This is a genomic window from Kitasatospora sp. NBC_00039 (assembly GCF_045160625.1).
Lineage (GTDB): Bacteria > Actinomycetota > Actinomycetes > Streptomycetales > Streptomycetaceae > Kitasatospora.
In genome coordinates this window covers 7,920,791-7,978,461 of sequence record NZ_CP108289.1, presented here as the reverse complement: position 1 = coordinate 7,978,461, position 57,671 = coordinate 7,920,791, and the positions used below count along the sequence as shown (strand labels likewise).

Annotated in this window: 47 protein-coding genes and 2 pseudogenes (1 of these 49 cut by a window edge); 25 read left to right on the top strand and 24 right to left on the bottom strand. The window is 75.2% G+C overall.

The window, feature by feature from the left end; translation table 11 throughout:
- Positions 1–758 precede the first annotated feature (758 nt).
- Positions 759–1,016 carry a hypothetical protein gene (locus OG286_RS35315; protein ID WP_396323622.1) on the bottom strand — a complete coding sequence of 86 codons (258 nt, stop codon included), beginning with the start codon at positions 1,014–1,016 and terminating at the stop codon, positions 759–761.
- A 31-nt stretch (positions 1,017–1,047) separates the two neighbouring features.
- Here OG286_RS35315 and OG286_RS35310 point away from each other — a divergent pair, with 31 nt between their 5' ends.
- The 4 genes from OG286_RS35310 (at position 1,048) to OG286_RS35295 (ending at position 4,704) form a co-directional block, all read left to right on the top strand.
- Positions 1,048–1,377 (top strand): hypothetical protein, encoded by a 330-nt coding sequence (locus OG286_RS35310; protein ID WP_396323623.1) that lies wholly within the window; start codon positions 1,048–1,050, stop codon positions 1,375–1,377.
- A gap of 275 nt (positions 1,378–1,652) precedes the next feature.
- Positions 1,653–1,814, top strand: coding sequence for a hypothetical protein (locus OG286_RS35305; protein WP_405358771.1), 162 nt, complete (start codon positions 1,653–1,655; stop codon positions 1,812–1,814).
- A complete protein-coding gene (locus tag OG286_RS35300) occupies positions 1,811–4,111 on the top strand; it encodes a heavy metal translocating P-type ATPase (protein ID WP_405358772.1) in 2,301 nt (766 codons plus the stop codon). The genes OG286_RS35305 and OG286_RS35300 overlap by 4 nt, the downstream gene beginning before the upstream one ends.
- Complete coding sequence (locus OG286_RS35295; RefSeq protein ID WP_405366011.1) at positions 4,108–4,704, top strand: copper chaperone PCu(A)C; 597 nt, start codon at positions 4,108–4,110, stop codon at positions 4,702–4,704. Before OG286_RS35300 ends, OG286_RS35295 begins: the two co-directional genes overlap by 4 nt.
- A gap of 201 nt (positions 4,705–4,905) precedes the next feature.
- On the opposite strand, the gene OG286_RS35290 is transcribed toward OG286_RS35295, so the two are convergent.
- From OG286_RS35290 to OG286_RS35280, 3 genes and pseudogenes are all read right to left on the bottom strand, one after another.
- Complete coding sequence (locus OG286_RS35290) at positions 4,906–6,171, bottom strand: serine hydrolase domain-containing protein (protein WP_405366010.1); 1,266 nt, start codon at positions 6,169–6,171, stop codon at positions 4,906–4,908.
- A gap of 318 nt (positions 6,172–6,489) precedes the next feature.
- A pseudogene (locus tag OG286_RS35285) lies at positions 6,490–6,937 on the bottom strand (pyridoxamine 5'-phosphate oxidase family protein).
- 26 nt (positions 6,938–6,963) lie between these two features.
- Positions 6,964–7,782 (bottom strand): sigma 54 modulation/S30EA ribosomal C-terminal domain-containing protein, encoded by an 819-nt coding sequence (locus OG286_RS35280; RefSeq protein WP_405366009.1) that lies wholly within the window; start codon positions 7,780–7,782, stop codon positions 6,964–6,966.
- Between the two features lie 283 nt (positions 7,783–8,065).
- Between OG286_RS35280 and OG286_RS35275 the strand changes: the two genes are divergently transcribed.
- The 5 genes from OG286_RS35275 (at position 8,066) to OG286_RS35255 (ending at position 16,689) form a co-directional block, all read left to right on the top strand.
- Positions 8,066–8,710 (top strand): class I SAM-dependent methyltransferase, encoded by a 645-nt coding sequence (locus OG286_RS35275; RefSeq protein WP_396323629.1) that lies wholly within the window; start codon positions 8,066–8,068, stop codon positions 8,708–8,710.
- A 288-nt stretch (positions 8,711–8,998) separates the two neighbouring features.
- A complete protein-coding gene (locus tag OG286_RS35270; RefSeq protein WP_405366008.1) occupies positions 8,999–11,989 on the top strand; it encodes a type 2 lanthipeptide synthetase LanM family protein in 2,991 nt (996 codons plus the stop codon).
- A 118-nt stretch (positions 11,990–12,107) separates the two neighbouring features.
- Positions 12,108–12,296: a hypothetical protein gene (locus tag OG286_RS35265; RefSeq protein ID WP_396323631.1), complete on the top strand. Its 189-nt coding sequence runs from the start codon at positions 12,108–12,110 to the stop codon at positions 12,294–12,296.
- Between the two features lie 236 nt (positions 12,297–12,532).
- Positions 12,533–15,487, top strand: coding sequence for an AAA family ATPase (locus OG286_RS35260; protein ID WP_396323632.1), 2,955 nt, complete (start codon positions 12,533–12,535; stop codon positions 15,485–15,487).
- A 218-nt stretch (positions 15,488–15,705) separates the two neighbouring features.
- Positions 15,706–16,689 carry a helix-turn-helix transcriptional regulator gene (locus OG286_RS35255; protein WP_405358775.1) on the top strand — a complete coding sequence of 328 codons (984 nt, stop codon included), beginning with the start codon at positions 15,706–15,708 and terminating at the stop codon, positions 16,687–16,689.
- Between the two features lie 12 nt (positions 16,690–16,701).
- Here OG286_RS35255 and OG286_RS35250 read toward each other — a convergent pair whose 3' ends face one another.
- The 9 genes from OG286_RS35250 to OG286_RS35210 form a co-directional block, all read right to left on the bottom strand.
- The gene (locus OG286_RS35250; RefSeq protein WP_405358776.1) at positions 16,702–17,580 is read right to left on the bottom strand and encodes a virginiamycin B lyase; all 879 of its coding nucleotides are present in this window, start codon (positions 17,578–17,580) and stop codon (positions 16,702–16,704) included.
- A gap of 89 nt (positions 17,581–17,669) precedes the next feature.
- Positions 17,670–18,707 carry an AI-2E family transporter gene (locus OG286_RS35245; protein WP_405366094.1) on the bottom strand — a complete coding sequence of 346 codons (1,038 nt, stop codon included), beginning with the start codon at positions 18,705–18,707 and terminating at the stop codon, positions 17,670–17,672.
- Between the two features lie 296 nt (positions 18,708–19,003).
- Positions 19,004–19,435, bottom strand: coding sequence for a hypothetical protein (locus OG286_RS35240; protein WP_396323636.1), 432 nt, complete (start codon positions 19,433–19,435; stop codon positions 19,004–19,006).
- Positions 19,436–19,670: 235 nt separating this feature from the next.
- Entirely contained in the window at positions 19,671–20,114 is a 444-nt protein-coding gene (locus OG286_RS35235) for a hypothetical protein (RefSeq protein ID WP_396323637.1), read from the bottom strand.
- 177 nt (positions 20,115–20,291) lie between these two features.
- Positions 20,292–21,401: a winged helix DNA-binding domain-containing protein gene (locus tag OG286_RS35230; RefSeq protein WP_396323638.1), complete on the bottom strand. Its 1,110-nt coding sequence runs from the start codon at positions 21,399–21,401 to the stop codon at positions 20,292–20,294.
- Positions 21,398–22,117 carry a glycerophosphodiester phosphodiesterase gene (locus OG286_RS35225; RefSeq protein ID WP_396323639.1) on the bottom strand — a complete coding sequence of 240 codons (720 nt, stop codon included), beginning with the start codon at positions 22,115–22,117 and terminating at the stop codon, positions 21,398–21,400. The genes OG286_RS35230 and OG286_RS35225 overlap by 4 nt, the downstream gene beginning before the upstream one ends.
- 65 nt (positions 22,118–22,182) lie before the next feature.
- Positions 22,183–22,635, bottom strand: coding sequence for a hypothetical protein (locus OG286_RS35220; protein WP_396323640.1), 453 nt, complete (start codon positions 22,633–22,635; stop codon positions 22,183–22,185).
- A 127-nt stretch (positions 22,636–22,762) separates the two neighbouring features.
- Entirely contained in the window at positions 22,763–23,179 is a 417-nt protein-coding gene (locus tag OG286_RS35215) for a molybdopterin-binding protein (protein ID WP_396323641.1), read from the bottom strand.
- A 234-nt stretch (positions 23,180–23,413) separates the two neighbouring features.
- Positions 23,414–24,607: an ROK family transcriptional regulator gene (locus OG286_RS35210; RefSeq protein WP_396323642.1), complete on the bottom strand. Its 1,194-nt coding sequence runs from the start codon at positions 24,605–24,607 to the stop codon at positions 23,414–23,416.
- Between the two features lie 171 nt (positions 24,608–24,778).
- Here OG286_RS35210 and OG286_RS35205 point away from each other — a divergent pair, with 171 nt between their 5' ends.
- The 7 genes from OG286_RS35205 (at position 24,779) to OG286_RS35175 (ending at position 31,605) form a co-directional block, all read left to right on the top strand.
- Positions 24,779–26,038 (top strand): MFS transporter, encoded by a 1,260-nt coding sequence (locus OG286_RS35205; protein WP_405366007.1) that lies wholly within the window; start codon positions 24,779–24,781, stop codon positions 26,036–26,038.
- 193 nt (positions 26,039–26,231) lie between these two features.
- Complete coding sequence (locus tag OG286_RS35200; RefSeq protein WP_405366006.1) at positions 26,232–26,945, top strand: dienelactone hydrolase family protein; 714 nt, start codon at positions 26,232–26,234, stop codon at positions 26,943–26,945.
- 99 nt (positions 26,946–27,044) lie between these two features.
- Positions 27,045–27,785, top strand: a complete 741-nt coding sequence (locus tag OG286_RS35195; protein WP_396323645.1) for a TVP38/TMEM64 family protein — start codon at positions 27,045–27,047, stop codon at positions 27,783–27,785.
- Positions 27,786–27,876: 91 nt separating this feature from the next.
- Positions 27,877–28,407, top strand: coding sequence for a DinB family protein (locus tag OG286_RS35190; RefSeq protein WP_396323646.1), 531 nt, complete (start codon positions 27,877–27,879; stop codon positions 28,405–28,407).
- 268 nt (positions 28,408–28,675) lie between these two features.
- Positions 28,676–29,068: a cell division protein SepF gene (sepF, locus tag OG286_RS35185; RefSeq protein WP_396323647.1), complete on the top strand. Its 393-nt coding sequence runs from the start codon at positions 28,676–28,678 to the stop codon at positions 29,066–29,068.
- A gap of 231 nt (positions 29,069–29,299) precedes the next feature.
- Complete coding sequence (locus tag OG286_RS35180) at positions 29,300–29,845, top strand: TetR/AcrR family transcriptional regulator (RefSeq protein WP_396323648.1); 546 nt, start codon at positions 29,300–29,302, stop codon at positions 29,843–29,845.
- Between the two features lie 71 nt (positions 29,846–29,916).
- Positions 29,917–31,605 carry an MFS transporter gene (locus OG286_RS35175; RefSeq protein WP_405366005.1) on the top strand — a complete coding sequence of 563 codons (1,689 nt, stop codon included), beginning with the start codon at positions 29,917–29,919 and terminating at the stop codon, positions 31,603–31,605.
- A 57-nt stretch (positions 31,606–31,662) separates the two neighbouring features.
- Here OG286_RS35175 and OG286_RS35170 read toward each other — a convergent pair whose 3' ends face one another.
- The 3 genes from OG286_RS35170 to OG286_RS35160 all read right to left on the bottom strand — a co-directional run bounded on the left by OG286_RS35170 (position 31,663) and on the right by OG286_RS35160 (position 36,617).
- Positions 31,663–34,128 (bottom strand): SpoIIE family protein phosphatase, encoded by a 2,466-nt coding sequence (locus tag OG286_RS35170; RefSeq protein ID WP_396323650.1) that lies wholly within the window; start codon positions 34,126–34,128, stop codon positions 31,663–31,665.
- 148 nt (positions 34,129–34,276) lie between these two features.
- On the bottom strand, positions 34,277–34,897 hold the full coding sequence (locus tag OG286_RS35165) for a TetR/AcrR family transcriptional regulator (RefSeq protein ID WP_396323651.1): 621 nt from the start codon (positions 34,895–34,897) through the stop codon (positions 34,277–34,279).
- Between the two features lie 133 nt (positions 34,898–35,030).
- Complete coding sequence (locus tag OG286_RS35160; RefSeq protein ID WP_396323652.1) at positions 35,031–36,617, bottom strand: 4-coumarate--CoA ligase family protein; 1,587 nt, start codon at positions 36,615–36,617, stop codon at positions 35,031–35,033.
- Between the two features lie 339 nt (positions 36,618–36,956).
- Here OG286_RS35160 and OG286_RS35155 point away from each other — a divergent pair, with 339 nt between their 5' ends.
- The gene (locus OG286_RS35155) at positions 36,957–37,118 is read left to right on the top strand and encodes a hypothetical protein (RefSeq protein ID WP_396323653.1); all 162 of its coding nucleotides are present in this window, start codon (positions 36,957–36,959) and stop codon (positions 37,116–37,118) included.
- 110 nt (positions 37,119–37,228) lie between these two features.
- On the opposite strand, the gene OG286_RS35150 is transcribed toward OG286_RS35155, so the two are convergent.
- The 5 genes from OG286_RS35150 to OG286_RS35130 all read right to left on the bottom strand — a co-directional run bounded on the left by OG286_RS35150 (position 37,229) and on the right by OG286_RS35130 (position 44,510).
- Entirely contained in the window at positions 37,229–38,416 is a 1,188-nt protein-coding gene (locus OG286_RS35150) for an acyl-CoA dehydrogenase family protein (protein ID WP_396323654.1), read from the bottom strand.
- A 38-nt stretch (positions 38,417–38,454) separates the two neighbouring features.
- Positions 38,455–40,386, bottom strand: a complete 1,932-nt coding sequence (locus OG286_RS35145) for an acetyl/propionyl/methylcrotonyl-CoA carboxylase subunit alpha (RefSeq protein WP_405358778.1) — start codon at positions 40,384–40,386, stop codon at positions 38,455–38,457.
- A 10-nt stretch (positions 40,387–40,396) separates the two neighbouring features.
- Positions 40,397–41,995: an acyl-CoA carboxylase subunit beta gene (locus OG286_RS35140; RefSeq protein WP_396323656.1), complete on the bottom strand. Its 1,599-nt coding sequence runs from the start codon at positions 41,993–41,995 to the stop codon at positions 40,397–40,399.
- Positions 41,992–43,686 carry an acyclic terpene utilization AtuA family protein gene (locus OG286_RS35135; RefSeq protein WP_396323717.1) on the bottom strand — a complete coding sequence of 565 codons (1,695 nt, stop codon included), beginning with the start codon at positions 43,684–43,686 and terminating at the stop codon, positions 41,992–41,994. Before OG286_RS35135 ends, OG286_RS35140 begins: the two co-directional genes overlap by 4 nt.
- A 296-nt stretch (positions 43,687–43,982) precedes the next feature.
- Positions 43,983–44,510, bottom strand: a complete 528-nt coding sequence (locus tag OG286_RS35130) for a GNAT family N-acetyltransferase (protein WP_396323657.1) — start codon at positions 44,508–44,510, stop codon at positions 43,983–43,985.
- Between the two features lie 221 nt (positions 44,511–44,731).
- Here OG286_RS35130 and OG286_RS35125 point away from each other — a divergent pair, with 221 nt between their 5' ends.
- Positions 44,732–45,220, top strand: coding sequence for a hypothetical protein (locus OG286_RS35125; RefSeq protein ID WP_396323658.1), 489 nt, complete (start codon positions 44,732–44,734; stop codon positions 45,218–45,220).
- A gap of 942 nt (positions 45,221–46,162) precedes the next feature.
- Here OG286_RS35125 and OG286_RS35120 read toward each other — a convergent pair.
- Both OG286_RS35120 and OG286_RS35115 read right to left on the bottom strand, forming a co-directional pair.
- Complete coding sequence (locus OG286_RS35120) at positions 46,163–46,669, bottom strand: GNAT family N-acetyltransferase (protein ID WP_405358779.1); 507 nt, start codon at positions 46,667–46,669, stop codon at positions 46,163–46,165.
- Between the two features lie 128 nt (positions 46,670–46,797).
- Positions 46,798–48,417, bottom strand: coding sequence for an MFS transporter (locus OG286_RS35115; RefSeq protein ID WP_396323660.1), 1,620 nt, complete (start codon positions 48,415–48,417; stop codon positions 46,798–46,800).
- Positions 48,418–49,035: 618 nt separating this feature from the next.
- Between OG286_RS35115 and OG286_RS35110 the strand changes: the two genes are divergently transcribed.
- The 6 genes from OG286_RS35110 to OG286_RS35085 all read left to right on the top strand — a co-directional run bounded on the left by OG286_RS35110 (position 49,036) and on the right by OG286_RS35085 (position 56,575).
- On the top strand, positions 49,036–50,331 hold the full coding sequence (locus tag OG286_RS35110) for a diacylglycerol/lipid kinase family protein (protein ID WP_405366004.1): 1,296 nt from the start codon (positions 49,036–49,038) through the stop codon (positions 50,329–50,331).
- Positions 50,332–50,617: 286 nt separating this feature from the next.
- Positions 50,618–50,869, top strand: coding sequence for an amphi-Trp domain-containing protein (locus OG286_RS35105; RefSeq protein ID WP_396323662.1), 252 nt, complete (start codon positions 50,618–50,620; stop codon positions 50,867–50,869).
- A 302-nt stretch (positions 50,870–51,171) separates the two neighbouring features.
- On the top strand, positions 51,172–52,593 hold the full coding sequence (locus tag OG286_RS35100; protein ID WP_405358781.1) for a hypothetical protein: 1,422 nt from the start codon (positions 51,172–51,174) through the stop codon (positions 52,591–52,593).
- A gap of 92 nt (positions 52,594–52,685) precedes the next feature.
- Positions 52,686–53,924, top strand: coding sequence for an AAA family ATPase (locus OG286_RS35095; RefSeq protein ID WP_396323664.1), 1,239 nt, complete (start codon positions 52,686–52,688; stop codon positions 53,922–53,924).
- On the top strand, positions 53,921–55,273 hold the full coding sequence (locus tag OG286_RS35090) for a DUF2201 family putative metallopeptidase (RefSeq protein ID WP_405358782.1): 1,353 nt from the start codon (positions 53,921–53,923) through the stop codon (positions 55,271–55,273). Before OG286_RS35095 ends, OG286_RS35090 begins: the two co-directional genes overlap by 4 nt.
- 168 nt (positions 55,274–55,441) lie before the next feature.
- Positions 55,442–56,575: a TIGR03617 family F420-dependent LLM class oxidoreductase gene (locus tag OG286_RS35085; RefSeq protein ID WP_405358783.1), complete on the top strand. Its 1,134-nt coding sequence runs from the start codon at positions 55,442–55,444 to the stop codon at positions 56,573–56,575.
- 27 nt (positions 56,576–56,602) lie between these two features.
- Here OG286_RS35085 and OG286_RS35080 read toward each other — a convergent pair.
- Positions 56,603–57,016: pseudogene (locus OG286_RS35080) on the bottom strand (DUF885 family protein); the annotation flags it as partial.
- Positions 57,017–57,434: 418 nt separating this feature from the next.
- On the opposite strand from OG286_RS35080, the gene OG286_RS35075 reads away from it, so the two are divergent.
- A protein-coding gene (locus tag OG286_RS35075) for an NAD-dependent epimerase/dehydratase family protein (RefSeq protein WP_396323667.1) crosses the window boundary here: on the top strand, positions 57,435–57,671 show its start. 711 nt of this gene lie beyond the right edge of the window; the window shows 237 of its 948 coding nt (coding positions 1–237); its start codon is at positions 57,435–57,437; its stop codon lies off the right edge, out of view.

Below are 57,671 nucleotides of genomic sequence, written 5' to 3'. Positions count from 1 at the left end.
CCCCGGGATTCGGACGCCGGCCCGCTCACCGGGCCCGGATTTCGACGCTCCGCTCCGGCCGGCAGGACGCCGTGGAAAACGCGGCCGGCCCGGGCCGGAAGAAACGACCGCCCACCTCCGGTCGGCTTTTCCGGCGGCCATCCGGGCGCTTACCGGAAATCACCCGCCGCCCGGCCGGGGGCGCATTCGCCACCGCCTTCCGAAACCCTTCCGGCCGTCCCGGAACAGGGTCGTCCGGCCCTGGAACCGCTGCGGACTCCGCCCGGCGTCCGTCCCTGGTCGGGCCGGGTCCCCGGTCCGGCGCACCCCGGACATGTCCAAACCATGACAAGATGGCGCCCGGCCGACGGATCCGACCGACGGGAACGACCGACGAGCCGCGAGCGCCGCCGTCCGGTCCGCATTCGGACGCACCCCGGGAATTTCTTCCCGTACCGGCGCGGGCAGGGCGCCCGGATGCTCGCATCCGCCGACCGGAAACGACCCCGAACGCCCGGCCGGAAGTCGTTGCGCCACGATCACCCCGACTCCCCCGGCCCTGATTCCGGGCGATTCGCACCCCTCTCGAAAGCCGTGCGCGGTGCTCCGGCCACCCCCCGGGAATCCGGCCGCCGGGCCTCCCCCACCACGACCGGCGGACCCCCGTAGACATGGCACGGCCACGCGGATCCGCCGCCCACTCCCAGCAGATGTGTGGGACATGTGAAGACGCCGCGAAGCCGGCCCGGCCGCGCTGCCGGACACCCGGACAGCCGGGGTCAGAACCGCACGGCCTTGACCACCACCGGCAGCAACGTCTGGTCGGCGGGGGCACGGCTGAACGCGATCGGCTGCGCCTTGTCCCCGGCCGGCAGGCCCTCGACGCCGACCACCGCACTGTCCACCGCCTTGCCGCTGGTGTCGGTGAAATCGACCTGCACCGCGTACGAGGCGGTGTCGAGCCCGGTGTTGACGATCGTCACCACCACCGCGTGCAGGCCCCCGGTCTGCGCCCGCTGCACCCCGGTGACCGTCACGGCCCCGAGCGCGTTGCCGCCGTTCTGCAGCGTGCCCAGTACCTCCGCCGCCTTCTGCCGCGCCTGCACCCCCTGCGCCGAGACAGACGCCTGGAACGAGGCCGCCGCGGCCGAGGCGGACTCGGCCGCCGCCGACACCGAGGCCAGCGCCGACTCCGCCGCCGAGGCCAGTGCGGACGGCGGCTCCCCGGAGAACGAGGACGACTCCGGCGCCGTGCTCAACGTCGACCCCGGACCCGACGAGCCGATCGACGGATTGGTCGACGAACTGCTGCACGCCGCCAGCACCCCGATGCCGCTCACCACGGCGGCCAGCGCCACCGCCCGCACCCCCACGCCGCACCGTCGCGGCAATCCCTGAACTTCGCGCACCGAGGATCACTCTCCACTCCACTGCCCCACGACCGAAGGCCCGTACGCCCCCATGCTTCGCAACAACCGCCCCGCACGGCGAAACCTGGTCCCCCGTTCGAGTGGGACCGCCCTGTCCCGCCGCCCGCCGGCGGACGCCCGCACCGGTCCCGCCGGGCCCGCGGCGGGCCGGTGTGCCCGGCGCCATTCGGAACGTACGGGAACCAACGGGGGTGGCGGGCCGACTGGTGGGGGGTGAGTGCGATGTCGCCGGGTGGCCGGCCCTTGAGTGTGCTGGCGGGGTTCGCCCTGCTGCTGTTGGTGGTGTTCGTGGTGGCCTTCGCGGTGGGACGCGGGGCCGGGCCGGTGTCGCCGGGGCTGACGCCCGGCAGCGGCGGCGGGGGGAACCCGGGGATGAGCGGTCACGACACGGGGGCCGGCCGGTGAGCGCGGTCGCGGGAGCGGAGGCCGGGGCGCTGGTCAGCACCGATCTGGCGGTCGGCGGGATGACCTGCGCGGCCTGTGTGGGCCGGGTGGAGAAGCGGCTGGCCCGGATCGAGGGCGTCACGGCCGGCGTCAACCTGGCGACCGGGCGGGCGAGGGTGCTGCACCCGGCCGGGGTGGGCGTCGAGGAGCTGATCGCGGCGGTCGCACGAGCCGGCTACACCGCCGAGTTGGCCGTGGCCGGGCAGGCCCCGGCGGACCGGGAGGAGGACCCCGGCGAGCGCTGGCGGCTGCTGGTGACGGCGCTGCCGGCGGTGCCCGTGGTGGTGCTCTCGATGGTGCCGTCGCTGCAGTTCCCGGCCTGGCAGTGGGTCTGCTTCGGGCTGGCGGTGCCGGTGGTGACGTGGGGTTCGGCCGGGTTCCACCGGCGGGCCCGGCAAGGGCTGCGGCACGCCGCGGCGACCATGGACACCCTGGTCAGCCTCGGCGTGGTGGCCTCGTTCGGCTGGTCCGCGTACGCGCTGCTGTTCGGCGGCGCCGGGGAGATCGGCATGCGGATGCCGTTCTCGCTGACCGCGGACGGCGGCGGCGCGGCGCACGTCTACCTGGAGGCGGCCGTCGGCGTGCCGCTCTTCGTGCTGGCCGGGCGGCTGCTGGAGGGTCGGGTGCGGCGGCGCAGCGGTTCGGCGCTGCGGGCGCTCGCCGAGCTGGGGGCGAAGGAGGTGTGCGTCCGGGATCCGGAGTCCGGGGCGGAGCGCCTGCTGCCGGTCGAACAGCTGCTGCCCGGGCGCGAGTTCGTGGTGCGGCCGGGCGAGCGGGTGGCCACCGACGGGGTGGTGGTGGAGGGCGGCTCCGCGCTGGACCTCAGCCTGCTGACGGGTGAGAGCGTCCCGGTGGAGGTCGGGCCGGGGGACAAGGTGGCGGGCGCGACGGTCAACGTCGGCGGCGCGCTGGTGATCCGGGCGACGGCGGTGGGCGCCGACACCCAGCTGGCCCGGATCACCGCGCTGGTCGCGGACGCGCAGGCGGGCAAGGCGCGGGCGCAGCGGCTGGCGGACGCGGTGGCGGGGGTGTTCGTGCCCTGTGTGCTGGCGGTGGCGGTCTGTGTGCTGGGCTTCTGGCTCGGCGCGGGCGCCGAGCCGCAGGCGGCGGTCACCGCGGCGGTCGCCGTCCTGGTGGTCGCCTGCCCGTGCGCGCTGGGCCTGGCCACGCCGACCGCACTGCTGGCGGCGACCGGGCGGGGCGCCGAGCTGGGCGTCCTGGTGCGCGGCCCGGAGGTGCTGGAGAGCCTGCGCCGGATCGACACGGTGGTGCTGGACAAGACCGGCACGCTGACCACCGGGCGGATGGAGCTCGCCGAGCTGACCGCCGTGCCCGAGGTGGACGAGGACCAGGTGCTGCGGCTGGTGGGAGCCGTCGAGCACCGTTCGGAGCACCCCATCGGGAGGGCTGTCGTGGGGGCGGCCCGTGCCCGGTGCGACTCCGAGCCCCTCCCGGCGGTGGCCGGCTTCACGGCCACCGCCGGGGTCGGGGTGTCCGGCACGGTCGACGGGCGGCGCGTCCGGGTGGTCCGGCCCGACGACGCCGCGGGCCCGCTGCCGGGCGCGCTCGCCGAAGCGCTGGCCCGCGCGGGTGAGGCCGGGCGGACGCCGGTGGTGGCGGAGCTGGACGGGCAGCCGGTCGCCGTCCTCGCGGTCGGCGACACGCTGCGCTCCGGCAGCTGGCGGGCGCTCCACCGGCTGCGCGGGATGGGCCTGGAGACGGTCCTGCTGACCGGGGACGGCGCCGGCGCGGCCCGGGCGGTGGCGAAGGAGCTGGGCATCGGCCAGGTGCACTCCTCGGCCTCGCCGGAGCGCAAGGCCGAGGTCGTGGCCGAGCTGAAGGCGGCCGGGCGGACGACGGCGGTGGTCGGCGACGGCGTCAACGACGCGGTCGCACTCGCCTCCGCCGACCTCGGGGTGGCGCTGGCCTCCGGGAGCGACGCCGCGATCGGCGCCGCCGGGCTGACCCTGGTCCGCGGCGACATCGAGGCGGTGGTGGACGCCGTGCGGCTGGCCCGGCGGACCCTGGCCACGATCCGGGCCAACCTGCTCTGGGCGTTCGGGTACAACATGGCGCTGATCCCGCTGGCGGCGGTCGGTGTGCTGAACCCGATGCTGGCGGCGGTGGCGATGTCGCTCAGCTCGCTGCTGGTGGTGGCGAACAGCCTGCGGCTGCGCACCTGGCAGCCGGGTCGGGGCGGCTCCGGTGGCACGGCCGGTGCGAGCGGGCGGGGCCGGCGGCCGGGGGCGGGCCGGTGAGGGCGCCGTTCTCCGGGCGGACGGTCTCCGAGCGGTCGGTCTCCCGGCCGAGAGTCCCGGGCCGGGTGGTCACGGGCCGGGCGGTCCCGGGCCGGAAGGTCTCCCGGCGGACGGCCGAGCGGGTGCGCGCGGTCGGGCCGCCGGTGGTGGCGGCCGGGGTGGCGCTGGCGCTGCTCTCCGGCTGGACGGCGGTCGGCGGGGCCGGGCGGCAGCGCCCGGTCGAGGCCGGGCCGGGCTGGCTGCTGCTGCCGACGGCCGGCGGTGCGACCGCCACGGCGGCGTTCTTCACGGTCCGCAACCCCGGCGACGTCCCCGACGAACTGACGGGTGCCGGCTGGGAGCTCGGCGGCCGCATCACCCTGAAGCGGCACCGGCACCAGGGTGCGTCCGGCCGCTGGGAGCCGGTCGAGGCGCTACCGGTGCCGGGGCGCGGCGAGCTGGTGATGTCGCCGGAGGGTGCCGATCTGATGATCACCAACCCGCCTGCGCTGCGGGCGGGCCAGTGGGTGGAGTTCACGCTGACCTTCCGCCACAGTCCGGAGCTCAAGGTCCGGGCCGAGGTAGTCCCCCCTGGCGGGCGGCGCAGCGGCTGAGGCCGGGGGCGGCACGACGGGTCGGCCGGGGAGAGGGTGGGCAGCGCCCACCCTCTCCCCGTTCCTGACGGTCGCTCTGACGCCGGCGGAGAGCGCCGCGATCGGGCCGCTGCCGGCCGGGCGCGGCATCCTGGGCGAGCTGATCCGCCACCCGCAGCCGCTGCGCTGCCCGGTGCTGTCCGAGCACCCGGCCGGGACGGGTCAGATGCGGGTGTCCTCCACGACGGGGAGGAGGTCGCGGGGCGCCACGCCGCTCTGCTGCTCGCCGCCGGCCCCCTGCGAGGTCAGGGTGCGGGGCGCGGCGGCCGGGGCGGGCTGCTTGCCGCAGAAGGCCGGCTCCAGCGCGTTCATCAGACCCTGGGTCACGGCGCCGTTGTTGGAGGCGTTGGCGAAGACGACGACGCTGCGGCGGCCGTCCGGGGTCGCGAACGACTGGGTCTGGAAGCCCTGGACGATCCCGCCGTGACCGAACACGTTGCCGCAGGAGAGCGCGATCTGCCGCAGCCCCAGCCCGTAGCTGATCTTCGCGGTGGGGGTGGGGAGCACACTGGTCATCTGCTTCAGCGAGGCGTCCGAGACCAGCCCGCCGGCACTGCCGGCCATCAGCGCGGTGAGGAAGCGGTCCATGTCGCGGGCGGAGGAGACGACCCCGCCGGCACTCCACACCCAGGAGGCGGTCTGCTCGGTGGAGTCCAGCAGCGGCTTGGAACGGTCGTCGTTGGTCAGGTAGCCGGTGACGTGCCGCCCCTCGATCTCCTCGGCCGGCACGTCGAAGGAGGTGCGGCTCAGGTCCAGCGGATCGATGATCGCGTCGCGCAGCACCTCCGCGTACGGCCGGCCGGTGAGGTGCTCGACCGCCAGGCCCATCAGCACGAAGTCCGTGTTCGAGTAGGAGTAGCGCGATCCGGGCGTGTACTGCACGCCGTGCGCGACCGACATCGCCACGAGCTTCGCGGGGTCGTAGACGTTGTGGCGGATGCGCGCCTCGAAGGCGCTGGTGGTCTCCTCGCCGGCCTGCTCCAGGAGGTCGTTGGTGTGGTCGTAGATGCCGGCGCGGTGCTCCATCACCTGACGGCCGGTCATCGTCCAGCCCTCCGGCAGCGTGCCGGCCGGGAGGTAGTCCCGCAGCGGCTTGTCCAGGTCGATCCGCCCCTGCTCGGCAAGCTGCATGACCAGGACCGCGGCGAACATCTTGCTGTTGCTGCCGACCCGGAACCGCAGGTCGGAGTTGATCGGCGTCCCGTCCAGATCGGCCTTGCCGACCGAGAGCGAGACCTTGGTCTCCGCACCGCCGTGATCCCTGATCACCGCGAACGCACCCGGCGCCCCGGCGTTCACCGTGCCCTGCAGGGCGGCACGCACCCCTGCCGTGTCCGGCACCGCCGCTGCCGCCGGCGCCGCCACGGCCCCCGTCGCCCCCGTGGCCACGACCACCACACCGGTCGCGGCCACGGCCAGCGCACGCACAAGTCCAACCCGCGTCATCACAAACGCCCCTGACTCTCCGTCACCTTGGAAACCGGTCCCGTCGGGACCATGATCCAATATCCCGGACGGCGGGTCATCCGACAAACGGACCCGCTGCGGCCGCTGCTGACGGCGGGCCGGCGGCCCGTGTGGGGCCGGGCACGGTGATCCTGTCCACTCGGGGAACGGGGCCGGGACGCGCGCGGGTTCAGCCGGGCGTCCGCAGCCGGGTCCGGCCACCCGGACGGCCGCGCGTCCCCCGGCAGGTTCAGCCGCGCAGGCCGCCGGGCGTCCGCGGGTGGGCCGGCCGCGGAGCCGCTACCCGGCCCCGGCGGCGCCCTCGGTGAGCCGGTAGCCGGTGACCAGGTCGGGCCGGATCGCCACCGTGTGCTCCATCGCGCCCGCCACCCAGGGGCGCAGCAGTGCCCGGTAGCGGGCCCGTCGGTCCGGGTCGGTGACCGGGCGGGCGTAGCCGGTCACCGACCACGCTCCAGCCCAGGTGGGTCGACGGGTCGATGGCGTCCGCCTCGTAGGCGACCACGACGCCGGCCGCGTCCGCCCCGGGTGCCTCCGCGCTCAGGGCCGCAGCATCGTGGGTGCGGATGACGATCGCGTCGTCGACGAGCACGTGGTTGACGGGCCGGACGGCCGGCAGCGCCCGCGCGGTGAAGACGATCCGGCCGAACGGTGCTCCGCCCAGCAGCCGCAGCGCCCCGGCGCGTCCGATCGGCACCGGGTGGCGCGGCGGGGCCACACCGTCCGGCAGCGGGCCGGGCGGGCCGGCCCCGCCGGTCACGGGGCGGCCGCGATCAGGCCGAGACCGCCGTCGTAGCGCCGGTAGAGCACCCGGCCGCGGCGGGTGCCTGGCTGGGCGAAGAAGAGGAAGGGCAGGTCGGCCCCGGAGAGCCGCGCCACGGCCTGGTCCTCGGTCAGCTCCGGTGCGCCGCAGGGGCTGACGGTGAGTGGCACGGCCGGGCCGGTGGGCGGAGCGGCGGCCACCGTGCGGGCCAGCCGGTAGCCGGTGGGGCCGACCCGGTAGACCACGGCGTCGGTCTCGGTGGCGGGGTCGGTGAACAGGTGGATGTCGAAGTCCATCGCGTCCATGGTCCGGGCCGCCGCGTCGGGCGAGCACCACACCAGGGCGGCCGGCTTGCGACGGACGATCCGCTCCGCCCGGGCGCCGTGCGGGATTTCGGTGCACGGATCGGCCCCGACCGGGCCAGCCCCCACACGCACGAGCGAACGTCCGCCCCGCGGCGCGCCCTGCGCGGCGACCGCGCCGAGCAGCCCCCGGCCACGCATCCGGTGCGGCCAGGGCCTGGGCGTCCAGCCGGAGGTGACGGCCGCGATCCGGCCGCGCAGCCCGTCGGCCAGCCGGTCCAGCGCCTCGCCGAGGTCGGCGGCGGCCTCCTGGACGCGGATCGGCCGGCCGTCCACCTCGGCGTTGACCTGCGCCAGCACGGCGACCCCACCGACCGGTCCGACCCGCACCCGCGGCGCCTCGACCAGGGCGTCGGCCCCGCTCACCACGGCCGCGATCCGGGCCCTGGCGTCGCCCGCGACGCCTCCCGACATCCCCTCGCGCACCTGCACCGTGACCAACTCGCCCATCTCCGGCCTCTCCCGTCCCATCACGCAGATTTCCGTACTTTCACGTCCTGCCACGTCTGCCCTCGGCGCGCCCCACGCACACACCCGCACGGCGATCACGATCCCCGCACCGCTGCGGACCGGACAAGGGCCGAACGCCCCCGGACCGGGCCCGCGGCCGGCCTCTCCCGCCCCGCGCGGCCCTGAGCCACCCCGCGCGGCCGTGGGCCACCCCCGCTCGGCCCCGGCCCCACCCCCGCTCGGCCCTGCCCCGCCGCGCGAACGGGCGTGCGATGATCGGGACATGCCTGCTCTCGACAACCAGTCCGACTACTGGAACTCCACCGGGACGGCGAAGACCTTCGGGCACCCGCTCCACCCGGACTGGCTGGCGCGCCTCGACCGCGGCGCGGCCGTCCTCGACTACGGCTGCGGCTACGGCCGCCTCGCCGGCGCGCTGGCCGCACTCGGCTTCACGGACGTCGAGGGCGTGGACGTCGCGCCCAGCCTCGTCGCCCGCGCCCGGGCCGAGCAGCCGGCCGCGCGGTTCACCGTGCTGACCGACCCCCCGCGGCTCGCCCACCCGGACGGCACCCTCGACGCGGCGCTGCTGTTCGCCGTCCTCACCTGCGTGCCGGGCGGCGACGGCCAGCGCGCCCTGGTCGCCGAGCTGCACCGGGTGCTGCGGCCGGGCGGCCTGCTCTACGTCAGCGACCTCTGCCTCCAGCCCGACGCGCGCAACCGCGACCGCTACGCGGAGTTCGCCGAACGGTACGGCCGGTACGGGGTGTTCGAGACCAGCGACGGCGCGGTCTGCCGCCACCACACCCGGAAGTGGCTGGACGAGCTGCTCGGCGCGTTCGAACCGGTCGCCGAGCGCGAGCTGCCGGTGCGCACCATGAACGGCCGGCCGGCGGTGGCCACCCAGCTGCTGGTCGCCCGGCGCTGACCCTCCGGCCCGCGCACCGCGGGACGACGGCCCGCACACCCCAGATGATGCGGGCCGGCCACCGCAAAGATGGGGGCCTGCCCCCCATGCCCCGGTGGCCGCGGCAGCGCAAGGATCGGCCCGAGGGCGGCGTCTTCGACGGCAGCGCTGCCCTCTCCCGGCATCGGAGGTGCGGTGGTGGCTGAGGTGAACGCCGTGCGAAGAGCACGCCCCGACGGGGGTGGCGCACCGGTTCAGGGCCCGGTCGCACCGGCCGCAGCCCCGGCCGCCACGGCTCAGCGCCCTCCGGTGCCCGGTGACGTCTCCAGCCGCGCGGCGGTGCCCGGCCCGTCGCGGCCGCCGGCACAGCCCCGGGCGGCCCGGCTCCGGCTCACGGGGGCCGTCGCCGGCGCGCCGTGGTGGGAACGGGCCCTGACGCCCGGCCTGCCACTTCCGGCCGGCCGGCCCGAGTGGGCCGCCTTCACCGAGGCCGCCGTCGCCGCGGCGCCCGTCCGCCCGATCGTGCCGCGGGCCGCCTACCCGGGTCTCACCGGCTTCGGCCTGGTCCTGGCGCCCTTCGCCGAGCGCGCCCTGGTCCGGCTCTGCGCGACGCTGGAGACCACCGCCCACCTCGACCTGCCCGCCCTGCGCGCCGGCTTCACCGCCCGCCTCACCGCCCGCCTGAGCCGGATCGCGGCGCGCACCCTGGTCCTGGAGCTGCACACCGCCCGCGCGGCCGGCCGGCTGAGCGGCGCCACCCCGCAGGAACGGTTCCGCTCCTTCCTGGCCCTCACCGCCCGCCGCGACGGCCTCGCCGTGCTGGTGCGCGCCTACCCGGTGCTCGCCCAGCTGCTCGCCCAGGCCTGCCTGGACGCCGCCGAGGCGCAGGCCGAGCTGCTCTCCCGCTTCGCCGCCGACCGCCCGTTGCTGGTCCCCGCCCTGCTCGGCGGCACCGACCCCGGCGCGCTGGTGGCCGTCGACTCCGAGGCCGGCGACCGCCACCGCCGCGGCCGCGCCGTCGCGGTGCTGCACTTCGCGAACGGAGCCGCCGTCGCGTACCGGCCCCGGCCGCCCGCCGCGCACCGGCACTTCAACGCGCTGCTCGGCTGGTTCAACGCCCAGCCCGACGTGCCCCGGCTGCGCGCGCTCGGGCTGCTGGACCGCGGCGGCCACGGCTGGACGGAGTTCGCCGAGGCCCGGCCCTGCCGCACCCCGTTCGAGGTGGAGCGGTTCTACCGGCGCCAGGGCGCGCTGCTGGCGCTGCTGCACGTGCTGGACGGCACCGACCTGCACTTCGAGAACGTGGTCGCCTGCGGGGAGCACCCCGTCCTGGTCGACGTGGAGACGCTGTTCCACCCGCCCGCCCAGGCCGGGCCGGCGGAGGACCCGGCCGCCCGCGCGCTGGAGGAGTCGGTCCACCGGGTCGGCCTGCTGCCGCAGTTGCTGCTGGGCGACGACGGCGCCGTGGACGTCTCCGGCATCGGCGGCGGTCTGCGGGCGACCTCCCCGGTCGAGGGCGTGGACTGGGCGGGAGCCGGCACCGACGAGATGCGGCTGGTGCGACGCCCCCGGCCGTTCGGCGAGGCCCGCAACAGGCCCCGGCTGGACGGCACCCCCGCCGACCCGGCTGCGTACACCGAGGCGCTGGTGGCCGGATTCCGCGCCGGGTACGCCGCGCTCGCCGCCGGCCGCAGCCGACTCTGCGGCCCGCAGGGACTGTTGCACTCCTTCGCCGAGGACGAGGTGCGGGTGGTGCCGCGCGCCACCCGGGTGTACGCGCGGCTGCTGGACGAGTCGACCCACCCGGACGTGCTGGGCGACGCCGCGGCCCGGGGCGCGGTGCTGGAGCTGCTGCGCACCGACGCCGTCGCCGACCCCGGCCGGCCCGGCCTCGCCGACCACGAGCTCGCCGATCTCCGGGCCGGCGACGTCCCGCTCTTCACCACCCGCCCCGGCAGCCGCGACCTGTGGACGTCCGGCGGCCGCCGGCTCCCCGGCGAACTGTCCGAAACCGGACTGTCCCGCGCCGAGGCCAAACTCGCCGCCCTCGGCGGGGTGGACCGCAAGGACCAGGAGTGGATCATCCGGGCGGCGATGGCGGGCGCCGCCACCGCGCCCGCACACCGCCCCGGCCGCCCGGTGCCGGAGAACGTCTGGGCGACCGCGCCCGAGCCCGAGCAGCTGCTGGCCGCCGCCCGCGGTGTCGGCGACCAGCTCGTCGCCGCCGCGTACCGGGGGCGCGCCCGCACCAACTGGCTCGGCCTGGAGCTGCTCGCCGACCGGTACTGGCGGGTCCGCCCGCTCGGCGCCGACCTGGCCGGCGGGTACACCGGCACCGCGCTCTTCCTCGCCCAACTGGCCGCGCTCACCGGCTCCGACCGCTACGCCGAGGTCGCCCGCCGCGCGCTCGCGCCCGTCCCCGGCCTGCTCGACCTGCTCGGCGCGCACCCCGACCACCCGGCCGCCGTCGGCTCCGGCGCGTTCGCCGGGCTGGGCGGCATCGCGTACGCGCTCACCGAGATCGCCCGCGCCCTGGACGACCCGCTGATCCGGCAGTGGACCGGCCCGGCGGTGGCGCTCACCGCGGCCGCCGCCGAACGCGAGAGCGACACCGGCGTGCACAGCGGTACCGCCGGCGGCCTGGCCGCGCTGCTCGCCGTCCACGCCGCCTCCGGCCGGCCGGAGGCACTGCGCGCCGCCGCCCGCTGCGCCGAACGGCTCGCCGCGGCGCCCCTGCCCGCCGGCCCCGGCTTCGCCCACGGCGCGGCGGGCACCGGCTGGGCGCTGCTGCGGTACGCGCGGGCCGCCGGCGAGCCGGCCGACGGCCCGCACCACCGGGCCGGCCTGGCCGCACTGCACGCCGCCACCACCGGGCGCGCCCGCGAGGCGTCGTGGTGCCGCGGCCGCCCCGGCATCGCGCTCGCGGTGGCCGACAGCCCGGGCGCGCAGGCCGACCGGCAGCTCGCCGAGTGGCTCCCGCGCGCCGTCCGGAACACCGCGCGCGCCGCGCCGCTGCCCGACCAGAGCCTCTGCCACGGCGAGCTCGGCGTCCTGGAGCTGCTCGGCCGCGGCGGCCCGGCGTACGGGCGGACACCGTGGGTGCGGCGGGCGGCCGCGCTGCTCGCCGGGGTCGACCAGGAGGGCCCGCGCTGTGGCACCCCCGACCACGTGCCGCACCCCGGCCTGCTCACCGGCCTGGCCGGAATCGGGCACGGGCTGCTGCGGCTGGGCTTCCCCGAACAGGTGCCGCCCGCGCTGCTGCTCCGCCCCCGGCTCCCGGCTCCGCCGCCTGTCCTTTGACCGCACCACCGTCCGCGGTCCGCCCGGACCCGGTACGGTGCGGCGGGCGGGCGTTGCCGCCCGCCCGGTTTCCACCTGCCAACACCCGGCCCAACGACGAATGGGAGTACCTGAGCACATGCGCGACACCGATCTGACACCCAGCCGGAAGCACACGACCGGCCGACCCGATGAGGCGGCCGACCACCCCGCCGGCGAGATCCGGCTGCGGGCCGGCGGCGGCCTGGGCCTCCGCTCCCAGCTGCTCGCCTCCGGCGGCACCACGGCGCCCGCCTTCGAGTTCCCGACCATGACCGTCCCGGCCTGACCGGCCCGGAACGAATCCGTCGCCGGCTCCCGGACGACGCGTGCCCCGCGCACGCGCCCGCCCGGCCGGACCGCCACCGGGGACCGGGCAGCCTCCCGGTGGCGGTCCCGGCGGTGAACCGGAGGCCACCGCCACGAATGTGGTCGTACGGTAACCATCCCGCAATGGCACGGTGGACACTTCGTGGCCGATTCTCCACCCTACAGATCCGACAGACCGTCAAGTAGCCTGCGGCCATGCGCACCACTTCGTCGATCACCATCGGGCGGGCGGCCGAGATCGGCCTGCTCTGCAGCGCGCTCGCGGCCTCCCGCCAACGGTCCGGGCAAGCGGTCTTCCTGCTCGGCGAGGCCGGGATCGGCAAGTCCCGCCTGGTCGGCGAATGCGCCTACCAGGCCTACGGGCTCGGGCTCCCGGTGCTGCGCGGCCGCGGCTCCTCCACGCTGACCGTCACACCGTTCCGGCCGCTGATCGAGGCGCTCTCCTCCCGCTTCCGGGCCGCCGGGACCCCGACCGACCCCGAACTCGCCCCCTACCGCCCGGCCCTGGCCCGGCTGGTGCCCGAGTGGCGCAGCGAGCCGGCCGGGGCGGCCGGCTACCCCGAGACGGTGGTCGAACTCGCCGAGGCGCTGCTGCGGCTGCTCGCCGTCCTCGGCCGGGATCAGTGCTGCGTCCTGCTGCTGGAGGACCTGCACGACACCGACGCGGAGACGGTCGCCGTCCTGGAGTACCTGGTCGACAACCTGGCCGGCCTGCCGGTCCTGCTGGTCGGCACGCTGCGCGCGGAGCCCGGCCCGGCGCTGGACCTGGTCCGGGCCGCCGAGCGCCGGCGGGCCGCGACCGTCGCCGAACTGCGGCCGCTGCCACCGGCCGACGTACGGGCGATGGCCGCCGCGATCCTGGAGACCGAGGTCGCCGAGGTGCCCGCGGCGGCCCTGGAGCAGCTGGCCGAACGCGGCGACGGCTGCCCCTATCTGATCGAGGAACTGCTCTCCGACATGCTGTCCTCCGGCGCACTGCGCCGTGCGGGCGACGGCTGGGAGGTGGCCGGCGACCTCTGTACCGCCGTGCCCAGCACCATCGTCCGCAGCTGGGGCCGGCGGATCGACCAGCTGGACCCGCCGGTGCGCGAACTCCTGCTCACCGCCGCCACCCTGGGCAGCCGGTTCTCGGTCGCCACCGTCCAGCTGATCACCGGCCACGACGACCGGACGCTCTTCAGCCACCTGCGGTCCGCCTCCGAGGCCAACGTCATCGTGCCCGACGGCGCCGCCCCCGACCGCTACGCGTTCCGGCACACGCTCACCGCCGACGCCGTCACCGCCGCTCTCGCCCCCGCCGAGCGGGCCGCCGTGGCCCGCCGGGCGGCCCGGGAGATCCTACGGGAAGACCCCGAACTCAGTGACGAACGGCGCCAGTTGGTCGCCTCCCTGCTGCTGGCCGGCGGCGACCGGGCGGGCGCCGCGGTGCACTTCGCCGAAGCCGGCCGCCGGCTGCTGGAGGCCGGCGCGGCCGGCTCGGCGGTGGTGCTGCTGGAGCGCGCGCACGAGCTGGCCGGGGGTGCCGAACGGGCCGCCGTCACCGAGCAGTTGCTGCCGGCACTGGCCGAGTCCGGCCGGCTGGACCGGGCGTTCGAGCTGGCCCGCACGCTCCCGTCGGTGCCGGCCCCGTCGCCGGACACCCGGCTCCCCGCCGTCGAGCGCCGGATCGAGCTGCACACCCGGCTCGCGTGGGCGGCGGTGATGGCCGAGCGCACCGCCGAGGCCGCCGCGCAGGTCGCCGCCGCCCGTGCCCTCACCGGCGCGCACCCGCGCCCCGAGCAGGACGCCGCCCTCGTGGTGGTCGAAGGCCACCTGACCCTCCTCCCCGACCACCACGCGCCCGACCGCGTCTCCCCCGCCGAGACCGAGCGCCTGGCCCGCCGCGCCGCCGAGGTCGCCGAACGCGCCGGCCTGCCGGTCGTCGCCTGCCAGGCCTGGCAGTTGCTCGCCCTGCTGGCCCGCGAACGCGGCTTCGACGACGCCGACGCCTGTCTGGAACGCATGCTCGCCGTCGCCGAGTCGCACGCCCTCCCCGTCTGGCGCGTCGAGGCACTGCTCCGCCTCGGCGCCAACGCCTTCATGCGCACCGGCGACGGCACCCGCCTCGCCCACGCCCGGGAGGCCGCCGCCGGGCTCGGCGCGATCGTGCTCACCCAGACCCTGGACGGCCTGCTCGCCATGAACGCCGTGCTGCGCGGCGACTGGCCGGCCGCCCGGGAGATCATCGACCGCTGCCTCGACGCCACCGCCCGGCTGCACAACCTCGCCGCCCACCGCTACCTGCTGCTCGGCTCCGCCACCCTGGCCGCCCACCGCGGCCGCGGCCGAGAGATGGAGCGCGAGCTGGTGCGGTTCCGGCAGGCCGGCGGCGAGGAATCGTTCCTGGTGCCGCTGCGCTACGGCCTCTGCCGGGCCGTCGGCGCCCTGCTCGCCGAGGACCGCACCCGCGCCCGCGCCGAACTGGCCGCCGGCCTCGCCTGGGAGCTCGACCACCCCAGCGTCTTCTACCTGGCCGGCCGGCACGGCCTGCACCCGCTGCTGGAGGTCGTGACCGGCGCCTGGACGCGCACCGAGTTCGCGCCGGCCACCACCGCCCCGGCCGCCGGGCTCGCCTGGAACCGCCAGTTCCTGCTCTTCGCCGAGGCTGTGCTGCTCGGCCGTGAGCAGCGCCCGGAGGACGCCGCCCGCACCCTCGCCGAGGCCCGCGCGACGGCGGCCCCCTTCCCGCTCGCCCACCACCTGGCGCTGCGGCTCACCGCCGAGGCCGCGCTCGCCGACGGCTGGGGCGAGCCGGTGGCCTGGCTGCGCACCGTCGAGGAGTACTTCCACGCCGCCGAGGTCCAGCCGGTGGCCGCCGCCTGCCGGTCGCTGCTGCGCCGCGCCGGCGCCAGCGTCGCCCAGCACCGCGGCGGCCGCGACGCCGTCCCGGCCCGCCTGCGCACCTACGGCGTGACCCTGCGCGAGTACGAGGTGTTCGTCCTGCTCACCGACCGCCCCGGCAACCAGCAGCTGGCCAGCAGGCTCTCGATCTCCCCGCGCACCGTCGAGAAGCACGTGGCCAACCTGCTTGCCAAGACCGGCCGCCCGGACCGCGCCGCCCTCTGCGCCCTCGCCGCCGACCTCTGCGCCGAGCCGTCGGCCATCCCCTAGAAGGCTGAGGGGCGCCGTGCGGCGGTCACTCCCGCGAAGGCCCGCCGTCAGGGGCGCCGGGAGCGGCGGGGCACCGGTGCGAGCCGCAGCTGCCGCGGGCGGCCACGACGGGTGCCCCCGGCGCAGGGGTCGTGAAGGAAGGCGGAGTCGTTCATGCCCCGGAGGCTGGAGCCGGTCCACTGTCATCTGCTGTCAGTGGAAAGTGGATACTGGCAGCCATGCGCGCCGGCCGACTGATCTCGCTGCTCCTGCTCCTGCAGAACCGGGGGCGGATGACCGCCCATCAGCTCGCCGACGAGCTGGAGGTCTCCGTCCGGACGGTCTACCGGGACGTCGAGGCGCTCGCCGCGGCCGGCATCCCGCTCTACGGGGACGCCGGGCACGGCGGCGGCTACCAGCTGCTCGACGGGTACCGCACCCGGCTGACGGGGCTCACCGCCGATGAGGCGCAGGCCGTCTTCCTGGCCGGGCTGCCCGGCCCGGCGGCCGAGTTGGGCCTCGGCGAGGTGCTGGCCGCCGCCGAGCTCAAGCTGCGGGCCGCCCTCCCGGCGGAGCTGCGCGAGCAGGCCGGGCGGATCCAGGAGCGCTTCCACCTCGACGCACCCGGCTGGTACGGGAACGTGGACGAGACGCCGCACCTGGCGGCCGTCGCCGCCGCGGTCTGGGGCCGGCACGCGGTACGGGTCCGCTACCGGCGGTGGAAGGCGCCCACCGAGGTAGAGCGGCGGCTGGAACCGTACGGACTGGTGCTCAAGGCCGGCCGCTGGTACCTGGTCGCCGGCGCGGGCGGCGGCAGCGCGCGCACCTACCGGGTCGACCAGATCCTTGAGCTGCACCCCCTGGAGGAGCGCTTCGAGCCACCGGCGGGCTTCGATCTGGCCGCCCACTGGCGGGACCGGCTCGCCGACTTCCACGCGCGGCTGCACACCGCGGAGGCGGTGGTGCGGCTGTCGCCGCGCGGCGCCGCCCGGGTCCGCGAACAGCTGGGCCACGCGGCGGGCCGGGCGGTCGCGGAGGGCGGGGTGGTGGAGGCGGACGGCTGGACCAGGGCGGCCGTGCCGATCGAGTCGCTCGACCACGCCCACGGCGAGTTCCTGAAGCTGGGCGCCGACGTGGAGGTCCTCGAACCACCCGCGCTGCGGGCCCGCCTCGCGGCGACCGTCCGCGAGCTCGCCGACCGGTACGGCGCCCAGCCCCCGTGACGACCCGCCGGCTCAGACCACCAGGCGGACGATCTCGCCGATCTCCAGCGCCGCGTACACGGCGCCGTCCGGGCCGACGGCGATGCCGTGCGGCTCCGCGCCCTCGACCGGCAGCCCGTACCCCTCGTAGCCGCCTCCCGGGGTGAGCGAGCCGATCCGGTTGCCGGCCCACTCGGTGAACCAGAGGCGCCCGTCCGGACCGGCCGCGACGGCGTGCGGGCGGGCGGCCCCGTCGGGCAGCGGGTACTCGGTCACCGTGCCGTCGACGGCGAGCCGGGCGATCCGGCCGGCGCCGATCTCGACGCACCAGAGCGCACCGTCACCGCCCGCGGTGATGCCGACGGGCGCAGCCCCCTCGGTGGGCAGCGGATGCACCGCCACCTCCCCGCCGGGGGTGATCCGGCCGACGGCGTGGGCCTGGTTGAGGGTGAACCAGAGCGCGCCGTCCGGCCCAGCGGTGATCATCGACGGGTAGGCGCCGGCCACCGGCAGCGGATACTCCGTCACCTCGCCGTCCACCGTGATCCGGCCGATCCGGCCGGCGGCGAGCTCGGTGAACCAGAGCGCGCCGTCGGGCCCGGCGGCGATCCCGAACGGCCCGGCGCCCTCCGTCGGCAGGTCGAACGACCGCGCGCGGCCGTCCGCGTCGATCCGCCCGATCCGGTGGTCCCGCATCCGGGTGAACCAGAGCGCGCCGTCCGGCCCCGCCGCGATCACCGACGGCCCGCACTCCGGCGCCCCCAGTCCGAACCGCCGCACCGTCCCGTCCGCCGCCAGCCGCCCGATCTCCCCCGCGTGCACCAGCGTGAACCAGACCGCGGCGTCCAGCCCGATCGCGACCCCGTACGGCCCGGCCCGGCCGTCCGACACCGGGAACCTCTCGAACGTCATGCGCATCCCCCTTCGGTGCTATCGCGACTTCCGTCGCATTAGCACTCTCGCACACGCGCCGCCCGCAGGACAAGCGCCAGCCGGCCCGCCTACTCCTGCACGGGTTCCTGCTCCTGGCCGGGTGCCCGCCCGGCCGTCGCGCCGCGCCGGCCACCCCGGCGGGAGCGGCCGATCTCGCCGCGCAGGACGGAGACGACGCCGAGGCCGGCGGCGCAGACCGGCACGGCGAGCAGGGCGCCGAGGATGCCCGCGATGCCTGATCCCGCCACCACGGCAACCATGATCGTGGCCGGGTGCAGCTCGACGGTGCGGCTCTGGATCAGCGGCTGGAGGACGTTGCCCTCGATCATCTGGACGGCGAGCACCACGCCGAGCGCCCAGAGCGCCGTGCCGAGCCCGCCCTCGGCGAGCGCGACCAGCACGGCGACCGTCCCGGAGAGGAAGGCCCCGACGAACGGGATGTAGGCGCCCATGAAGACCAGTGCGCCGAGCCCGGGCGCGCCGGGGACATCGAGCAGCAGCAGGCCGATGGTGATGAAGAAGGCGTCGATCAGGGCGATCAGCGTGGTGCCGCGCATGAAGCCGGCCATCGCCTCGAAGGCGCGCTCGGCGCAGGCGACGACCGTCTCGGCCGTGCGGGCCGGCAGGTAGGAGCGGACGGCGTCGGGGGTGCGGTGGCCGTCCCGCAGGAAGAAGAAGACCAGGGCCAGGGCGAGGACGCCGCCGGTGGCGATCCGGGTGGCGAGGCCGAGCCCGGAGAGCACGCCGTTGGTGAGCGCGGAGACCAGCGAGCTGGTCTCGCCCTTGGCGTTGTCCAGGGCGTGGCGGATCTTCTCGCCGAACGGGCCGAGCCAGTTCGCGAGCCGGTCCCCGGCCTGCGGGAGCGCCTCCGCGATCTGCGGGGCGCTGTGCACCAGCGAGTTGACCAGCAGGGCGATCACCCCGCCGACGGCTGCCACCAGCAGGGCGCAGGTGAGCCCGGCGGCCAGGCCGCGGCCGACCCCGCGCCGCACCATCCACGGCATCGCGGGGTAGAGCAGCGAGGTGCCGAGCAGCGCCAGGATCACCGGGACGGTGGCGGCGCGCAGTTCGACCAGGGCGAAGACGACCAGCGAGGCGACGGTGATGAGGAGGATGCCCGCGACCGACCGGCGGCCGCGGCCCGGACCGGGGGCGGCAGCATCAGGTACGGCCTGCGGTGGTCCGGCCGGCGCTCGCGGGCGGTGCCGTCCGGCTCAGTGCCGGACGAGGACGCCGCCGGCTCCCCGGTCTCCCCGGACATCCGCACCTCCGCCTGGGCCGATCAGTCCACGTTCGCCCCATCTCAGCAGATGATCTGACTGATCGCCCGTTCTGCCGCACCGGGGCGCGCCCGGGCCGGCCGCCACCGGCCCGGGCGTTCGGGACACTCAGCCCCGGCCGGTCACTCGTGGAAGTTGAACCGCCACGCCTGCCGCTGGTTGCCGACCTCCAGCGGCCGCAGCGCGAGGCGCGGCGGGAAGATCCGCAGCAGGCTCATGTCCAGCGCCAGCTCCGTCCCCTCGATGGGACCACCCGGGACGACGACGTGGAAGGAGAACGGCTCCGCCGCCTGGTAGAGCGCCCACGGGCGGGGCTCGGTGCTCCCCATGATCATCTCGTTGACATTCGGGTCGCTGTCGTAGGTCAGGTACGTCCCGTGCCGGAGGTTCTTGATGGTCACGTTGCCGTCGTCGAGCCCCTGCACCTCCCACTCCTGCTCACCGGGGTTCCCGGTGGGCGGCAGCAGCATCGCGAGGTCCTTCGGCTCCATGAGCGTCACCAACTGCTCCTGCGGCTTGCTGATGGCGTAGACGCCGTTCGGTACGGGTGCCATGGTCGACTCCACTCTGACGGGCGGCGCCGCACGGGCACCGCCGACTACTGGGCGAGTCGATTCAAGCGGCGGCACCCCGGCCGTACACGGAGGAACCGCCGGAGCCTCACTCCATCGAGTTCATCCACCCACGCACCCGCACGGAACCCGAACATCTGCCCCGTCCGGCCTCCTCGCACCGGACCGCCCCGCCGGAGCGCCCGGACCGCCGGCCCGAAACGCCCACGGGCCCGGTCTAGGGAAGGTGGATCAAGAAGCCCCAGGCCTGCTGCCGGTCGTCGACGTCCAGCGGCCGCAGCGCGATCCGGGTCGGGAAGATGTCCAGCACGCTGATGTCGAGAGCCAGTTCCTCACCCCCGGCCCGCCCGCCGGGGACGACGATGTGGAACCGGGAGCCGTCCGGGCCCCCCGCCTGGCGGAGCTCCCACTCCCGGCCCTCGGACGAGCCGACGACCTCGGCGTTCTCCTGGGGGTAGCCTTCGTAGCCCGCGAGGACCCGGTGCCGCTGGTTTCGGAGCAGGACGTTGCCGTTGTCCAGCTCCTCCACCTCCCACGACTGCGCCTCCAGTTCGCCTTCGGCCGGCGGGATGAGGACCACGGGCTCCTTGGGTCCGGCCAGAGAGAGCAACTGCTCATTCGGCTTGCTGATGCTGTAGGTGCCGCTGGGGAGGAGTGCCACGCCGGTCTCCACTCGCTCGCGCGGTGCCGTGCGGCACCGCAGGTCGATGAATGGCCCGATTCAACCCGCGGAAACCAGTCGTGCCCGGACGAAACGCGAGGCGCCATCCCATCGGGCCACCCGCGGCCGAACAGGTGACCGGCAGTCGGACATCCGGATGCCGGCCGAACGCCCGCGCTACGCCGCCGCCTCGAACCGGACCGCCTCGCCGCCGCCCGCGAAGGCGAGCACCCGCTGCGCCTCGGCCTCCGCCGCCTGCCGGTCGGCCCGGCGCAGCGCCGCGTACGGGCGGATCACCACCGCGCGCTCCTCGCCCCGGCCGCCCTCCGCGAGCTGCCAGCTGCCGGCGACCAGGCCGTCCACCAGGAGGATGCCGGGCACGATGCCGTTCTGCGTCATCAGCCGGTGCCGGTACTCCTCGGGCAGGACGCGGCTGCGGTCGGCGTGCGAGAGCACCAGGTTGTCGAAGGGGGCGACCAGCCGGACGGGGGCCGGGACGGACGGGTCGGGCCGGGGCGCAGCGGGCAGGTCGTAGAGCAGCCGTCCGTGCTCGTCGCGGAAGGTGAGCAGCCCCGGGGCGAGCCGCTTCAGCACCGGGCCGAGCCGGCTGAGGCCGCACCACTTCTGCAGGTCGGCAGCGGTCGCCGGGCCGAAGGCGGCGAGGTAGCGCAGGGCCAGGTCGTCCAGCGAGGGGGCCGGGTCGAGGGGCCGGCCGAGCCAGTGCTCGGCGGTGGTGTGCGCGGCGCCGCCGCCGCGGCCCCAGACCCCGCGCGGCGGGACCTGCACCAGCGGCAGCCGGCAGCGTGCGGCCTGGGCCAGCGCGGCCGGGTCGCGGTCGGGGCGGGTGGCGGCGAGCAGCGGGCCGAGCTGCCGGAAGGTGCGCGGCTCCTCCTCGACCAGGGCGCGGGCCTCGTCGGCGAGCGCGTCGAGGTCGAGGCCCGCAAGCTGCTTGCCGTAGGTGCCGCGCAGGCCCTGGTCGAGCTGGGGTTGGAGGAGCGGGCGCAGGGTCAGGCAGTCGTCGGCGGTGACCAGGTGGATGGTGCCGCGCTGGAGCGCGATCCGGACGACCTGGCGCTGCTCGATCAGCGCGGTGAGCTCCTCGGTGGCGAAGCCCTCCAGCCGGCAGAGCAGGCCGAGGTAGGGCGGCTGGGGTGCGGCCTGCGCCTGGAGCCCACCGAGGTGGCGGACCAGGTCGGCGGCCGTCATGGTGGCACGGTCGAGCAGGTGCTGACGGGCCAGCAGGGCGCGGCCGAGCGCGCGGGGGCCCAGGACGTCCGGTGAGGTCACCGACGGCCGTCCAGGACGGAGCGCAGCACGCCGATCCGGTTGCTGGTGATCGAGTCCACGCCGGCCCCGCGCAGTCGGCGCATGGTGCGGCGAAGGTCGGCGGTCCAGGTGGAGACGGCGAGCCCGGCGTCGTGGGCGGCGGCCGTGAACTCGGGGGTGGCCAGGCCGAACGGCGGGTTGAGGTAGCGCGGGCGAAGGTCGTCCAGCAGGGCGCGGGCGGGCAGCCGCGGCTGCTTCCAGGTGAGCGCGATCTCGGCGTCCGGGGCGAGGGCGCGGACGGCGAGCATCGCGGTGGCGGGGCCGCAGAAGGCGACCCGCTGCTCGGCGCCGAGGCCGGTGACGGCCTGCCAGGTGGCGGCGGCGGGGTGCGGGTCGTCCAGGTCGATCAGCAGCCGGGCGGCCGGGGTGGCGGCGACGGCCTTGACCGCCTCGGCCAGGGTGGGGACGGCGAGGTCGCCGTCGCGCAGCTCGTCCAGCTGGTCGAGGGTGACCCGGCGCAGGGGGCGCGGGTCCCCCCAGAGGCGTTCGAGGGTCTCGTCGTGGAGCAGGACGGGCACACCGTCGCGGGTGAGCCGGACGTCGACCTCGACGGCGTCGGCGCCGGCGGTCAGCGCGGACTCGACGGAGGGCAGGGTGTTCTCGCGGTACCGGTAGGGGTCGCCGCGGTGGGCGACCGCGAGGACGGGGCGGCGGTCGGCGGGGATGGGTGCGTTCACGGCGGTGGCGGTCCTCGGGGCCTTCGTCGGGGTCTCGGGTGGAGTGCTCGGCAGGCCGGCGGGGTTCACCGGATCAGCCCCGCGAGCCACGGGGAGAGGTGCTGGTGGGTGACGGCCTCCCGGTAGGGGGCCTCGCCCGGCACGGTGACGATCAGCGTGCAGGACGGCGGGAAGGTCCGCTGCCTGACCTGGACCAGGCCGCTCCAGACCGAGTCGAGGAAGGCCGGCACGCTGTCGCGCGGCACGTCGAAGGCGATGCTCTCGACGGTGACCACCGCCTCGTCGTGGACGAAGAGCCGGACGGTGGTCCCGGGCCGGCCGGTGATCTCCAGCAGCGCCTCGTGGGGTATAGCGTCGAGTTCGCCGTCGGCGCCGCCGACGCCGGCGCCGACCAGGCCGGCGAAGGTCTGGTCGCGGCCGATGTCATGACTGGCCCGGACCTCGCGGCCGTGCCGGGCGGCCATCGCCTCGACCGCGAACACGGCGCTCTGGGTGGACGGCAGTGGCGGATGGGGCATCGGGTGGCGGTCCTCTCGTCGGCGGGGCTCTGCGGGGAATCGGGGGCCTACGGGGCGTCGGGGGTGCTCGGCGGGGCGTGCGGCCGGGAGCCGCAGGGCGTCGGCGGGCCGCAGCGACGGAGCCGGCTCAGCGCCTTTCGACCATCACGTTGGTCGACTTGATGACCGCCGTCGCGGGCGCCCCGGGCACCAGGTCGAGCTCCTCCGCCGACTCCCGGCTGATCAGCGAGACCACCCGGAAGGGCCCGGCCTGGATCTCCACCTGCGCGGCGACGTCGCCGAGCACCACGTGGGTGACGATGCCCGGGAACCGGTTGCGGGCGGACGACGGCCGCCCGTCGGCCTCGGCGTTCTCTGGGCGGGCCAGCTCCCGGGCGAAGGCGGCCAGCTCGGTGCCGGGGATGATCCGGTGGCCGTGCTCGTCCCGCTCGGCGGCGACCCGGCCGGCGTCCACCCAGCGCCGCATGGTGTCGGCGCTCACGCCGAGCATCGCCGCCGCCTCACCGATCCGGTACGGGTTGACCGGTCCCTCGGGGTGGCCCATGTACGACTCCTGACGGTGGTTCGGTGGCACGGCGGACTCCGGTGTCACGGCGGTCTTCGGCAGCACGTCCGTGTCACAGGGGGCGACGGCGGTGGTCCGGCCGTCGCCGCCATCCTGCCGCACCGGGGGCCCGCTCGGCCAAGCGGAGCACCCGCCGTGGCGGCGCGGCCCGGCCGTCCCGGCCCGCCGGGGCCGCCGGGGCCGCCGGGGCCGCCGGGGCCGCCGGGCGGCTCGCTACGGCTCGCCGAAGAGGTCCCGCCGGACGGCGTCGCCGGCGGTGAGGACGGCGCCGCCGAGCACCGCTCCGCCGCCGGCCGTCCCGGCCCGGACCTCGGTGCGCAGCGGGGAGAGCCCGGCGAGCCGGTGCTCGACCCGGCGGGCCAGCTCGGCGCCGCCGGCCCGGCCGATCTCGCCGCCGAGCACGACGCAGCCCGGGTCGAGGACGACGCAGACGGCGGCCGTGCCGACGGCGATCCGCCCGGCCAGCTCGTCCAGGAACGGCCCGCCCGGCTGCCCGTCGCCGAGGGCGTCGAGCGCGGCCCGGACGGCGGCTTCGGCGGCGGCCGCGTCGTCGCCCGGGCCGGCCGGAAGGCCGTGGGCGCGGGCCAGGGCGCAGACGGCGGCGCTGCCGACCAGGCCGTGGAAGCCGCCCTCGCAGTCGGTGGCGCTGGGCAGGGCGACGGTGCCCGGCACGGGCAGGAAGCAGATCTCGCCGGTGCCACCCGAGGCGCCCCGGCGCAGCCGTCCGTCGATGATCACGGCGGCGCCGACGCTGTGGCCGAGCCAGACCAGGACGAAGGTGTCCTGGCCCCGGGCGGCGCCGGTCCGGTACTCGGCGCGGCCTGCGAGATTGACCTCGTTCTCCAGGATGACGTCGGTGCCGGGCAGCTCGCGCAGGGCGGTGAGCAGTTCGGCGTGCCAGGCGGGCAGCGCGCCGGTGCTCTTGAGCCGGCCGGTGGCGGGGTCGACCAGGCCGGGGGCGCCGACCGCGACGGTGTGCAACTGCTCGACGCCGGACCGGCGGGCGGTGTCGAGCAAGGTCCGGACGATCCGGGCCGCCGTTCCGCTCTCGCCGTTGCCCTCGACGGCAAGATCCGCCGCCGCAAGCGTCTGCCCGGCGAGGTCCGCGACGACCAGGCTGACGCCGCCGGAGCGGACGTCGATGGCGCCGATGTGCGCCCGGGAGGCCACCAGCCCGTAGAGCCGGGCGTTGGGGCCGCGCCGCTGCTCCCCGCGTTCGCCGACCACGGCGACCAGGCCGGCGCGCTGGAGGCGTTCGAGCAGGTCGGCGACGGTGGGCCGGGAGAGCCCGGTGAGGTCGCGCAGCTCGGTCGCGGTCAGCGGTCCCCGGTCGTGGAGCAGGTCGAGCGCCAGCCGGTCGTTGATCGCCCGGGCGGTGCTGGGCGTGGCCGTTCGCGCGATGGTCATGGAAGTGCATCCTTCCAGAGTGTTTCTATCAGGATCCCTTCCTGATAATTTATCGAACCGCGGCGCCGCACACGAACCAGGTCGCGCCGGGCACATAGGGGCAGGACACCTATGTGCGGAAACACCCACAGGGCACCGCCGCGCCTCGGCGCGGCCGGGAGGGAAAACCGGATGACCGACACACCGACCGCAGTTCCGCGCCACGACCCGGCCGGCCCCGGCCCGCTGGAGCGGCCCCGCCGGGCCCGGACGGCCGTCGCCCTGGTGTTCGCCGTGCACGGCGCCGTCGGCGGCACCTTCGTCACCCGGATCCCGTGGATCCAGGACCGCCTCGACCTCTCCCCCGGCCGGCTGGGCCTGGCCCTGGTGATGCCCGCCATCGGCTCGTTCCTTGCGATGCCACTGGCCGGCCGCTTCGTCCACCGCTTCGGCGGGCGGGCCGCGGTGCGCGGACTCCTCACCCTCTGGTGCCTGGCACTGACCCTGCCCGCCCTCGCCCCCACGCTCCCCGCCCTCTGCGCGGTGCTGTTCGTCTACGGCGCGACAGCCGGCATGGCGGACGTGGCGATGAACGCGCAGGGCGTCGAGATCGAGCAGCGGCTCGGCCGCTCGATCATGTCCGGGCTGCACGGCATGTGGAGCGTCGGCGGGCTGCTGGCCTCCGGCTTCGGCATCCTCGCCGCCCACCAGGACCTCGACGCCCGGATCCAACTGCTGGTCACCGCACTGGTGCTGACCGCCCTGGCCCAACCGGTCTGCCGGGAGCTGCCCGACTTCCGGGCCGCCGACGGCGCCGAGGCGCCGCCGCGGTTCGCGCTGCCGCCGCGCAGTTCACTGGTGATCGGGCTGGTCGGCTTCTGCGCGGTGTTCGCCGAGGGCGCGTCGATGGACTGGAGCGGCGTCTACCTCAAGGACGTCACCGGCGCCTCGGCCACCGTGGCGGCCGCCTCCTACACGGCGTTCTCGCTCACCATGGCGGTCAGCCGGCTGGCCGGTGACGCGGCGATCCGCCGGCTCGGGGCCGTGCGGGCGACCAGGCTCGGCGGCGCCGTCGCCACCGCGGGCGGCCTGCTGGTGGTCGGCGCGGACAGCCCGGCGCTGGCCATTCCCGGCTTCGCGCTGATCGGCATCGGGATCGCGGTGATCGTGCCGCTGGCCTTCGCCGCCGCCGGCCGGATCGGCACCAACCCGAGCCAGGCCATCGCGGGCGTCGCCACCGTCACCTACACCTCCGGCCTGGTCGCCCCCGCGATCGTCGGCGGGCTTGCCCAGGCCACCTCGCTCACCGTCTCCTTCGGGGTGGTCACCGCCCTCGCCTTCGCCCTGCTGCTGAGCGCGGGCGCGCTGCGCCGCGCCGAGCCGGACTTCCCGGGCGGCGCCGACCCCCAGGACAAGGCCGCCGAAAACGTGACGGCATTGTCACCGAAATAGCCTTTCGGAAATAATCTCCGAGCGATATGATCCATATCCGGAAGAGGACTTCCGCACTACTATCGCCAGCTGCCGGACGCACCCGCGCCCGGCAGTTCCGCGACCAGTGGAGTCCTTTCCCGTGTGCTATGACGCCCATGCCGCGCCACCTGCTTTCACCCCTCCCACCAGCGCGATCGCCGAGGCTACCCGGGTGACCCTGCGGTCCGCCGACGGCACCGCGTTCGCCGCCTTCCTGGCCAGGCCGGAATTCCCCACCGGCCCGGGAGTCCTCGTCCTGCCCGACAACAAGGGCCTTTCCGGTTTCTATCGGGAGACCGCCGTCCGGCTCGCCGAACAGGGCCACCCGGCGCTCGCCCTGGACTATTACGGCCGCACCGCCGGACCCGACCCGGAAATGCGCGCCCCGGAATTCGGCGAACTGCCGAACCTGCTGCCGCACCTGCTCGCCCTCACCCCGGACGGGCTCGACGCCGACCTCGCCGCAGGCGTCGCCCGTCTCCGGGAGTCGGGCGCGGCCGAGGTGGTCACGCTCGGCTTCTGCTTCGGCGGCCGCCAGGCGTTCCGCGCCGCCGCCCCCCGCTTCGGCCTGGCCGGCGCGGTCGGCTTCTACGGCTATCCCGACACCCTCAACGGCGCTCCCGGCCCCACCCAGCTCGCCCCCGGCCTCACGGCCCCGATCCTCGCGTTCTGGGCCGGGGCCGACGAACACATCCCACCCGCCGCCGTCGCCGCCTTCGATGCCGCGCTCACCGAAGCCGGCTGTCCACACGAGTTCACGACCTTCCCCGGGGCGCCGCACAACTTCTTCGAGCGTGGCGAGGCCGAGCACGCCGAAGCGGCAAGGACGGCCTGGTTGCGGCTGCTGGCCTTCCTGGCCCGCCCGGACGCGTCCGGGCCTGCCTGACCCCGCCCCCGCACGTCCCCTCGCCGGGCCCGCCGGCCCGGCCGTCGCGCCCCGGACCTGCTCCCGGGGCACAACGGCCCACCGATTAGGCTCGGGGCCGTGCCCCTCCCCGCATCGCCCGCATCGGCCGCCACGCCCGCGGCGCCGGCCCCGCCGAAGCCCTCCGACACCGACCCGCACCCACCGCTGCGCTCGTCGTGGCTGCGGTTCGCCCTGCTGGTGGTGATCCTCGCGGCGGCGGCCGGCTCGCTGCTGCTCTGGAGCCCGACGGCACTGCTCTCCGGCGGGCTCCCCGCCGGGATGCCGGGGTACTGGCTGGCGCCCGCGTTCACCGCCGTCTACGCGGTGGGGACGCTCGCCTTCGTGCCGCGGCCGGCACTGAACGCGGCGGCCGGCCTGCTGCTCGGCATCCAGCAGGGCGTACTGCTGGCCGTGCTGGGGACGACGCTCGGGGCCGCGATGGCCTTCGTGCTCGGGCGGCTGCTCGGACGCGAGGCACTGCGCCCCTATCTGCGCGGGCGAATGCTCACCGCGCTGGACCGGCGGTTCACCGAGCAGGGGTTCCGCAGCGTGCTGCTGCTGCGCCTGCTGCCCGGACTGCCGTTCCAGGCCGGCAACTACGGCGCGGCCTTCTCCGGCGTACGGTTCCTGCCGTTCCTGACCGCGACCGCGCTGGGCGTCGTCCCGACCACGGCGGTCTACGTGACGGCGGCGGCCAGTGCGGGCGAGCCCGGGTCGGCGGCGTTCCTCGTGTCGGCCGGGGCGATCGCCGCGCTGGTCGTGGTGAGCCTGGTCTCGCTCTGGCGGGCCGCGTCCCGGCGGCGCTCGGCCGCCGCCTGAGCGCCCGCCGGGCCCGCCGCACACCGGCGCCGCGCGCGCCCCGCCGACTAATCGGTGGCTTCCGCCGTACCCCTGCGCCAGGATGACCGCCATGACAACCCCCGTGACGACCGCCACCACCCGGTCAGAGCCCCCGTTCGCCGCGGACGAGACCGCCATGCTGACCGCCTGGCTGGACTTCCACCGTGCCACCCTCTCCGTCAAGTGCGAGGGCCTGAGCGCCGACCAGCTGCGGCTGCGCTCCGTCCCGCCGTCCTCGCTCTCCCTGCTCGGCCTGGTCCGGCACATGGCCGAGGTGGAGCGCTTCTGGTTCCGCGCCATCCTGCTCGGCGAGGAGACCGGCCCCGGTGGCCTCTACTGGAGCGAGCAGCACCCCGACGGCGACTTCGACCTCGTCGACGCCGCCGACGCCGAGGCGGACTTCGCCACCTGGCAGACCCAGATCGCGGCGGCCCGCGCGGCCTGCGAGGGCCTGCCGCTGGAGACGGTGGGCAAGCGCGACCGCCGGGGCGAGCAGGTGACGCTCCGCTGGATCCTGGTGCACATGATCGAGGAGTACGCCCGGCACAACGGCCACGCCGACCTGTTGCGGGAGCTGGTGGACGGCACAACCGGCGAGTGAAATCGTTCCCGCATTGTTGACAGAAGGTCGATTAAGCGGTGACCGCGACCGATATGGTCTACGCGCGCAACCGTCCGCCGTTCCGCTGCGTCGCAACAGTTGCCCGGGTTCGCCCGGGTTTCCGGCGCGGCACGACTCGTACGGGGGTCGCGAGCGGGCACGGGACCAGTGATCAGTGCGATACTCGGACAGTTCCGACGAGTGGATGACGTGTCAAAAGGACACGCGCACCGGGGGACCTGTACGGAACGAGGCAGGGAGGCGCGGCATGGGAGCACTTCGCGACGAGCACCACAACGGGTGGCTGATGCCCTCCGGGAACTACCCGGCCGCGGTGTACGACGACGAGTGGATCGAGCAGGAGACGGTACCGGCCTCCCCCGCTCCCACGAAGATCGTCTCCCTGCGGCCGACGGGCTTCGAGGCCGCCCGGACGGTCGGCGAGCACATCCGGGCCAGCACGCCCGTGGTCATGGACCTCACCGAGATGGATGAGGCCGAGGCCAAGCGCATGGTCGACTTCGCCTCCGGCCTGATCTTCGGCACCCGCGGCGGCATCGAGCGGATCGCCCGCCGGGTGTTCCTGCTCACCCCGGCGGACGTCGAGGTCATGGTGATCGACCGCCCGCTGGACGACACCGGCTTCTACAACCAGAGCTGAGCACGACCGGCGCCGAGCGGAGCCGGGCCCGAACGCAGTCGGGTCCGAGCAGAGCCGGGCCCGAGCACGACCGGGCCCGAGCAGAGCCCGCCGGCCGCACAGCGCGCACGACCGGGGACGGCACCGCCGTCCCCGGTTTTTTGCTGCCGTCACACCGGCCACTCCCGCCTCAGATGAGGCGCTGGTGAAATTATTGAGACATCCATGTCTCATTCGTCGTACACTCGTCCCATGGCCACCGACCGCGACTCCGTCCTCGAGGCCGCCGTGGGCGTGCTCTCCCGCCGCCCCACCGCCCACCTCGACGAGATCGCCCGCGCCGCGGGCATCAGCCGCGCCACCCTGCACCGGCTCTTCCCCGGCCGGGAGGCGCTGATCCGCGAGGTCGGCCTGCTCGGCCTGCAACGGTTCGGAGCCGCGCTGGACACCGCCGCCGTCGAGGACGGCGACGCGCACACCGCACTGCGCCGCCTGGTCGACGCCACCGTCCCGGACGCCGCGCTCTGCGCCTTCCTCGCCGGCGAGAACCAGCTCTACGACGACGACGAGATCAACGACCTCTGGGAGTCGCAGATCTCCCGGCTGCACGCGCTCTTCCTGCGGGGCCAGCAGCAGGGCGTCTTCCGCATCGAGCTCTCCGCCGGCTGGCTCAGCGAGGCCTTCTTCGACCTGGTGGCCGGCATCGGCTGGGCCATCCAGGACGGCCGGCTCGCCCCGCGCGACGCCGCGTTCTCACTCGCCGAGCTCTTCCTCGGCGGCGCCCTGCGCCGCCCGTAGTCCACCGACCCCCCCACCCACAGCACCTCGGATCACAGGCCCTCGGAACAGCGGCCGGAAACCGATACCCCATGAGCAGCACCGTCCTCGCCCGCCCCCGCCAGCGCTGGACCGGCCTCGCCGTCCTCGTCCTGGCCGTCACCCTGGTCGCCGTCGACGCGACCGTCCTCTCCCTCGCCATACCGTCGATCAGCGAGACGCTGCGCCCCAGCGGCACCCAGCTGCTCTGGATCGGTGACGCGTACTCCTTCGTGCTGGCCGGCCTGCTGGTCAGCATGGGATCCCTGAGCGACCGGATCGGCCGCAAGAAGCTGCTGCTGGCCGGCTCCTCCGCGTTCGGTGCCGCCTCGCTGCTGGCCGCCTACGCGCCGAGCGCCGGCTGGCTGATCCTGGCCCGCGCGCTGCTCGGCGTGGCCGGGGCGACCATCATGCCGTCCACCCTGTCTCTGATCCGCTCCCTCTTCCCGGACGACCGCGAGCGGGCCACCGCGATCGGCATCTGGGGCGCGGCCGCCACCGCCGGCGCCGCACTCGGCCCGGTGGTCGGCGGGGTGCTGCTGGAGCACTTCTGGTGGGGCTCGGTGTTCCTGCTCAACATCCCGGTGCTGGTGCTGCTGCTCGTCCTCGGTGCCTGGCTGCTACCCGAGTCCAAGGACCCGAAGCCGGGCCGCTGGGACGTGCTGAGCGTGCTGCTGTCGCTGGCCGGTGTGATCGGCGTGGTCTACGCGATCAAGGAGGCCGCGGCCCACGGCGTGGCCCGCTGGGACGTGCCGGTCGCGGCCGTGCTCGGCGCCGCCGCGCTGACCGTCTTCGTCCGCCGCCAGCTGCGGCTGCCCGCCCCGCTGCTGGACGTCCGGCTCTTCGCCGACCGCCGCTTCACCGGCGCCGTGCTGGCGTCGCTCACCGCGCTCATCGGCCTCTCCGGTGTGGTCTTCGTGACCTCCCAGTACCTCCAGCTGGTCCGCGGGTACGAGCCGCTCAAGGCCGGCCTGGCCGAGCTGCCGGCCTTCGCCGGCGCGGTGGTCGGCGGGCTGCTGACCGCCCGGCTGGCCCGGCGCACCGGCGCCCGGGCCGCACTGACGCTCGGCCTGCTCGCCATGGGCATCGGCCTCGGCCTGATCGGCTGGGTGCACCAGGACACCACGTACCTGCTGCTCGCCGCCGCCTTCCTGATCGTCGGCACCGCCGAGGGAGTCGTCTACACGCTCGGCGCCGACCTGGTCCTGGGCGCCGCGCCCGCCGACAAGGCGGGCGCCGCCTCGGCCGTCTCCGAGACGGCGTACGAGCTGGGCACCGCGCTCGGCATCGCGCTGGTCGGCTCGGTGGTCGGCGCGCTGTACACGGGCGCACTGGCCGTCCCGGCCGAGGCCGGGGCGGTGGCCACCGCCCGGGCCGGCGAGTCACTCGGCGGCGCCGTCGAGGCCGCGCACGGCCTGCCCCGGACGGTGGCCGGGCCGCTGCTCGGCAGCGCCCGGGACGCCTTCGTGCACGGCATGAACGTGGCGGCGGTCCTGGCCGGCGCGCTGCTGCTGGCCGCGTCGGCCCTGGCCTGGCGCCTGCTGAAGGGGCTGCCGCGGGCGGCGCAGGAGCGGGCGGCGCAGGAGCACGCAGGCCGCGCGCAGGCCGAGCAGGAGCGGGCGGCGCAGGAGCACGCAGGCCGCGCGCAGGCCGAGCAGGAGCGGGCGGCGCAGGAGCACGCAGGCCGCGCGCAGGCCGAGCAGGAGCGGGCGGCGCAGGTGCCGGAGAACGTGGGCGCCTGACCGCACGGGAACCCCTCGCCCCGACCGGGCGCGGGGTTCCCGTCTACCCGGGAGCCGTCAGACCGTCCCGAAGGGGAGCTCCAGCTCGGCCCAGACCACCTTGCCGTCGCGGGTGAGCCGGCTGCCCCAGCGCTGGGCGAGCTCGCTGACCAGGAACATGCCGCGGCCGCCCTCGTCCTGCTCGGCGAAGGGCCTCAGCTGGGGCGTCTGCCCGCCGGCGTCGGCGACCTCGACGGTGAGCACCCGGTCGCGGAAGAGCCGGAGCCGGCGCGGGGCGTCGGCGTGCAGCAGGGCGTTGGTGACCAGCTCGCTGACCAGCAGCTCGGCGTAGTCGGAGAGGGCGGACAGACCCCAGCCGTCGAGGGCGGCGCGGGTGAATCGGCGGGCCTTGCCGGGGAGCCGGCCGCCGCCGGTGAGCGGGAGGGTGGCGATCCGGTCGGCGGGCAGCGGCAGCACCCTGGCCATGATCATCGCGATGTCGTCCTCGGTCCCGTCGGTGACCAGCGCACCGAGGACGGCGTCGCAGCTCTCCTCCAGGGTGCGGCCGGGGCCGGAGAGGGTTTCGGCCAGCAGGTCGATGCCGTCGTCGAGGTCCTGGCCGCGCCGCTCGACCAGGCCGTCGGTGTAGAGGGCGACCATGCCTCCCTCGGGGAGGGTGAACTCGATCGACTCGAAGGCCACGCCGCCGACGCCGAGCGGCACGCCCGGGGGGACGTCGATCCTGCGGGCGGTACCGTCGGGGTCGACCCAGACGGGGGGCAGGTGCCCGGCCGACGCGACCTGTACGGTGCGCTCCAGCGGGTCGTAGACGGCGCAGATGCACGTGGCGAACTGGCCCTCGCCGATACCGGAGGCGGTCTCGTCCAGTCGGGTGAGCACCTGCTCGGGCGGCATGTCCAGGGTGGCGAGCGTGCGGGCGACGGTGCGCAGCTGGCCCATGGTGGCGGCGGCGCGGATGCCGTGGCCCATGACGTCGCCGACGACCAGGGCGACCCGGCCGCAGGAGAGCGGGACGACGTCGAACCAGTCGCCGCCGACCTCACTGACCACGCTGCTGGGCAGGTAGCGGTAGGCGATCTCCAGGCCGAGGGTGCGGTGGATCTCCTGCGGCAGCAGGCTGCGCTGCAGGGTGAGCGCGGTCTCGCGTTCGCGCCGGTAGAGCCGGGCGTTGTCGATGGCGAGCGCGGTGCGGGCGACCAGCTCCTCGGCGAGGGCGACGTCGGCGGCGGTGAACGGCTCGGGGTTGCGCATCCGGATGAACTCGGCTCCGCCGAGCACCATGCCGCGGGCGGTCATCGGCACCATCAGGTACGAGTGGATGCCGGCCTCTATGCCGGGCCCGACCCGCTCGGGGGTGGCGACCAGGCCCCGCAGCACCTCCGCGTCCACGTGGGCGCGCAGCAGCGGGCGACCGCTGCGCAGGCACTGGGTGTAGCTGCGGTCGGGCGCGTACTCGGAGACCTCGCCGACGGTGTCGACGGCGTGGACGAGGCCGGACTCGTAGGACTCGCCGACGGCGACGGCGCGCAACTGGACGGTGCGGTCGTCCGGGATGGGGGTGGGTTCGGCGCCGCGCAGGACGGGTTCGAGCAGGTCGACGGTGGCGAAGTCGGCGAACCGCGGGACGACGGCCTCGATCAGCTCCTCGGCGGTGCGCTGGAGGTCGAGGGTGGTGCCGATCCGGGCGGTGGCCTCGGCGATGGTGGCGAGACGTTCCTGCGCGCGGGAGGCGCGGGCCTCGGCCTGGAAGCGCTCGGTGACGTCGATGATGGAGGAGCAGACGCCGAAGACCCGGCCGGTGGAGTCCTCCAGCCGGAAGTAGGAGGCCGACCAGGCGCGGTCGCGCTTCGGGTCGCCGGGGACGCGGCCGTGCGAGCGGGCGTCGACCACGGGCCGGCCGGTGACCAGCACCTGTCTCATGGTCTGTTCTATCTCGGCGCTGTTGATGCCGGGCAGGACGGCGCTGATCCGCCGGCCGAGGTGCTCCTCGACGGAGACGCCGTTCATCCGGGCGAGCGCCTCGTTGAGCCGGACGTACCGCAGGTCGGTGTCGTAGACGGCCATGCCGATCGGGGACTGGCCGAAGATGCCGTCGAGGACGGCGAGGTCGGCCTCGACCCGGTGGAGGGCCTGGGTGTCGGAGGCGGTGGCGAGCAGCAGCAGGGTGCCGCCGGGGCCGGCTATCGGGTAGGTGCGGAACTCCAGCTCGACCAGGTGGCCGTCCCGGTGGCGGACCGGGAAGACGCCGGACCAGCCCTTGCCGCTCAGGATGCGCTCGAACAGGGCGAGCACCTCGGGGCGGTCGGACTCGTCGGTGAGCAGGCGGGCGGCGTACCTGCCGACGACCTCGTCGGCGGAGTAGCCGAGCAGGGCCTCGGCGTCCTCGCTCCAGTGCAGGATCAGACCGTCGTCCTGGAGCAGGGCGGTGGCGAGCGGGACGAGGCGATGGCCGTCCAGGCGTGCGTGGGCTCCGCCCGGTGCGGGTCCGGCGGCGTCGGTCGCGTCCCACTCGTGTCCGTGCATGATCAGGCAGCACCCCGGTTCGGCTCGTGCCCGGCCGGGCGGGGGCCTCGCGGTCCGCCGGCCGGGTTCTTCTCCAGACTGCACGGACATCGGCCGCCCGGCGACCCCTTTGGTCAGGAGGTGTTCCGGGCATCCGGGTGTACGGGCGTCATGGGCGTACCGGCCGCAGCGTACCCTCCAGAACGCTTGCCCACTGCCGGATCACCCCGGATCGTCTGGCGCTGTCGTCGGTGAGCAGGTTGGCCAGTCCGAGACCGCGTGCCATGTCGAGGGTGGCCTGGACGGTTTCGCGTACGCCGGGCACGGTTTCGTCGGCTCCGAGGAAGTCCACGGCGGCCCGGTGGGCCTCGCGGCCGACGTGGCCCTCCAGCGCGACGATGCGCTCGCGCAGCGGCTCCTCGGTGGCGGCGGCGACCCACAGGTGGAGGGCTGCGCGGAACAGCGGACCGGTGTAGAGGCGCACGATCATGCCGACGACGGCCTCGGTGCGGGCGGGGCCGTCGGGCGGCAGCTCGTCCGCGTGGGCGCGGACGGCTGCCAGCCGCTCGGCGGTGACGTGCTCGACGGCCGCGGTGAAGAGGTCCTCGCGGGTCGGGAAGTGGTGCTGGGCCGCGCCGCGGGAGACGCCGGCGCGCTCGGCGACGACGCTGACGGTGGAGCCGTTCCAGCCGACCTCGGCGAGGCAGTCGACGGCCGCCGCCAGCAGCCGTTGCCGGGTGGCGCGGCTGCGGTCCTGCTGCGGGGTGCGGGCGGCGGGGTGGCTGGTCATCGTCGGCGGCTGGTCCTGTTCGTACGGCGGCGCGGCGGGTCGATCCTCGCAGATCTCCGGGTACTGCCCGGTGGCAGGTGCGGTGGCGTGGTCCGCGGCAGGTCCGGCCGCCGCCCCGCGGGCCGGGGAGGTGTCAGCGGGCGGCCTCGCGGGCGCGCAGCTCGCGGCGGAGGATCTTGCCCGCGGGGGACTTCGGGACGGCGTCCAGGAACTCCACCGCGCGCACCTTCTTGTACGGCGCGACCTGCCCGGCCACGAAGGCGGCGACCTCCTCCTCGGTGAGCGTGCTGCCCGGGGCGCGCACCACGAAGGCCTTGGGGCGCTCGGTGCCCTCCGCGTCCGTCACGCCGATCACCGCCGCGTCGGCGATCCCGGGGTGGCTCAGCAGCAGCGCCTCCAGCTCCGCGGGGGCGACCTGGTACCCCTTGTACTTGATCAGCTCCTTCACCCGGTCGACGATGTACAGGTAGCCGCGTTCGTCGACGTACCCGACGTCGCCGGTGTGCAGCCAGCCGTCGGCGTCGACCGTGGCGGCCGTTTCGGAGGGGCGGCCGAAGTAGCCCCTCATCACCTGCGGGCCGCGGATCAGCAGCTCGCCCGGCTCGCCGGGGCCGAGGTCGGCGCGGGTGCCGCCGAGGGCGGTGACGCGCAGCTCGGTGGAGGGGACCATCCGGCCGACCGAGCCCGGCGAGGGGTCGGCCTCCGTCGGGGAGACGACGTGCGAGACGGGTGACAGCTCCGTCATGCCGTAGCCCTGGAGGACGCGCGGCAGGCCGAGCCGGCGGGCACAGGCGGCGGCCAGCTCGTTGTCCAGCGGGGCGGCCGCGCAGAGCAGGTACTCGACCGAGGAGAGGTCGAAGCGGTCGACGATCGGGTGCTTGGCGAGGGCGAGCGCGATCGGCGGGGCCACGATCAGGGCCTGGACGCGCTGCTCCTCGATGGTGCGGCAGAACTGCTCCAGGTCGAAGCGGGGCAGCACGACCACGGTGGCGCCGCACCGCAGCGGCTGGTTGAGCAGGGCGGCCAGGCCGTAGATGTGGAAGAAGGGCAGGACGGCGAGGATCCGCTCGCCCTCCTTCGGGCGGTAGAGGGCGTCGGTCTGGGCCAGGTTGGTGGCGATCGAGCGGTGGGTGAGCATCACGCCCTTGGGCAGCCCGGTGGTGCCGCTGGAGTAGGGCAGCACCGCGATGTCGTGGCCGGGGTCGATGACGACGTCGGGCGCCGGGCCGGTGGCGGCGAGGAGGTCGGCCAGCGAGCGGTGGCCCTCGGCGCCGTCCAGCACGATCAGCTCGACCGGCGGGCAGCCCTCGGCGGCGAGCTGGCCGGCGGCCTGGCGGGCGGTGGCGAGGAACGGCGAGACGGTGACCAGCCACCGGGCGCCGCTGTCGGCGAGCTGGCCGGCCAGCTCGCCGGGGGTGGCCAGCGAGGAGACGGTGGTGACGGTCGCGCCGGCCCGGGTGGCGCCGTAGAAGGCCATCGGGTAGCCGATCGTGTTGGGGCTGAACAACGCCACCACGTCGCCCTTGCGCACGCCCGCCTCGGCCAGTCCGGCGGCCACCCGCCGCACGGCCGCACCGAGCCGGGCGTGGCTGACCGTCTCACCCGTGACACCGTCCACCAGGGCCGGCCGGTCGCCGTAGCGCTCGGCCTCGCCGAGCACCGCGTCATGGATCGGCAGGTCGACGATCGCGACGTCCGGGAACTCACTGCGGAACACCAAGGCATGCCTCCGAATAGGTAGTTGACGCACGATCGGGTGCCCGGCGAAGGCGCTGGCGAGCGGCCCGCCGGGCGCGCGGGACAGGAGCATACGGACAGTCACGCGGTACTGCGCCAATGTGACGAACGATCGGGGGAGCGCGCGTGGCACGCTTGCCGCGCCCGGCGGGGAGACCGGACGGCGTGCGGATGACCGCCCGCCCCTGAGGGCGGCCCCGGCCAGGGAGCACCCCCACCGTGAGACGCACTGCCTTTCGGCCGTCCTCCCCCGCCGGCTGATGGCCGCCACCGCACCGGCTCCGGCCCCGCCCCGGCGACGGCGGGCGGGCCGCCGTCACCGGTGCCCGCCCGGCCCACGTACGCGCCGCTGCCCGTGTCGGCGCCCACCCGGATCAGGATTCGGTCGATCAAGGTCGACGCCCCGGTGGTCGGCCTCGGTCTGGACCCCGCCCAGCACCTCGCCAGCCCGCCGATGGCCCAGCCCAACCCGGCCGGTTGGTAGCGCGACGGCGTCACCCCCGGAGCGCAGGGCAACGCGATCACCGTCGGGCACGCCGACAACCGCACCGGGCCGGCCTTCTGCTACCGGCCGGGCCTGCTGCGCGCCGGCGGTCAGTAGGACTTGGGCAGGCCGAGGGTGTGCTGGGCCACGTAGTTGAGCACCATCTCCCGGCTGACCGGCGCCACCCGGCCGACCCGGGTGGCGGCGAGCAGGGTGGCCAGCCCGTACTCCTGGGTGAGCCCGTTGCCGCCGAGGGTCTGCACGGCCTGGTCGACGGTGCGGGCGGCGGCCTCGCCGGCCGCGTACTTGGCCATGTTGGCGGCCTCGCCGGCGGCGAGGTCGTCGCCCGCGTCGTAGAGCAGGCCTGCCTTCTGGGTCATCAGCCGGGCCAGTTCGATCTCCACCGCGCACTGGGCGAGCGGGTGGGCGAGGCCCTGGTGGGCACCGATCGGAGCCGACCAGACGGTGCGCTCCTTGGCGTAGCCGACGGCCTTGCCGAGGGCCTGGCGGGCGAGCCCGAGCGAGAAGGCGGCGGTCATGATCCGCTCGGGGTTGAGGCCCGCGAAGAGCTGGAGCAGCCCGGCGTTCTCGTCGCCGACCAGCGCCTCGGCGGGCAGCCGGACGTCGTCCAGGAAGACCTGGAACTGCTTCTCCGGGGCGACCAGCTCCATCGGGATCGGCCGGTACTCGAAGCCGGGGGTCTCCCGCGGGACGATGAAGAGAGCCGGCTTGAGCTTGCCGGTGCGCGCGTCGTCGGTGCGGGCGACGAACAGGACGGCGTCACAGTGGTCGATACCGGAGACGAACACCTTGCGGCCGGTGAGCAGCCAGTCGTCGCCGTCGCGGCGGGCGACGGTGGTGATGCGGTGGGAGTTGGAGCCGGCGTCGGGTTCGGTGATGCCGAAGGCCATCCTCCGGGTGCCGTCGGCCAGCCCGGGCAGCCACTGCCGCTTCTGCTCCTCGGTGCCGTAGCGGGCGATGACCGTGCCGCAGATCGCCGGCGAGACGATCAGCAGCAGCAACGGGCAGCCGGCCGTGCCGAGTTCCTCCAGGACGATGGCGAGGTCGGTGATGCCACCGCCCCCGCCGCCGTACTCGGCGGGCAGGTTGACGCCGAGGTAGCCGGCCTTGCCGGCGTCGGCCCAGAGTTCGTCGGCGGCCTCGCCGGCACGGGCCTTTCCGAGGTAGTACGCGGAGCCGTACCGGTGGCCGAGGCCGGCCACCGCGCTGCGCAGCGCCTGGCGTTCGGGGGTCTCGATCAGCGGGCTTCCGGGGGCGGTGGTGCGCGGTGCGGACATGCGGGGGTCCTTTCCGGGCGGGGGGTTCGGCGCGGGTCTCAGGGCTTGGGCTGCACGACGGCGAGCAGGGTGCCGAGTTCGACCTGCTGGCCCGGGGTGGCGCGGAGTTCGGCGAGGACCCCGTCGGCCGGGGCGGTGACGCGGTGCTCCATCTTCATCGCCTCCAGCCAGAGCAGCGGCTGGCCGGCGGTGACGGTGTCTCCGACCGACGCGGCCGTGCGGACGACGGTGCCGGGCATCGGGGCGAGCAGGGCGCCCGGGTCGGTGTGGGCGGCGGGGTCGGGGAAGCGGTCCAGGACGGTGAGCACGGTGGAGCCGCCGGGGGTGTCGACGTACACGCGGTCGCCGTGGCGGGCCACGTCGAAGGTGCGGCGGACTAGCCCGGTGCGCAGGGTGACCTGCTCCGCCGAGGAGGACACCAGGGCCGCGTCGGGGTGGCCGTCGGCCTGCAGGCCGTCGCGGGTGAGCCGGTAGCGGACCTCGAACTCGGCTCCGCCGGCGGCCCGGTAGCGCTTGACCTGCGGCTGGGAAGGCAGATTGCGCCACCCGGACGGCAGCGGGGTGCGACGGGCCGCCGCGTCGGCGAGGGCCGCGGCGAGGGCGGCGAGGGCCGTGTGTTCGCCGTCCGGGGCGGTGAGTTCGGCCGCGTGCTCGGCCAGGAAGGCGGTGTGCAGGCGTCCGGCCAGGAAGTCCGGGTGCCGCAGCGACCGGACCAGCAACTCCCGGTTGGTGGCAGGCCCGTGGACGCGGGCCCGGGCGAGCGCGTCCGCCAGCTGCCGGGCGGCGGCCGACCGGGTCGGCGCCCAGGCGATCACCTTCGCCAGCATCGCGTCGTAGTGCGCAGTGATCTCTCCACCATTGGCGACGCCGGAGTCGAGCCGCAGGCCCGTCTGCCCCCGGCTGCCGAACTCGCTGTGCGGCGAGGTGAGTTCGAGGCGATGGAGGGTGCCCGTCGCGGGCCGCCAGTCGTTGCCCGGGTCCTCGGCGTAGAGCCGGGCCTCGATCGCGCAGCCGACCGGCTCCGGTGCCCGCCCGGTCAGCTTCTCTCCCTCGGCGACGGCGAGTTGGAGGGCGACCAGGTCGAGTCCGGTGACGGCCTCGGTCACCGGGTGCTCGACCTGGAGGCGGGTGTTCATCTCCAGGAACCAGAACCGGCCGTCCTCCGCCAGCAGGAACTCCGCCGTCCCCGCGCCGGCGTACCCGATCGCCTTGGCGGCCGTGACCGCGGCGGCGTGCAGCTCCTCACGCAGCCGCGCGGAGAGGCCGGGCGCCGGCGCCTCCTCGATGACCTTCTGGTGCCGCCGTTGCAGCGAGCAGTCCCGGTCGCCGACCGCCCAGACGGTGCCGTGGGCGTCGGCGAGCAGCTGGACCTCGACGTGCCGGCCGGTGGGCAGGAAGCGTTCGCAGAACACCTCGTCGGAGCCGAAGTTCTTCGCCGCCTCGGCGCGGGCGGCGGCGAGCTGTCCGTCCAGCTCGTCCAGCCGGCGGACCACCCGCATGCCGCGCCCGCCGCCGCCGGCGGCGGCCTTGACCAGCAACGGCAGGTCGGCGACGACGGGGTCGGTGACGGCGTCCAGCACGGGGACGCCGGCGGCGGCCATCAGACGTTTGGCGGCGGTCTTGGAGCCCATCGCGGCGATGGCAGCCGGGGGCGGGCCGACCCAGGTGAGGCCGGCGTCCCGGACGGCCCGGGCGAACTCGGCGCTCTCGGAGAGGAAGCCGTAGCCCGGGTGCACGGCGTCCGCCCCGGCGGCCAGCGCGGCCCGGACGATCAGGTCGCCGCGCAGGTAGGTGTCGGCGGGCGCCGCGCCGGGAAGGCGGACGGCGGCGTCGGCCTCCCGCACGTGCGGGGCGTCGGCGTCCGGGTCGGAGTGGACGGCGGTGGTGGCGATGCCCAGGCTCCGGCAGGTGCGGAAGACCCGGCGGGCGATCTCGCCGCGGTTGGCGGCCAGCAGGTTGGTGATCAGCATGGGGAACCCCTCACATCCGGAAGACGCCGTAGCCGCGCGCGCCCTCGACCGGCGCGTTGTGGATCGCGGAGAGGCAGAGGCCGAGCACCGTCCGGGTGTCGCGCGGGTCGATCACCCCGTCGTCGTAGAGCCGGCCGGAGAGGAAGACCGGCAGCGACTCCGCCTCGATCTGCTGCTCGACCATCGCCCTGATCGCGGCGTCCGCGTCCTCGTCGTAGGGCTGCCCCTTGGCCGCGGCTGACTGCCGGGCCACGATCGAGAGCACGCCGGCCAGTTGCTGCGGGCCCATCACCGCCGACTTGGCGCTCGGCCAGGCGAAGAGGAACCGCGGCTCGTACGCCCGCCCGCACATGCCGTAGTGGCCGGCCCCGTAGGAGGCGCCCATCAGGACGGAGATGTGCGGCACCCGGGAGTTGGCGACGGCGTTGATCATCATCGCGCCGTGTTTGATGATGCCGCCCTGCTCGTAGTCCTTGCCGACCATGTAGCCGGTGGTGTTGTGCAGGAACAGCAGCGGGGTGTCCCGCTGGTTGGCCAACTGGATGAACTGGGCGGCCTTCTGGGACTCCTGGCTGAACAGCACGCCCTGCGCGTTGGCGAGGATGCCGACCGGGTACCCGTGCAGGCTCGCCCAGCCGGTGGCGAGGCTGGAGCCGTAGAGCGGCTTGAACTCGTCGAAGTCCGAGCCGTCGACGATCCGGGCGATCACCTCGCGCGGGTCGAACGGCACCTTGAGGTCGCCGGGGACGATGCCGAGCAGCTCCTCCTCCTCGTACCTCGGCGGCGCGGCATCCGCGTCCGGACCGGGGCCCGGCTTGCGGTGGTTGAGCCGGGCGACGATCCGGCGGGCCAGGCGCAGCGCGTCCGGCTCGTCCACGGCGAAGTGGTCGGCCAGGCCGGAGGTGCGGGCGTGCATCCCGGCGCCGCCGAGCGACTCGTCGTCGGACTCCTCACCGGTGGCCATCTTCACCAGCGGCGGCCCGCCCAGAAAGACCTTGGCCCGCTCCTTCACCATCACGGTGTGGTCGGACATCCCCGGGACGTACGCGCCGCCGGCCGTGGAGTTGCCGAACACGACCGCCACGGTGGGGATCCCCGCCGCGGAGAGCCGGGTGAGGTCGCGGAAGAGGGCGCCGCCGGGGATGAAGATCTCCTTCTGGCTGGGCAGGTCGGCGCCGCCGGATTCGACCAGGTTGACCAGCGGGAGGCGGTTGGTGAGGGCGATCTCGTTGGCGCGCAGGGCCTTGCGCAGCGTCCACGGGTTGCTGGCGCCGCCGCGTACGGTGGGGTCGTTGGCGGTGATCACGCACTCGACGCCCTCGATCACGCCGATCCCGGTGACCAGCGCCGCACCGACCGGGTAGTCACTGCCCCAGGCGGCGAGCGGGGAGAGTTCGAGGAACGGCGAGTCCTGATCGATCAGCAGCTCGATCCGCTCGCGCGGCAGCAGCTTGCCGCGGCCGCGGTGCCGTTCGACGTACTTGGGACCGCCGCCGGCCAGTGCCTTGGCGTGTTCCCCTGCGAGGTTCTCCAGCTTCGCGAGCATCGCGGCCCGGTGCTCGGCGTGGTCGGCGCCGGCCGGGTCGAGGCGGGTGGGCAGGACGGTCACAGCAGCGCCTCCGGGATGTCGAGGTGGCGGGAGCGCAGCCACTCCCCCAGTGCCTTGGCCTGTGGGTCGAACCGGTGCTGGGCGGCGACGCCCTCGCCGAGCAGGCCGGTGAGGGTGAAGTTGACGGCGCGGAGGCTGGGGAGCAGATGCCGGGCGATGGGCAACCCGGCTGCCTCGGGGAGGAGTTGCCGGAGACGCTCGGTGGTGAGGGTGTGCGCGAGCCAGCGCCAGCCGGCGTCGTCGCGGGCCCAGACGCCGAGGTTGGCGTCCCCGCCCTTGTCACCGCTGCGGGCGCCGGCCACCAGGCCGAGCGGGGCACGGCGGGTCGGGCCTGCGGGGAGCGGGTCGGGGAGGTCCGGCTCGGGCGGCTCGCCGTCCGGGACCTTGCCCGCCGGCACCGGCGGGACGGCGATCCGGCGGCCGTCAGGCAGCACGGCGGTGTGCCCGATCGCCGCGGCGTCGATGTGGGCGGCGGTGAACACCCCGTACGGCGCGCCCGGCCCGGGCGGGGCGGTGAGGTGGAATCCCGGGTAGCCGGCCAGGCCCAACTCGACCGCGGCCCTGCCGAGTTCGCGGCCGACCTTGGCCGGGTCACGGTCCCGGGCGGTGAGCCGCAGCAGCGCCGAGGCGGTCTCCTCGGTGGCGGCGTCGGGGTGGTCGGTCCGGGCCAGCGTCCAGCGCAGCTCGGCGGGGCGGTCCTGCGGCGGCAGGGCGTCCTCCAACTGCCGCCGCACCAGGGCTGCCTTGGCCTCGATGTCGAGCCCGGTGAGGACGAAGACCACCTCGTTGCGGTGGCCGCCGAGCCGGTTCAGCCCGACCTTGAGGGTCGGCGGCGGCGCCTCCCCGCGCGCCCCGTCGATCCGGACCCGGTCGGGCCCCTCCTGGGTGAGCCGGACGGTGTCCAGGCGGGCGGTCACGTCCGGGCCCAGGTAGCGCGCCCCGCCGGTCTCGTAGAGGAGTTGGGCCGTGACGGTGCCCGTGGTGACGGCCCCTCCGGTGCCCGGGTGCTTGGTGATGACGCTGGAGCCGTCGGCGTGCAGCTCGGCGACCGGGAAGCCGGGCCGGGTGACGTCGTGCTCGTCGAAGAACGCGTAGTTGCCGCCGGTCGCCTGCGCACCGCACTCCAGGACGTGCCCGGCCACGACGGCTCCGGCCAGCGCGTCCAACTCGTGGGAACCCCAGCCGAAGTGGGCGATCGCCGGGCCCGCGACCAGCGCCGCGTCGGTCACCCGGCCGGTGACCACGATGTCCGCCCCGCCCCCGAGGCACTCGGCGATCCCGAATGCGCCCAGGTAGGCGTTGGCCGCCAACAGTCCCTCGGGCAGGCCGAGTTCGGCCCTGCGCGGCAGCAGATCGTCGCCCTCGACGTGCGCGACGGCGGGCGCCAGACCCTGCCGCTTCGCCAACTCCCCGATCGCCTCGGCGAGTCGGGCCGGGTTGAGCCCGCCCGCGTTGACGACGATCCGCACCCCGCGCTCCAGCGCCAGACCGAGGCACTCCTCCATCTGCCGGAGGAAGGTCTTCGCATAGCCGAGGGCGGGATCCCTGAGCCGGTCCCTGGCCAGGATCAGCATGGTGAGCTCGGCCAGGTAGTCCCCGGTCAGCACATCCAGCGGCCCGCCCATCAGCATCTCCCGGACCGCCGAGAAGCGGTCCCCGTAGAAGCCCGACGCATTCCCGACCCGCAACACCGCACGCGACCCCACAGGCACGCCTCCCCTACCGGTGGCCACAACCTTGCCGTCGCGCAGCAGCGTGGCACCGGGGCAAAGAAAAAGCAATCATGCCTGCTTGTTTCTGCGCGATTGACCACCCCGTTCCCGTCGGCGCTGACGACGGGCTTGGGGCGCGACCGGGTGGTCTGCACGCAGAAAGTGCCTTCTGCCGGTACGCCTGGGGCCTTGGACAAGCCTCGTCGTTGCAGCTCAGAAGGCATTTTCGGTTTTCCGATCATGATCCGGACGCGACCCCGGGTGAAACGCGCAGCTCAGTCGCCGAGGATCCGCTCCCACACCAGCCCGTCCCGCCAGCTCCCATCGAGAAATATCGAGGAGTGCGCGACGCCGTACGGGTTGAACCCGTTGCGGCGCAGCACCCGCTGCGACGGCAGATTCTCCAGATTGGTGGACGCCTCGGCGCGGTGCAATCCGAGTTCGTCCGTCATCACCCGGAGTACAAGCCCGACGGCGCGCCCGGCGTGCCCTTGATTCTGGGCGACGCTGGCGATCCAGTATCCGACGGAGCCGCGGCGCAGGTGCAGCTGCGGCAGGATGCCTCCGACGGTGACCTGCCCGATCACCTGGTCATCGGCCAGCACCACGCCCGGCCAGACCGCGCCGGCCCGGTATCCGGCCAGAAGCCTGTCGATCCGCTCCGCCTGGCCCTCAGGGGTGAAGAAGGCAGCCGGCTGGGCCGGTTCCCACGGCCGAAAAGCCTCGAAGTCCCGCACCCGATGCGCGGCGATGGGGGCTGCGTCAGTGGGCTCGATCAGGCGGATCCTGGTGGTGCTGTGCATGCGCTGGTCCTCGTCGCGGTGCGTCGGATGAGACGGCCAGCCTAGGCAACGGTCCTCGCGCCGCCGGGCCCTACGCCTGCCCGAGGCACGCAGAAAGTGCCTTCCGCTCGGATCGACAGAACCCCTCGACAAAGTTCATCGTCCTAGCCCAGAAGGCACTTTCGCACTTCCCCCTGCTTCCGGCCTCATCTCAACCGAAAGGGCGGGGCTAGGCTTCGCCCATGCGGAGCCGGCACCCGTCGACGGGTTTCACTGACAACCAGCTTTCGGTCATCGACGAACTGAGCGCCTTGCCGTTCCCCGAGCAGGAGGTCCGACCGGGGAAGGACCTCAGGTGGGGTGGACCTGGATATCACGTGGCCGTACTCCGGGAGAGCCAGGACTTCTGGGAGGACCGCAGTGAGGAGTTGGTCGAGGCGTCCGAGCAGGAGTTGGAAGCCGATCTCGCCGCACTGGCTGTCGTGCTGACCAGCCGATGGGGCGGTCCGGCAACAGTCGACCTGTGGCCGTATCTCGGATTCGACAACCCGGACCCCGAGTTCACGACTCCCGAGCCGCTGTGCTTCCTGAGCAATGTCGCTGTCAGGATGCAGGTGTGGCAGCTGCCGTCCTCCGGCCGTTGGCTCGCGCTGGCCGTCGGGCAGGCCGACCGAGAGCTGCCGTTCCAACTGCTCGCCGCTGTCGGTGCGGCGTCATCGCTGCCGCATTGAACCGTGACACGGCCACCAACCGCCACTCATGGCCGTTGAGGGAGAGGACTCCGGCCGGACGGCGGAGGGGCGCTCACGAGGCATCCCCCTGTCCGAGGTTCAGCATCTCCGCAACCACCACGGGTGGGACGGATCGCCGTAGGAGTCCACGATCGTGCGGGAACAGTAGAGCTCATCAAGAGGATGCACCCGTCGCCGGAGCTCCCCCGACGCGCCTGGCGGAAGCCCGCACAGAGCCTGCTCCAGCAGCTCTCGTGGGTGAGCCTCAGAGGGGCAGCACGCCTCGACTCCGCAGCCGCGGGGCTGCACGTCTGTCAGGCTGCGGGCCGGCCCGTGAACCGTGGCGGCCCACCGCGTCACCGCGTCGGCGATGGCCCCTGGCCACAGATGTGAGTCCTCGAACCCGGCGATCTCGCTCTGTGTGCGCGCCGAGACCCCGGAAACGGTCGTCCTGCCATGCTCCGGGCGGAGCCTGCGCGACGGCTTGGCGCGCACCTGCCCCGGCGGTCTACGCGCCATGGGCCTTTCGCCGGTTCGTCATGGCCGACATCCTCCCAGAGGGAGGCCGCATCGATCAATGCGGCCCCGTCCATCCGGCCTGTCGTCGCTCTGACGGTCGGACGCCCGGCCTTTCTTGATCCCCCGTCGAGCGGGTGCAAGCCACGCATCGCCGCGGGCCGAGGACCATCCGTGGACTCCCGCCGTCGGTGAATCGGTGTGGCACACCGGGAGCTGGGCGCGTGTGCGCCGAGCTGGGCGCGTGTGCGCGAAGCACGGCCCGAACTCCTTGTTCGGGCGGCCGAGTCCGGATCCGTGCTGCACACCACCGCCGAGCCCGATGTGTTCGTCGCGGAGATCGACACCGTCTTCGACGGGGACGGCGGCCGCGCGGCGCCCGGCCGGCGGCCCGGTGCGCCGGCGCCTCCACGGCCGGTGGCGGCGTCAGCGCAGCGGCAGGGCCATCTCCAGCAGGCGGCTGCTCGGGTCCAGCTCGTAGGGCTCGTCGAGGCCGGTGAGCTCGAAGCCGCGGCGGCGGTAGAAGGCCGTCGCCCTGGGGTTCTGCTCGTGCACCCGCAGCAGGAGGCGCTCCGCCCCGGCCTCGGTCCGGGCCCAGGCGAGGACGGCGTCCAACAGGGCGTCCGTCACGCCGAGTCGGCGGCCCCGGTATGCCGGGTCGGTCCAGACGCCCACCAGCAGCGCCGCCTCCGGCTCGGGGGTGAAGGAGATCATCGTGCCGACCCACCGGCCGTCCGGGGCCACCGCCGCGAACCCCACGCTCCCGTCCGCGCTGACCCGGGCCACCCGTGAACGCCACTCCTCCTCGTCGTGGCCGAGCGCCGTCTCGTGCGTCTCCATGAACGCCATCGGCGCGTCCAGCAACTGTGCGAGCCGCACCTCGCGCATCCGCTCCCAGTCCCCGGGGCCGATGCGCTCCACGCGGTAGTCCATGTGCGCCTTCCCTCCGTTGTACGTGCTCACGTGATCACCGAGACCGCAGCAGCATAGGGCGGTGCGGCCGGCCCCGGCCGTCTGGGGCCGACACCGTGGCCTCCGACGGGTCTCGGCCGAGCGAGCCGTCAGGAACGGTTCGTCGAGCGGGGCTGGACCGACGGAATCCGCTGGGTGAAGAACAGCGCGACGAGCCCGATGAGAGCCAGCACGGCCAGCGCGGCGCGAAGGCCGTCGAGCCTCGCGGCGGCGTTCGCGTCGAGCGCGGCCCGGCTCACCTCCGGGCTCACGCCGGCGGTGTCGAGGGCGGACTGCAGCTGGGCGTCCGACAGGAAGGGGACACCACTCTCCAGCTCCACGACCGCCTGGGCGCCGACCTCGGCCGGCACGGCCGGGTTCTGTTCGACGGCGGTCAGGAAGGAGGACGTGAGCGCGGCGATCAGGATCGATCCGGCCAGCGCGGTGCCGATGGAGGAGCCGAGGTTCATCACGGCGTTCTGGACACCGCCGACCTCCGCACTCCGTTCGTCCGGTACGGCGGACACGGTGACCGCTCCCAGCTGGGACGCCAGCGCTCCCATCCCGAGCCCGATGAGCAGCAGCGGGATGGTGACGATCTCCGCTCCCGCGTCCGCGTCGAGCGCGGCCAGCAGCACCACCGCGCCGACGAGCAGCGAGAGGACACCGAGCCGGACCACCCGCCGCGGCGAGACGTCCGGAAGAAAGCGCGGGATCAGGATCGCCGCGGCCAGCAGTGTCAGCGACAGCGGCAGGATGCGCGCGCCGGTCTGGAGCGCGGAGAGACCGAGGGCGACCGACAGGTAGAGCGGCACGACGAAGAACACGCCCATCTGGACGAGGTACTGGAAGAAGAACATCGTCAGACCGCCGGTGAGCTGCCGGTTCCGCAGCATCGCCGGGTCCACCAGCGGTTCCCTGCCCCGCTCGACGAGGTGGGCCTCCCAGCGCAGGAAGAGCCAGATCAGGAGCAGACCGGAGAGCATCAGCCAGACGACCAGGGAGATCCCCAGCCAGGCCGGGGCGTCGGGCTTCGGCCGGAACCAGCCCCACTCGTCCGAACGGAGCACGCCGTAGACGAAGAGCCCCAGCCCGAAGGCGGAGAGCACCGCGCCGACGAGGTCGATGCGCGGCTGCTCGCCATGCGGCGCGTCCGCGATGCGGCGGGCGAGGACCAGGATCCCGAGGACGATCGCGACCTCGCCGGCGAAGACCCAGCGCCAGGAGAAGTACGTCGTGGCCACACCGCCGATGAGCGGTCCGACCGCGATCGCCACCGCTCCTGCCGCCGTGACGAGTCCGTAGGCGGCGGGCCGCCGTTCCACGGCGAAGTTGCCGGCGACCAGCGCCACGATCGCAGGCATGATGAGCGCCGCCCCGACCCCTTCGAGGAACGACCAGCCGAGCAGGAGCACGGGCAGGCTCGGGGCGAGTGCGGTCGTCAGGGATCCGCATCCGTAGACGACACAGCCGATCAGGAACGCCCGCTTGTGGCCGATGAGCGCGCCGACCTTGCCTCCGGGGATCATGAGCATCGCCATCACGAGCGTGTAGGCCGTGATCGCCCCCTGGATCCCGGTCACGGTCGTGTCGACGTCCTCGGCGACGGTCGCGATGGAGACGTTCATCACCGAGCTGTCGAGGGTCATCAGAAACTGACCGGCCGCGAGCGTGAGCAGGACGAGTCCTGCTCTGGCCGTCGGCCCGGGAGTGCCTGTGCTGAGTGCCATAGCCGCCATCGTCCCGGCGGCCCCGGCAGCCCCGGCCGACGGATCTCCGACCCGCCACGGATGTCAGCCGGTTGGCGGCGCTCGGCGGCCCGGCTCCCCCGCGGCCGCCGGGCCCACCGCCGGGCAGGTGGCGGCGCGCGGGCGCCGCAGGCCCGGCGACAGGGCGCGGGGTGCATACGGGGCGGTTTGTTCTTAAGGTCGGTATGCGGGGTTGCCGGAGCACACCCCGCATACCGAACCCCAACGATGCGGTCCGGACACCGATCCCGTGTCCCCCGTCCCCCGAGCCCCGGCGCCCCACCCCGGCCGGACGGACAGCAGACGCGGCTCACCCCGGCACACGCGCCGCCGTTGCCGTCGGTGTCGTCGGCGCGGAATCCGCAGCGCCCGCGGCCTCCCGCCACAGCCCCCGTGACGGGCCTGACCAGACGAATCGAGTCGCCCCATGTCCTCACCGGCACCCGCGACGGGCGTCGACGCCAGCCGTTCCCCCGGCGTGGCGGGCGGCCCGGACGACGGCTCCGCGACCGCATGAGCGGCCGGCCCGGGGCTCCGCACCAAGCGGGTCGGTCCGGCCCGGGCACACCCCCGGGCGTCCGCCTCCGGGCCCGGCTCGCGGTGGCCTGCGCCCTGGGCGCGGTGGCGGCGCTGGTGGCCGCGAGCGGACCCGGCGGCCTGTTCATCCTGGTCGTCGGCGTGGTCGGCTCGGCGCTCACGGCGGCCGGCTCCTGGTGGGTGGTGTCCCATCACGGGGTGGTACGGACCGCCGGGGCGGTACTCGTGGTCGCCTCGCCCATGGCCGTCGTGGCGCTCTACGCCCGGGCGGACCTGTGGCCCGCCGCGATGGTCGCGGTGGCGCTGGCGGGAGTGGCCGTGCTGTGCGCACGGTCCGCGATGCGCCGGCTGCGACGGCCCGACGGTATGCGTGGGGTCACGGCAGAGCTCCCCCGGCATCCGGTCCTGATCATGAACCCGAAGTCCGGCGGCGGCAAGGTCGGCCGTTTCGGGCTGGTCGAGAAGGCCGAGGCGCTCGGCGCCCGGGTCGTGCTGCTGGACACCTCGGTCCCGACGGACGTCGCCGCGCTGGCCCGCCGCGCGGTGGCCGAGGGTGCGGACCTGCTCGGGGTGGCGGGCGGCGACGGCACCCAGGCCGCGGTGGCCGAGGTGGCGGCCGCGCACGACCTGCCGTTCCTGGTGATCTCGGCGGGCACCCGGAACCACTTCGCCATGGATCTCGGCCTGGACCGGGAGGACCCAGCGCGCTGCCTCGACGCGCTCACCGACGGCGAGGAACTACGGGTCGACCTCGGTGTGGTGGGCGGCCGCGCCTTCGTCAACACGGCCTCGTTCGGGGTCTACGCGCAGATCGTCCAGCGCCCCGAGTACCGCGACGCCAAGGCGGGTTCCGCACTGGGCGCGCTGCCCGACCTCCTGCTCGGGTACTCCGGCCACCGCCTCGACGCCCGCGCGGACGACACACGGTTGGAGGCCCAGCAGGCGCTGCTGGTCAGCAACAACCCCTACGCCGGCTCCGAGGCCGTCGCCGCGGGCGGCCGCCGGCCCCGGCTGGACCTCGGAGTGCTGGGCGTGGTCGGGATCCGGGTGACCAGCGCGGCCCAGGCGGCCGAGCTCGCCCTCCGCGGCGCCAGGGCGACGGGCCTCCAGGTACTGGCCTGCCGTCACATCACCGTCGGATCGGACACGGACCGCATCCCGGTGGCCGTCGACGGCGAGGCCCTCGTCCTGCCCGCACCCGTCAGCTGCGAGATCCGTCCGCAGGCCCTGCGCGTCCTGGTGCCGAGGCACCGGCCCGGCACCCCGGCGGCCGGTCCTCCCACGGACTGGCGTGCGATCGTCGCCCTGGCCTTCACCCGGCCGCGGCCCGGACCCGCGTCGGGCGACCGAGCCGGCTGACCACGGTTGCGCGGGCAGGGGCAGTGGGCAGCGGACGGCGGGCAGGGGCAGTGGGCGGCGGACGGCGGGCAGCGGACGGGCCCCGGGCCGCCGTGGAAGGGGACGAACGGCCACCCCACCACCCGGCGGCCCGACGTGCAGGGAGCGCCGGGGACACGCAGGCTGGAAGGACCTGGGGCCCCACGCGGGTCGAGGGCCGGACGGCCACCACCACCCGTGGCCGTCGAAGCCCGGGGCGGAGCGCCGCCGCCGTGCCCCTGCTGATCCCACCGGATTGGAGAGATCCGTGAAGGACCTCAAGTTCGAGCAAAAAGGTTCACTGTCCCGCCTTGAGGCCGCCGATCTGCTCGCCTCACTCGCGGCCGCGCTGCGGCACGAAGGCAACGCCGAGCTGGAACTCGGTCCCGGAAGGATGACCCTGCGGATCCCCGACGAACTCCGCAGCGAGGTCGAGGTCGAGGTCGGCGACGACGAGATCGAGCTGGAGATCGAACTCAAGTGGTCGACCGCGCCGAACGGGGCGAAACCGTCGCAGTGACCGTGCGACCGGGCCTGCCACTGGAAGCGACTGGCGGCTGACCCGAACGACGACGGCTTGCCCCGAAGGCACGACGGCTGCCCCGAGCGCACGGGGCCCGCCGTCGCCGGGTCGCCGGGTAGCGGTGGGCGCCGGGGCGGGCCGCCCCGCGCCGGCGGGGAGGGGAGTGCGCTCGTCAGGGAATGGGCTGAGACCTCAATCGAAAACCCCTGGCCGGGCGAGGCGAGGAACGTTAAGCTCCCCGCCATGACGACCTGTTCTGCTCGCAGATTGGGGGTCCCGTCCGCGCAAGGTGAGTGCTGATGCTCACTCGAAGCGCCGAAGGGAACCCCCGGCTTTCGTTCTGGCTGCGCGTGCGTGAGTACGCCGTGCCGCCCTCCATGATCGAGAAGGCCACCGACCGGCGTCGCGCCGGGGACTGGGCCGGGGCATGCACCGCCGCCGGCGTCGACGCCGATCTCGACCCACGATCCGTGGCGCGCACCCACGGACATCACCTCATGGCCCAAGTCCGGGCCGATCTACGCCACTTGGCCCCTGACCTGTTGCGCTGGCACCTGCCCAGGGTCGCTCCCGACGGACTGTTGCGCCCCGGGCTGACCGTCGCCCTGGCCCGGTACGAGACCGGGGAGCGGGACGGCGCGGGCCCGGTGCACCTGGTCGCACGGACTCCGCCCGCCTGGGCGGACGCCGGACAGCGGATCAGCCTCGCGCTGTGGGACGGCTCCTACGGCGGGGTCGGCGACCGCCGCCACCCCCACCCCCACCCCGACCGGCGGTTCCGGCTCGACCTGCACCGGCATCTGTGGGACGCGCGCAGGGCCGGGGAGCTGCGGGTCCGCTCCGGGGCCGACCGGCCGCCCGCCGAGAACCCGCCCGCGAGCCTGACCGCGTGGCCGCCCGGGACCGGCCCGGGGACGCTGCCGCCGGGGCACCGCTGTGCCGTCGACCGGTGGGCGGCCGAGGCGGGACTGCTGCTCCGCTCCGAGGGCCGGACCGCCGGAGCCGTCACGGTACGGCTCGGGGGCCGGCACCGGCTGCTCCTGACCCTGGGCGCGGACGGGAACGGGCTCGAACTCTCGTCGGCGCCAGCCGACCGCGGCACCGCCGCACTCCCCGTCCTGCCCGACGCGGCGACCTGGGCACTACCCGACCTGGAGCTGCTCCGCGCCGGGCTGATCGAACCCGGCCGACTGCACCCGCTGGTCGGCCCGGCACTGGTGCCGGGGCACCTCCCGGCCGGCCCGCCCCGGAGCACGGACCCTCCGGACCCGCCAGGGCAGCCGGGGCAGCCGGGGCAGCCACGCATCGTGGAGTGCCGGGGCGCCCGGCACCGGATCGGCCTGGTCGACGGGGTGTTGTCCCCGCTGGACCACGACCCGGCCGAGATCCGCCGGGAGGAGCTGCTGGTCGCCCTGACCGGCACCCCGCTCCCCTGCCTCCGGGCCATCGACGAGGCACACCGCCGGCCGGACTGCCTCACCGGCGTCCGCGAACGCCTGGACCACGGCGACACCGCCGGCGCGCTGGCCGTCGTCGAGGGCCTTCTCGGCCCCGACGCACTGCTGCGCAGCGGCCCGCTGCAGGGCGAGTTGGAGGCGGCCGCCCGACGGCGGATCGCCTACGGGCTGTTCCGGGCGGGCCTCGCCGACGGCCGGCCCCAGCCGCCTCGCCGCCGGCCCCCCGGCCACCGCGCACGCCCCCGCCTCGCGGCCGACAACTGACTCCGGGGCCGGCACCACGCGACCCACAGCCGACCCGGGGCCGTGCCCCGGACCCGAAACGTCCTCCCACACGAACCCACAGGTGATCGATCATGCCCACGCACGCCCTCACGGCCCCGGCCGCCCGCCCCTCCCGGCTCGACGTGGCCGGCCGACTGCTGACCCTGCTACGCGAGACCACCACCGAGCCGCGCCCCGACACCCAGCTGGAGGCGCTGACCCTGGCCGTGGCCGCCGACCTGCCGGTACTCCTCTGGGGCGAGCCGGGCATCGGCAAGACGGCGGCCCTCACACAGCTCGCCGACGCGCTCGACCTTCCGCTGACCACGGTGATCGCCAGCGTGCACGAGCCGTCCGACTTCTCGGGGCTGCCCATCGTCGGGGACGACCCCGCGGAGCAGGGCGTCCCGATGGCCCCGCCGGACTGGGCGGTCCGGCTGGTCCGGGCCGGCCGGGGGCTGCTGTTCCTGGACGAGCTGTCCACGGCGCCGCCGGCCGTTCAGGCGGCCCTCCTCCGCCTGGTGCTGGAACGCCGGATCGGCGCGCTCCGGCTGCCGCCCGAGGTCCGGATCGTGGCCGCCGCCAACCCGCGCTCCTCGGCGGCCGACGGCTGGGAGCTGAGCCCGCCGCTGGCCAACCGGTTCGTCCATCTCCAGTGGACCCACGACCACGAGGTCGTCGTCCGCGGCCTCGGCGGTACCTGGCCCCGGGCCACCCTGCCCCGGCTCGCCCCCGAGCGCCTGCCGGAGGCCGTGGCCTTCGCCCGCCGTGCGGTGTGCGGGCTCCTGGCCGCCCGCCCCGCCCTCGTGCACCGGCTGCCCAGCGGCGAGACCCGCCGGGGCGGCCCGTGGCCGTCGCCGCGCAGCTGGGAGATGGCACTGTGCCTGATCGCCTTCGCGACCGCGGCCGGCTCCTCCCGGGAGGTCCTCTCCGAGTTGATCCGGGGCACCGTGGGGGACGGTCCGGGGCTGGAGCTGCTGGCGAGCCTGGACCGGATGGACCTGCCCGACCCCGAGCTGCTTCTCGCCGACCCGGCGGGGGCCACCCTGCCCGAGCGGGGGGATCTGCGTCAGGCCGTGCTCGACGGTGTGGTGGCGGCGGTCCGGGCGCGCCCGGAGAAGTCCCGCTGGGACGCGGCCTGGGCGCTCCTGGTCCGGGCGCTGGAGACCGGGGCCCCGGACCTGGTGGTCGTCCCGGCGACCACGCTCGCCTCGCTGCGCCAGGAGGACTGGGACGTTCCGGCAGCGATCGAGCGGCTCGCCGGCGCAGTGACGCTGTCCCGGCGCGCGGACCAGGCGGCAGCCCGGGTCGCGGCGAAGGCCGGCCGATGAGCCGGGACGCACGGGCGGCCCTGAACACTCCGGAGGCCCCGGAGGCCCCGGAGGCCCCGGACACACCGGATGACGCCCCGGACGCCGAACACACCCCGGACACCCCGCACACCCCGGACGCCCCGGCGGGGCTGGACCTCGACAAGCTGTTCGCCGCCCGGCTGCACGCCGCCCGGGCCAGGCCCTACCTGGCGACGGCGCTGTTCGCCCTGCACACCGTGGAGTCGCGGCTGGTGCCGACGATGGCCGTGGACCGGCACTGGCGGTGCTACGTCTCACCGGCGTTCGTCGCCCGGACGCCGGTGGAGGAGCTGGCCGGTGTCTGGGTGCACGAGGTGTCGCACCTGCTCCGTGACCACCACGGGCGCAGCGACCGGGTCGCGCGGGAGCGCGGGCTGACCGGCCCGGGGGAACGGCTACGGATGAACATCGCCGCGGACTGCGAGATCAACGACGATGTGTTCGGCGACGGGCTGGCCCTGCCCGAGGGGGCCGTCCAGCCGGGCTCGCTGGGGCTCACCGAGGGGGAGCTGATGGAGGACTACCTCCGCCAGTTCCGGCTGGGGCCGTACACGGAAGGCCTGGCCTGGCTGGACTGCGGCAGCGGCGCCGACGGGCTGGACCGGGCGTGGGACCAGGGACCGGACGGCGCGCACGGCCTCAGCACACAGGAGCGGGACGCCGTCCGGTTCCGGGTGGCGCAGGGCATCACCGGTCGCCCGGGGAGCGCGTCGGAGGGCTGGCAGCGGTGGGCGGACGAGGCCTTCCACCCGCCGCAGCCGTGGCGGGAGCTGCTGGGGGCGGCGGTCCGCTCGGCGGCCTCCGGGCCCGGCGCGGGCGAGGACTACAGCTACGGCCGGCCGTCCCGGCGCTCGGCCGGGGTGCCCGGCGCCGTACTGCCGAGCCTGCGGCGCAGACCGCCCCGGGTCTCGGTGATCATCGACACCTCCGGTTCGGTCAGTGACACCGAACTGGGCAGCGCGCTGCTGGAGGTCGCCGCGATCTCCCGTGCCGTGGGCGGCCGCCGCGACCTGGTCACCGTGCTGCCGTGCGACGCGTCGGCCCGGATCGTGCACCCGCTCTGCCGCGCCGAGGGGATCCCGCTGATCGGTGGCGGCGGCACGGATCTGCGCACCGGCTTCGCCAGGGCGCTGCGGTCCCGGCCCCGACCGGACGTCGTCGTGGTCCTGACCGACGGCCAGACGCCCTGGCCGAGCAGCCGGCCCTCCTGCCGGACGGTGGTGGGCCTGTTCCCCCGGCCGCGGGCGGCCCGGTCGTGGAAGGAGCACGATCCCGACTACGTACCGGACGCGCCGCCCGCGTGGGCACGGGTGGTCGACATCGGGTAGCCGCCCCCGGGCCCCGCTATGGAGGTCCGCCGGTCGGCAACGCCCCGCCGGTCGCGGAGGCCCGGCAGCGGCCACCGGCGCACCACACCGGGCAGGCGAGCGGGCGGGCAGGCGAGCGGCCGTGGGAGGCTACGGGAGCACTGCCCGCCCCCGCCAGGAGAACCCCCCGTGAACCGCGCCCCGGACCACCTGCCGGACCAGCCGCTCGACCACCCGCCGGGCCACCGACCCGGCCACCCGGGGGACCGCCCCGGGGACCGCCCGCGCGCCGCTCTGCGCCTCGACGCGCAGGCGTCCGGGCATCCCGCGGGCATCCTCGACGCCGCCGCGCGGGCCGAGCGCCGGGGCATGGACCGGCTGGTGGTCGCCGAGACCGCGTACGACCCGTTCCTCCAACTGGCCCGCGCCGCCGACCGGACCAGCACGATCGAACTGGCCACCGGCATCGCCGTCGCCTTCGCCCGCACCCCGATGACCCTGGCCTACGAGGCCTGGGGCCTGCACGCGGCCTCCGGCGGGCGCGCCGTGATCGGCCTCGGCTCGCAGGTCAAGCCGCACATCGAGAAGCGCTTCGGGATGCCCTGGGACCGGCCGGCCGCGCGGATGCGCGAGTACGTCCACGCGGTACGGGCGATCTGGCACAGCTGGCAGACCGGCGAACGGCTGCGGTTCCGCGGCGACTTCTACACCCACACCGTGATGACCCCGGTCTTCTCCCCCGACCCCGTCCCCGCCGGCGCGCCCCGGATCCTGCTGGCCGGCGTGGGGCCGCTGATGACGCGCACCGCCGGGGCGGTGGCCGACGGCTTCCTCAGCCACCCGTTCACCTCGGTCGCCTACCTCACCGGGCAGGTGCTTCCCGGTCTGGCCGAGGCCCGCGCCGGCGCCGAGGCGGACGGCGCCGCCTGGACCGCCCGGCCCTTCGAGATCACCGGCAACGTCCTCACCGCCACCGGCCGGACCGAGGAGGAACTGCACGCCAACCGGGCCGCGGTACGCGAGCGGCTGGCCTTCTACGCCTCCACGCCCGCCTACCGCCCGGTGCTGGCACAGCACGGGTGGGAGGACCTCCAGGAGCAGTTGCACCACCTGTCGGTACGGAACCGCTGGCAGAAGATGGCCGCGCTGGTCGACGACGAGGTGCTGGACACCTTCGCCGTCACCGGCCCGGTCGAGGAGGTCGCCCGGGAGATCCACCGCCGGTACGCCGGCCTGGTCACCCGCCTCTCGGTCAGCCTCCCGGACGACGCCGACCCGGAGCTCGGCTTGGACGTCCTCGCCGCCGTCCGCGCCCTGGGCTGACCTCACGGGCGGGGACGGCGCCGACGGCTACAGGGCGGCGAGGCTCTCCGCCGGATCGTCGAGGCCGAGCGATCCCAGGGACAGCGCACCCGTGTGCCAGGCCTTGGGGTCGAAGGCGGCTCCGTGACGGCGGCGGGCCGCCTCGCGCCCCCGCAGCCAGGCCCGTTCGCCCAGTTCGTAGCCGATGGCCTGGCCGGGCCAGCCGACGTAGCGGTCGATCTCGCCGGCCCGCCGGGCGGGCGAACTGCCGTGGTAGGGGGCCATGAACCCGGTCGCGAGGCCCGGCGTCCAGCGTACGCCGGGGTGGAACCCGGAGCCGGCGGGCACCGGCAGCTCCAGGTGCATCCCGATGTCGACGATGACCCGGATGATCCGCAGCATCTGCTTGTCCAGGTAGCCGAGGCGGCGGGCCGGGTCGGTGAGGAAGCCCAGCTCGTCCACTCTGCCGGTCGTCGCCCGGCTGCCAGCCGGGCCTCGTCGCCAGCACCGGATCGAGCGCGGCGATCCGGGCGACGTAGTCGTCGGCTATCCGGCGCGGTGTGCTCAGTTCGTCAGACGTCCGGCCATCCTGACGCTGCATCAGGACACTGTCGGCACCGCGGCCGCCGACGCCCCGGGAGCGCCGGGGCGCACGCGCCGGGGGCCCGGCCTCCGCCACGCCTCCGCCCCCACCTCCACCTCCGCCTCCACCTCCGCCTCCACCTCCGCCTCCGCCTCCGCCCCGCCCCGCCCCGCCGACGAGGTTGGCCCGGAGGCGCGGCCGGCGCGGGTGCCCCGGTGGAACGGCCGGCGCGGTGCCCGGCAGAGCCCCCGCCATGCCCGTGTCACCCGCCTCCCGGTCCCGGACTAGGCTGTGACGGTGAGTCTTCATGTGGTTGTCGGATACGGGCCCGCGGGGGCGGCCACTGCTCGGCTGCTGGCCGACCAGGGGCATTCGGTACGTGTGGTCACCAGGTCGGGCCGTCCGGCGGAGCCCGGCATCGAGCATGTGGCGCTGGACGCGGCGGCCGCCGGACAGTTGGCCGGGGCCGCGCGCGGCGCCGCGGCGATCTACGGCTGCGCCGCGCCGCCCCTCCACCTCTGGGCGGCCGAGTGG

What these genes read in the sequence shown, in the direction of transcription:
- OG286_RS35280 (WP_405366009.1), bottom strand. Translation starts at nt 7,782, where the DNA reads ATGGGCGAGTTGGTCACGGTGCAGGTGCGCGAGGGGATGTCGGGAGGC.
- OG286_RS35275 (WP_396323629.1), top strand. Translation starts at nt 8,066, where the DNA reads ATGCCTGCTCTCGACAACCAGTCCGACTACTGGAACTCCACCGGGACG.
- OG286_RS35265 (WP_396323631.1), top strand. Translation starts at nt 12,108, where the DNA reads ATGCGCGACACCGATCTGACACCCAGCCGGAAGCACACGACCGGCCGA.
- OG286_RS35260 (WP_396323632.1), top strand. Translation starts at nt 12,533, where the DNA reads ATGCGCACCACTTCGTCGATCACCATCGGGCGGGCGGCCGAGATCGGC.
- OG286_RS35255 (WP_405358775.1), top strand. Translation starts at nt 15,706, where the DNA reads ATGCGCGCCGGCCGACTGATCTCGCTGCTCCTGCTCCTGCAGAACCGG.
- OG286_RS35250 (WP_405358776.1), bottom strand. Translation starts at nt 17,580, where the DNA reads ATGACGTTCGAGAGGTTCCCGGTGTCGGACGGCCGGGCCGGGCCGTAC.
- OG286_RS35240 (WP_396323636.1), bottom strand. Translation starts at nt 19,435, where the DNA reads ATGGCACCCGTACCGAACGGCGTCTACGCCATCAGCAAGCCGCAGGAG.
- OG286_RS35220 (WP_396323640.1), bottom strand. Translation starts at nt 22,635, where the DNA reads ATGCCCCATCCGCCACTGCCGTCCACCCAGAGCGCCGTGTTCGCGGTC.
- OG286_RS35215 (WP_396323641.1), bottom strand. Translation starts at nt 23,179, where the DNA reads ATGGGCCACCCCGAGGGACCGGTCAACCCGTACCGGATCGGTGAGGCG.
- OG286_RS35210 (WP_396323642.1), bottom strand. Translation starts at nt 24,607, where the DNA reads ATGACCATCGCGCGAACGGCCACGCCCAGCACCGCCCGGGCGATCAAC.
- OG286_RS35205 (WP_405366007.1), top strand. Translation starts at nt 24,779, where the DNA reads ATGACCGACACACCGACCGCAGTTCCGCGCCACGACCCGGCCGGCCCC.
- OG286_RS35190 (WP_396323646.1), top strand. Translation starts at nt 27,877, where the DNA reads ATGACAACCCCCGTGACGACCGCCACCACCCGGTCAGAGCCCCCGTTC.
- sepF (WP_396323647.1), top strand. Translation starts at nt 28,676, where the DNA reads ATGGGAGCACTTCGCGACGAGCACCACAACGGGTGGCTGATGCCCTCC.
- OG286_RS35180 (WP_396323648.1), top strand. Translation starts at nt 29,300, where the DNA reads ATGGCCACCGACCGCGACTCCGTCCTCGAGGCCGCCGTGGGCGTGCTC.
- OG286_RS35175 (WP_405366005.1), top strand. Translation starts at nt 29,917, where the DNA reads ATGAGCAGCACCGTCCTCGCCCGCCCCCGCCAGCGCTGGACCGGCCTC.
- OG286_RS35170 (WP_396323650.1), bottom strand. Translation starts at nt 34,128, where the DNA reads ATGCACGGACACGAGTGGGACGCGACCGACGCCGCCGGACCCGCACCG.
- OG286_RS35165 (WP_396323651.1), bottom strand. Translation starts at nt 34,897, where the DNA reads ATGACCAGCCACCCCGCCGCCCGCACCCCGCAGCAGGACCGCAGCCGC.
- OG286_RS35150 (WP_396323654.1), bottom strand. Translation starts at nt 38,416, where the DNA reads ATGTCCGCACCGCGCACCACCGCCCCCGGAAGCCCGCTGATCGAGACC.
- OG286_RS35145 (WP_405358778.1), bottom strand. Translation starts at nt 40,386, where the DNA reads ATGCTGATCACCAACCTGCTGGCCGCCAACCGCGGCGAGATCGCCCGC.
- OG286_RS35130 (WP_396323657.1), bottom strand. Translation starts at nt 44,510, where the DNA reads ATGCACAGCACCACCAGGATCCGCCTGATCGAGCCCACTGACGCAGCC.
- OG286_RS35125 (WP_396323658.1), top strand. Translation starts at nt 44,732, where the DNA reads ATGCGGAGCCGGCACCCGTCGACGGGTTTCACTGACAACCAGCTTTCG.
- OG286_RS35120 (WP_405358779.1), bottom strand. Translation starts at nt 46,669, where the DNA reads ATGGACTACCGCGTGGAGCGCATCGGCCCCGGGGACTGGGAGCGGATG.
- OG286_RS35115 (WP_396323660.1), bottom strand. Translation starts at nt 48,417, where the DNA reads ATGGCACTCAGCACAGGCACTCCCGGGCCGACGGCCAGAGCAGGACTC.
- OG286_RS35100 (WP_405358781.1), top strand. Translation starts at nt 51,172, where the DNA reads ATGCTCACTCGAAGCGCCGAAGGGAACCCCCGGCTTTCGTTCTGGCTG.
- OG286_RS35095 (WP_396323664.1), top strand. Translation starts at nt 52,686, where the DNA reads ATGCCCACGCACGCCCTCACGGCCCCGGCCGCCCGCCCCTCCCGGCTC.
- OG286_RS35090 (WP_405358782.1), top strand. Translation starts at nt 53,921, where the DNA reads ATGAGCCGGGACGCACGGGCGGCCCTGAACACTCCGGAGGCCCCGGAG.